This is a genomic window from Streptomyces sp. NPDC001231, assembly GCF_042896885.1.
Classification (GTDB): Bacteria; Actinomycetota; Actinomycetes; order Streptomycetales; family Streptomycetaceae; genus Streptomyces.
Genome location: NZ_JBIAXS010000012.1, coordinates 169,591 through 224,145 on the forward strand (window position 1 = coordinate 169,591; position 54,555 = coordinate 224,145).

At 71.7% G+C, this 54,555-nt stretch carries 43 protein-coding genes, 1 tRNA gene and 1 rRNA gene (1 of these 45 only partly in view); 15 read left to right on the forward strand and 30 right to left on the reverse strand.

Annotated elements, in window-relative coordinates; genetic code table 11:
* From hflX to miaA, 6 genes are all read right to left on the reverse strand, one after another.
* Window positions 1-1,353, reverse strand: the 5' portion of a protein-coding gene (hflX, locus tag ACFY3J_RS17130) for a GTPase HflX (RefSeq protein ID WP_390841130.1). Its footprint begins 159 nt before the window's first position; only the first 1,353 of its 1,512 coding nucleotides appear in the window; it begins with the start codon at window positions 1,351-1,353; its stop codon lies beyond the left edge, outside the window.
* 194 nt (window positions 1,354-1,547) lie between these two features.
* The gene (locus ACFY3J_RS17135; protein WP_390841131.1) at window positions 1,548-3,026 is read right to left on the reverse strand and encodes a M1 family metallopeptidase; all 1,479 of its coding nucleotides are present in this window, start codon (window positions 3,024-3,026) and stop codon (window positions 1,548-1,550) included.
* Window positions 3,027-3,138: 112 nt separating this feature from the next.
* On the reverse strand, window positions 3,139-5,364 hold the full coding sequence (locus ACFY3J_RS17140; protein ID WP_384184364.1) for a RelA/SpoT family protein: 2,226 nt from the start codon (window positions 5,362-5,364) through the stop codon (window positions 3,139-3,141).
* Window positions 5,365-5,662: 298 nt separating this feature from the next.
* On the reverse strand, window positions 5,663-6,532 hold the full coding sequence (gene dapF / locus ACFY3J_RS17145) for a diaminopimelate epimerase (RefSeq protein ID WP_384184367.1): 870 nt from the start codon (window positions 6,530-6,532) through the stop codon (window positions 5,663-5,665).
* Between the two features lie 142 nt (window positions 6,533-6,674).
* The gene (locus ACFY3J_RS17150) at window positions 6,675-7,172 is read right to left on the reverse strand and encodes a hypothetical protein (protein ID WP_384184470.1); all 498 of its coding nucleotides are present in this window, start codon (window positions 7,170-7,172) and stop codon (window positions 6,675-6,677) included.
* 108 nt (window positions 7,173-7,280) lie between these two features.
* The gene (miaA, locus tag ACFY3J_RS17155) at window positions 7,281-8,219 is read right to left on the reverse strand and encodes a tRNA (adenosine(37)-N6)-dimethylallyltransferase MiaA (RefSeq protein WP_384184370.1); all 939 of its coding nucleotides are present in this window, start codon (window positions 8,217-8,219) and stop codon (window positions 7,281-7,283) included.
* Between the two features lie 187 nt (window positions 8,220-8,406).
* On the opposite strand from miaA, the gene ACFY3J_RS17160 reads away from it, so the two are divergent.
* The gene (locus ACFY3J_RS17160; protein ID WP_384184373.1) at window positions 8,407-8,739 is read left to right on the forward strand and encodes an antitoxin; all 333 of its coding nucleotides are present in this window, start codon (window positions 8,407-8,409) and stop codon (window positions 8,737-8,739) included.
* A 67-nt stretch (window positions 8,740-8,806) separates the two neighbouring features.
* On the opposite strand, the gene ACFY3J_RS17165 is transcribed toward ACFY3J_RS17160, so the two are convergent.
* Window positions 8,807-9,520: a class III extradiol dioxygenase subunit B-like domain-containing protein gene (locus ACFY3J_RS17165; RefSeq protein WP_384184376.1), complete on the reverse strand. Its 714-nt coding sequence runs from the start codon at window positions 9,518-9,520 to the stop codon at window positions 8,807-8,809.
* Between the two features lie 58 nt (window positions 9,521-9,578).
* Window positions 9,579-11,108, reverse strand: a complete 1,530-nt coding sequence (miaB, locus tag ACFY3J_RS17170) for a tRNA (N6-isopentenyl adenosine(37)-C2)-methylthiotransferase MiaB (RefSeq protein WP_390841132.1) — start codon at window positions 11,106-11,108, stop codon at window positions 9,579-9,581.
* Window positions 11,109-11,286: 178 nt separating this feature from the next.
* Between miaB and ACFY3J_RS17175 the strand changes: the two genes are divergently transcribed.
* Entirely contained in the window at window positions 11,287-12,561 is a 1,275-nt protein-coding gene (locus tag ACFY3J_RS17175) for a glycosyltransferase 87 family protein (protein WP_390841133.1), read from the forward strand.
* Here the strand turns inward: ACFY3J_RS17175 and ACFY3J_RS17180 are convergent.
* Complete coding sequence (locus tag ACFY3J_RS17180) at window positions 12,498-12,902, reverse strand: MazG nucleotide pyrophosphohydrolase domain-containing protein (protein ID WP_141357687.1); 405 nt, start codon at window positions 12,900-12,902, stop codon at window positions 12,498-12,500. The genes ACFY3J_RS17175 and ACFY3J_RS17180 overlap by 64 nt on opposite strands.
* A gap of 95 nt (window positions 12,903-12,997) precedes the next feature.
* On the opposite strand from ACFY3J_RS17180, the gene ACFY3J_RS17185 reads away from it, so the two are divergent.
* Window positions 12,998-13,996 carry a TAXI family TRAP transporter solute-binding subunit gene (locus tag ACFY3J_RS17185; RefSeq protein ID WP_384184384.1) on the forward strand — a complete coding sequence of 333 codons (999 nt, stop codon included), beginning with the start codon at window positions 12,998-13,000 and terminating at the stop codon, window positions 13,994-13,996.
* On the opposite strand, the gene ACFY3J_RS17190 is transcribed toward ACFY3J_RS17185, so the two are convergent.
* On the reverse strand, window positions 13,986-15,401 hold the full coding sequence (locus ACFY3J_RS17190) for a sensor histidine kinase (protein WP_384184387.1): 1,416 nt from the start codon (window positions 15,399-15,401) through the stop codon (window positions 13,986-13,988). The genes ACFY3J_RS17185 and ACFY3J_RS17190 overlap by 11 nt on opposite strands.
* Window positions 15,402-15,410: 9 nt before the next feature.
* Window positions 15,411-16,097, reverse strand: a complete 687-nt coding sequence (locus ACFY3J_RS17195; RefSeq protein WP_384184473.1) for a response regulator transcription factor — start codon at window positions 16,095-16,097, stop codon at window positions 15,411-15,413.
* Between the two features lie 284 nt (window positions 16,098-16,381).
* Here ACFY3J_RS17195 and ACFY3J_RS17200 point away from each other — a divergent pair, with 284 nt between their 5' ends.
* From ACFY3J_RS17200 to ACFY3J_RS17235, 8 genes are all read left to right on the forward strand, one after another.
* Entirely contained in the window at window positions 16,382-17,158 is a 777-nt protein-coding gene (locus tag ACFY3J_RS17200; protein WP_384184390.1) for an amino acid ABC transporter ATP-binding protein, read from the forward strand.
* A gap of 99 nt (window positions 17,159-17,257) precedes the next feature.
* Window positions 17,258-18,097 (forward strand): glutamate ABC transporter substrate-binding protein, encoded by an 840-nt coding sequence (locus ACFY3J_RS17205; protein ID WP_384184393.1) that lies wholly within the window; start codon window positions 17,258-17,260, stop codon window positions 18,095-18,097.
* A gap of 131 nt (window positions 18,098-18,228) precedes the next feature.
* The gene (locus tag ACFY3J_RS17210; RefSeq protein ID WP_384184395.1) at window positions 18,229-18,894 is read left to right on the forward strand and encodes an amino acid ABC transporter permease; all 666 of its coding nucleotides are present in this window, start codon (window positions 18,229-18,231) and stop codon (window positions 18,892-18,894) included.
* Window positions 18,891-19,796 (forward strand): amino acid ABC transporter permease, encoded by a 906-nt coding sequence (locus tag ACFY3J_RS17215; RefSeq protein ID WP_384184398.1) that lies wholly within the window; start codon window positions 18,891-18,893, stop codon window positions 19,794-19,796. The genes ACFY3J_RS17210 and ACFY3J_RS17215 overlap by 4 nt, the downstream gene beginning before the upstream one ends.
* Window positions 19,797-20,075: 279 nt before the next feature.
* Window positions 20,076-21,677 (forward strand): FAD-dependent monooxygenase, encoded by a 1,602-nt coding sequence (locus ACFY3J_RS17220; RefSeq protein ID WP_390841134.1) that lies wholly within the window; start codon window positions 20,076-20,078, stop codon window positions 21,675-21,677.
* 104 nt (window positions 21,678-21,781) lie between these two features.
* Window positions 21,782-21,853 carry a putative leader peptide gene (locus ACFY3J_RS17225; RefSeq protein ID WP_324838480.1) on the forward strand — a complete coding sequence of 24 codons (72 nt, stop codon included), beginning with the start codon at window positions 21,782-21,784 and terminating at the stop codon, window positions 21,851-21,853.
* A gap of 111 nt (window positions 21,854-21,964) precedes the next feature.
* Window positions 21,965-22,540: a cysteine dioxygenase gene (locus ACFY3J_RS17230; RefSeq protein WP_390841135.1), complete on the forward strand. Its 576-nt coding sequence runs from the start codon at window positions 21,965-21,967 to the stop codon at window positions 22,538-22,540.
* Window positions 22,537-22,959, forward strand: coding sequence for a rhodanese-like domain-containing protein (locus tag ACFY3J_RS17235; protein WP_384184407.1), 423 nt, complete (start codon window positions 22,537-22,539; stop codon window positions 22,957-22,959). Before ACFY3J_RS17230 ends, ACFY3J_RS17235 begins: the two co-directional genes overlap by 4 nt.
* Before the next feature lie 77 nt (window positions 22,960-23,036).
* Here ACFY3J_RS17235 and recX read toward each other — a convergent pair whose 3' ends face one another.
* From recX to ACFY3J_RS17255, 4 genes are all read right to left on the reverse strand, one after another.
* A complete protein-coding gene (recX, locus tag ACFY3J_RS17240) occupies window positions 23,037-23,888 on the reverse strand; it encodes a recombination regulator RecX (protein WP_390841136.1) in 852 nt (283 codons plus the stop codon).
* 3 nt (window positions 23,889-23,891) lie between these two features.
* The gene (recA, locus tag ACFY3J_RS17245) at window positions 23,892-25,007 is read right to left on the reverse strand and encodes a recombinase RecA (RefSeq protein WP_384184412.1); all 1,116 of its coding nucleotides are present in this window, start codon (window positions 25,005-25,007) and stop codon (window positions 23,892-23,894) included.
* Between the two features lie 306 nt (window positions 25,008-25,313).
* On the reverse strand, window positions 25,314-26,540 hold the full coding sequence (locus ACFY3J_RS17250) for an AI-2E family transporter (RefSeq protein ID WP_384184415.1): 1,227 nt from the start codon (window positions 26,538-26,540) through the stop codon (window positions 25,314-25,316).
* A gap of 60 nt (window positions 26,541-26,600) precedes the next feature.
* Entirely contained in the window at window positions 26,601-26,795 is a 195-nt protein-coding gene (locus tag ACFY3J_RS17255; RefSeq protein WP_384184418.1) for a DUF3046 domain-containing protein, read from the reverse strand.
* A gap of 80 nt (window positions 26,796-26,875) precedes the next feature.
* On the opposite strand from ACFY3J_RS17255, the gene ACFY3J_RS17260 reads away from it, so the two are divergent.
* A complete protein-coding gene (locus tag ACFY3J_RS17260; protein WP_384184421.1) occupies window positions 26,876-27,829 on the forward strand; it encodes a hypothetical protein in 954 nt (317 codons plus the stop codon).
* Between the two features lie 24 nt (window positions 27,830-27,853).
* Here ACFY3J_RS17260 and ACFY3J_RS17265 read toward each other — a convergent pair whose 3' ends face one another.
* The 3 genes from ACFY3J_RS17265 to ACFY3J_RS17275 are packed head-to-tail and all read right to left on the reverse strand — an operon-like array spanning window position 27,854 to window position 29,771.
* Window positions 27,854-28,162 (reverse strand): AzlD domain-containing protein, encoded by a 309-nt coding sequence (locus ACFY3J_RS17265; RefSeq protein ID WP_141357715.1) that lies wholly within the window; start codon window positions 28,160-28,162, stop codon window positions 27,854-27,856.
* Complete coding sequence (locus ACFY3J_RS17270) at window positions 28,159-28,905, reverse strand: AzlC family ABC transporter permease (RefSeq protein WP_384184425.1); 747 nt, start codon at window positions 28,903-28,905, stop codon at window positions 28,159-28,161. Before ACFY3J_RS17270 ends, ACFY3J_RS17265 begins: the two co-directional genes overlap by 4 nt.
* Complete coding sequence (locus ACFY3J_RS17275) at window positions 28,806-29,771, reverse strand: AraC family transcriptional regulator (RefSeq protein ID WP_384184428.1); 966 nt, start codon at window positions 29,769-29,771, stop codon at window positions 28,806-28,808. The genes ACFY3J_RS17270 and ACFY3J_RS17275 overlap by 100 nt, the downstream gene beginning before the upstream one ends.
* Before the next feature lie 113 nt (window positions 29,772-29,884).
* Here ACFY3J_RS17275 and ACFY3J_RS17280 point away from each other — a divergent pair, with 113 nt between their 5' ends.
* Together ACFY3J_RS17280 and ACFY3J_RS17285 are read left to right on the forward strand one after the other, a co-directional pair.
* Entirely contained in the window at window positions 29,885-34,825 is a 4,941-nt protein-coding gene (locus tag ACFY3J_RS17280; protein ID WP_390841137.1) for an ATP-dependent helicase, read from the forward strand.
* 71 nt (window positions 34,826-34,896) lie between these two features.
* Window positions 34,897-35,742 carry an Fpg/Nei family DNA glycosylase gene (locus ACFY3J_RS17285; protein ID WP_384184434.1) on the forward strand — a complete coding sequence of 282 codons (846 nt, stop codon included), beginning with the start codon at window positions 34,897-34,899 and terminating at the stop codon, window positions 35,740-35,742.
* Window positions 35,743-35,775: 33 nt separating this feature from the next.
* Here ACFY3J_RS17285 and ACFY3J_RS17290 read toward each other — a convergent pair whose 3' ends face one another.
* From ACFY3J_RS17290 to ACFY3J_RS17330, 9 genes are all read right to left on the reverse strand, one after another.
* Window positions 35,776-36,174, reverse strand: coding sequence for a hypothetical protein (locus tag ACFY3J_RS17290; RefSeq protein WP_390841138.1), 399 nt, complete (start codon window positions 36,172-36,174; stop codon window positions 35,776-35,778).
* Window positions 36,175-36,385: 211 nt separating this feature from the next.
* Window positions 36,386-36,763 (reverse strand): helix-turn-helix domain-containing protein, encoded by a 378-nt coding sequence (locus tag ACFY3J_RS17295; RefSeq protein ID WP_225075959.1) that lies wholly within the window; start codon window positions 36,761-36,763, stop codon window positions 36,386-36,388.
* Window positions 36,764-36,872: 109 nt separating this feature from the next.
* The gene (locus tag ACFY3J_RS17300) at window positions 36,873-37,418 is read right to left on the reverse strand and encodes a CinA family protein (RefSeq protein ID WP_390841139.1); all 546 of its coding nucleotides are present in this window, start codon (window positions 37,416-37,418) and stop codon (window positions 36,873-36,875) included.
* A complete protein-coding gene (gene pgsA, locus ACFY3J_RS17305; protein WP_384184443.1) occupies window positions 37,415-38,254 on the reverse strand; it encodes a CDP-diacylglycerol--glycerol-3-phosphate 3-phosphatidyltransferase in 840 nt (279 codons plus the stop codon). Before pgsA ends, ACFY3J_RS17300 begins: the two co-directional genes overlap by 4 nt.
* Complete coding sequence (rimO, locus tag ACFY3J_RS17310) at window positions 38,251-39,723, reverse strand: 30S ribosomal protein S12 methylthiotransferase RimO (RefSeq protein WP_390841140.1); 1,473 nt, start codon at window positions 39,721-39,723, stop codon at window positions 38,251-38,253. Before rimO ends, pgsA begins: the two co-directional genes overlap by 4 nt.
* A 116-nt stretch (window positions 39,724-39,839) precedes the next feature.
* Window positions 39,840-40,682: a helix-turn-helix domain-containing protein gene (locus ACFY3J_RS17315; RefSeq protein WP_384184449.1), complete on the reverse strand. Its 843-nt coding sequence runs from the start codon at window positions 40,680-40,682 to the stop codon at window positions 39,840-39,842.
* Between the two features lie 278 nt (window positions 40,683-40,960).
* Window positions 40,961-43,714, reverse strand: a complete 2,754-nt coding sequence (locus tag ACFY3J_RS17320; protein ID WP_390841141.1) for a DNA translocase FtsK — start codon at window positions 43,712-43,714, stop codon at window positions 40,961-40,963.
* Between the two features lie 176 nt (window positions 43,715-43,890).
* Window positions 43,891-44,571 carry a two-component system response regulator gene (locus ACFY3J_RS17325; RefSeq protein WP_390841142.1) on the reverse strand — a complete coding sequence of 227 codons (681 nt, stop codon included), beginning with the start codon at window positions 44,569-44,571 and terminating at the stop codon, window positions 43,891-43,893.
* A gap of 291 nt (window positions 44,572-44,862) precedes the next feature.
* Complete coding sequence (locus tag ACFY3J_RS17330) at window positions 44,863-50,370, reverse strand: HAMP domain-containing protein (RefSeq protein ID WP_384184458.1); 5,508 nt, start codon at window positions 50,368-50,370, stop codon at window positions 44,863-44,865.
* A gap of 375 nt (window positions 50,371-50,745) precedes the next feature.
* Here ACFY3J_RS17330 and ACFY3J_RS17335 point away from each other — a divergent pair, with 375 nt between their 5' ends.
* Window positions 50,746-53,499, forward strand: coding sequence for a SpoIIE family protein phosphatase (locus ACFY3J_RS17335; RefSeq protein ID WP_384184461.1), 2,754 nt, complete (start codon window positions 50,746-50,748; stop codon window positions 53,497-53,499).
* Between the two features lie 54 nt (window positions 53,500-53,553).
* On the opposite strand, the gene ACFY3J_RS17340 is transcribed toward ACFY3J_RS17335, so the two are convergent.
* From ACFY3J_RS17340 to rrf, 3 genes are all read right to left on the reverse strand, one after another.
* A tRNA-Thr gene (locus ACFY3J_RS17340) sits at window positions 53,554-53,629 on the reverse strand.
* Window positions 53,630-53,670: 41 nt separating this feature from the next.
* The gene (locus ACFY3J_RS17345) at window positions 53,671-54,351 is read right to left on the reverse strand and encodes a DegT/DnrJ/EryC1/StrS family aminotransferase (RefSeq protein WP_390841144.1); all 681 of its coding nucleotides are present in this window, start codon (window positions 54,349-54,351) and stop codon (window positions 53,671-53,673) included.
* 114 nt (window positions 54,352-54,465) lie between these two features.
* Window positions 54,466-54,555 (reverse strand): 5S ribosomal RNA (gene rrf / locus ACFY3J_RS17350); the annotation flags it as partial.

Consider the following 54,555-nt stretch of genomic DNA (forward strand, 5'->3'; position numbering starts at 1 on the left):
CGCCTCGATCTCGACGGACGGCCGGGGCAGCTCGCTGTCGATCAGCGCGAGCAGCTCGGTGATGCCCTGCCCGGAGCGGGCCGAGACGACGATCGAGCGCTTCTCGATCCGCAGCAGCCGCTGGAGCACCAGCGGGTCCGCCGCGTCCGCCTTGTTGACCACGACGATCTCGGGTACGTCGGTGGCGCCGACGTCCCTGATCACCTCGCGCACCGCGGCCAGCTGCTCCTCCGGGTCGGGATGGGAGCCGTCCACCACGTGCAGGATCAGGTCGGAGTCGCCGACCTCCTCCATGGTGGAGCGGAAGGCCTCGACCAGGTGGTGCGGCAGGTGCCGGACGAAGCCGACGGTGTCCGCCAGCGTGTAGAGCCGCCCGCTCGGGGTCTCGGCCCGGCGCACGGTCGGGTCCAGGGTCGCGAACAGCGCGTTCTCGACCAGGACACCCGCGCCGGTGAGCCGGTTGAGCAGGGAGGACTTGCCGGCGTTGGTGTAGCCGGCGATGGCGACGGAGGGCACCTTGTTGCGGCGCCGCTCCTGGCGCTTGATCTCGCGGCCGGTCTTCATCTCCGCGATCTCCCGGCGCATCTTCGCCATCTTCTCGCGGATCCGCCGACGGTCCGTCTCGATCTTGGTCTCACCGGGTCCGCGCGTGGCGAGGCCGCCGCCGCTGCCGCCGCCCATCTGCCGGGACAGCGACTGACCCCAGCCGCGCAGCCTCGGCAGCATGTACTGCATCTGGGCGAGCGCGACCTGCGCCTTGCCCTCCCGGGACTTGGCGTGCTGGGCGAAGATGTCCAGGATCAGGGCCGTACGGTCGATGACCTTGACCTTGACGACGTCCTCGAGGTGGATCAGCTGGCCCGGGCTGAGCTCACCGTCGCAGATGACGGTGTCCGCGCCGGTCTCCAGGACGATGTCGCGCAGCTCGTTGGCCTTGCCGGAGCCGATGTAGGTGGCCGCGTCGGGCTTGTCACGGCGCTGGATGACGCCGTCGAGCACGACCGCGCCCGCGGTCTCCGCGAGGGCGGCCAGCTCGGCCAGGGAGTTCTCCGCGTCCCGCGCGGTCCCCGAGGTCCATACGCCGACGAGCACGACCCGCTCCAGGCGGAGCTGGCGGTACTCGACCTCGGTGACGTCCTCGAGCTCGGTGGACAGGCCCGCGACACGGCGCAGCGCCGCCCGCTCGGAACGGTCGAACTGATCGCCGTCCCGCTCTCCGTCGAACTCGTGGCTCCAGGTGACGTCCTCTTCCATCAGGGCATCGGCCCGGAGACCTTCGGGGTAGGAGTGCGCGAGGCGCTTGCTGTCCTGGGACGCCTCAAACGACTGGGAAGAGGAAGAAGAGGAGGTCATTTGGTCCTTACGTGGTGGGAGAGTCCGTCACCGGTCACAACGTACGGGCGCCCCGGGAGATTCCCGTGGCCCCGCGCGGCGCCGGTCTGAAGATGGTCGCACGGTACGGCCCGTCTCGTCACTGCGTTATTCCTCCGGGTGCCACCACCGGGTTTTTCCATTCGCGTCCCTCACGTCCGTTCACGTCCACTCACTCACTTTTTCGCCGTCTCCGGCGGCGGGACGGGCTTCCAGTCGGGGTGGCCGGGCATCGGCGGGGTCTTCTCGCCGTACAGCCAGGCCTGGAAGAAGCCGCTCAGGTCACGTCCGGCGATGCCCGAGGCCAGGCGCTCGAAGTCGGCCGTGGTGGCCGTGCCGTCCCGGTGGGCCCGCACCCAGGCGCGCTCCAGGCGCTCGAAGTCCGGCTTGCCGATCTCCTGGCGCAGCGCGTACAGGACGAGCGCGGCGCCGTCGTAGACGTTCGCGCGGAAGACCCCGATCTTCAGGCCGGGCCTCGGCGACTTGGGCAGCGCGGGCGGTCCGCCGGACTCGCGCCAGCGGTCCGAGGCGCCGTAGGCGGCCTTCATACGGGTCTCCAGCGGCTTCTTCGCCTTCTCGTCGGCGTACAGGGCCTCGTACCAGGTGGCGTGGCCCTCGTTGAGCCACACGTCGGACCAGGTGCGAGGGCTGACGCTGTCGCCGAACCACTGGTGGGACAGCTCGTGCACCATGATCGACTCGACGTACCACCGGGGGTAGGCGGGTTCGGTGAACAGCTTCTTCTCGAAGAGGGACAGGGTCTGCGTCTCGAGTTCGAAGCCGGTGGCGGCGGAGGCCATGAGCACGCCGTACGTCTCGAAGGGGTACGTGCCGACCTTGCTCTCCATCCAGGCGATCTGGTCGGGGGTCCTGGCCAGCCACGGTTCGAGCAGCTCGCGGTCCTCGGCGGGGACGACGTCGCGCAGGGGCAGGCCGTGCGGGCCGGTGCGGTGCACCACGGTGGAGCGGCCGATGGACACCTGAGCCAGTTCGGTGGCCATGGGGTGCAGGGTGCGGTACGTCCAGGTCGTCGTCCCGCCGGTCCGGGTGACGCCGGCCGGGAGGCCGTTGGTGACCGCCGTGTACTCGTCGGGCGCGGTGACGTGGAAGGTGAACATCGCCTTGTCGGAGGGGTGGTCGTTGCACGGGAACACCAGATGGGCGGCGTCGGCCTGGTTGGCCATGGCGAGACCGTCCGTGGTGCGGACCCAGCCACCGTCGCGTCCCTTCTCGGACACGGGATCGCTGGTGTGGTGCACGGTGACACGCATCCAACTGCTCTGCGGCAGCGGGAACTTCGGGGTGACCACGAGATCCTCGCCCGCGGTGGTGAACTCGGCCGGCAGTCCGTCGACCTCCACGGCGTCGACCGTGCCGTGCGCGAAGTCGAGGTTCACGCGCTCCAGGTCCTCGGTGGCCCACGCGTCGATCGTGGTGACGGCCTGGAGCGGCTTGCCGTTGTCTCCGGCATAGGTGAACGACAGGTCGTACGACGACACGTCGTACCCGGGGTTGCCCAGGTGAGGGAAGAGCCGGTCACCAACGCCCAGCGGCTCGGCCGGAGCACTCACGGCGACGAGACAGACGGAGACGGCGGACGCGAGGAGGGTCGCCTTCAGGCGACGCGGGACACGTGATCCAAGGCTGAGCGGCATGGACCACCGCTACCAGCGCCCATCCGCCCCACCGCGCCGACGCGCGCCCAACCCACCCGAAAGAGCCCCACGGGAGCACGCCGAGGGCCGCGGAGGCGCGGGGTCCTACCGCTCACACCCCTGGTGGCTGAGGCTGGGTGCGGCTCACGTCGTAGACACCCGGGACGTTGCGCATCGCGCGCATCAGGGCCGGGAGCCCCGCCGCGTCGGGGAGTTGGAGGGTGTACGTGTGGCGGACGCGCTGCTGGGCCGGCGGGGCCACGGTCGCGGAGACGATCTCGACGCCCTCGAGGGCGATGGCCTCGGTGAGGTCGGCCAGCAGGTGGGGGCGGCCGAACGATTCCGCGAGCAGCGTGACTCGGCACGCGGCGGTCTCCCCCCAGCGCACGCCGAATTCCGCGCGCCCCGCGTTCCTCATCCGCGCGACCGCGGCGCATTCCACGCGGTGCACGGTCACCATTCCCCCGCGCACGGCGAAGCCGGTGATCTCGTCGGGCGGCACGGGTGTGCAGCAGCCGGCGAGCCGTGCGGCCGCGTCGGGCCGGCCGACGACCACGACGCTCGCCGTGTCCAACCCGAAGGCGCCCGGCACGTCGAGCCCGGCCGGTGGGACCGCTCCGGCGGGCACCGGAACCGGCGACGGGCCGGGATCCGCGCCGGCCCGCGCAGCCGCGGAGGAGTCGGCGCGCGCGGGACTGCCCGCGGCCGGTGCGGCGTCCCCGCCTGCGTCCTGGGCCAGGTCCGCGGCCGACTGACGGGTGGCCAGGCGGCGTTGGATGGCGATGCGGGCGGCCGGGGTGTGGGCGTGGTCCAGCCATTCCCGGGAAGGCTCGGAGGCCGGGTCCTGGCCCATCAGGAGCTGGACGGAGTCGCCGTCCTTCAGGACGGTGCTCAGCGTCGCCAGGCGGCCGTTGACGCGGGCGCCCATGCACGCGTGCGCGTCCTCGCCGTACTGGGCGTACGCGGCGTCCACGCACGTGGCGCCCTCGGGCAGGCCCAGGGTGCCCCCGTCGGGCCGGAAGACGGTGATCTCGCGGTCCTGGGCGAGGTCGGCGCGCAGGGTGGACCAGAAGGTGTCGGGGTCCGGCGCGGCCCGCTGCCATTCGAGGAGGCGGGAGAGCCAGCCGGGGCGGGTGGGGTCGGCGCGCTCGCCGTCGCTCGCGGAGTGCTCCTCCCCGGGAGGGGCGTAGGGATTGCCGAGTGCGACGACCCCGGCCTCGGCGACCTTGTGCATCTGGTGGGTGCGGATGAGGACTTCGACGACCTGTCCGTCCTCGCGGGCCACGGCGGTGTGCAGCGACTGGTACAGGTTGAACTTGGGTACGGCGATGAAGTCCTTGAACTCCGAGACGACGGGCGTCATGCAGGTGTGCAGCTCGCCGAGGACGGCGTAGCAGTCGGCGTCCTCGTTCACCAGCACGAGCAGCCGTCCGAAGTCACAGCCGCGCAGTCGGCCGCGCTTGCGCGAGACCCGGTGCACGGAGACGAAGTGCCGTGGTCTGAGGAGCACTTCGGCGGGAACGTCCGCCTCGCGCAGCACCCCGCGCACCTGCTCGGCGACCTCGGTGAGCGGGTCGCCCGGGCGGCCCGCGTTCTCCGCGATCAACTCCCGCGTGTGCGCGTACTCCTCGGGGTGCAGGATCGCGAAGACGAGGTCCTCCAGCTCGGTTTTGAGCGCCTGCACGCCGAGCCGTTCGGCGAGCGGGATGAGGACGTCCCGGGTCACTTTCGCGATACGGGCCTGTTTCTCCGGGCGCATCACGCCGAGGGTGCGCATGTTGTGCAGCCGGTCGGCGAGTTTGATCGACATCACGCGGACGTCGTTGCCGGTGGCGACGAGCATCTTGCGGAAGGTCTCGGGCTCGGCGGCCGCGCCGTAGTCGACCTTCTCCAGCTTGGTGACGCCGTCGACGAGGTAGCGGACCTCCTCGCCGAACTGCTCGCGGACCTGGTCCAGCGTCACATCGGTGTCCTCGACGGTGTCGTGCAGAAGAGACGCGGTCAACGTCGTGGTCTCGGCGCCGAGTTCGGCGAGGATGAGGGTCACGGCGAGCGGATGCGTGATGTAGGGCTCGCCGCTCTTGCGCATCTGGCCGCGGTGCGAGGACTCGGCCAGGACGTAGGCGCGGCGCAGCGGCTCGAGGTCCGTTTCCGGGTAGTGCGCGCGATGGGCCTCTGCCACGTGGCCGATGGCGTCCGGCAGCCGGTCGCGGGCGGCCGTCCCGAGCAGTGCGGCACGGCCGAGCCGGCGCAGGTCGATCCGCGGGCGGGCCCTGCGCCGTGGCTCCACGGGAACCACCGGGCCCGGGGCCGCAGGATTCGTGGCATCCGCACTCATGGGCACCTCCGGCTGCGTGGACCGGCGGACGGGGCGCCCCAGGGCGTACTCGGCACAGGGGTTGGCTACGGATCCCCCGTCCGGGCCGGTGATTGATGCTACCGAGCCCAGCACGCCCGACCGGCCGTCTCTCGACGAGCGTGAAACGGATCACCCATTCGAGCGATGGCCAGGAGGTTTATGGTTTCCAGTCACCTGACAGGGGGCCAGCCGTGGATTCGCCGCCCGTTCCCGCCTCCAGGCATACGTATGACCTTCCCATGGGCCGTCAGGGCTGCGATATCCAGCCGCCCGACCGTCAGCCGGCCGCTGATTCAAGCCACTTCGCGTCGATCTCGCCCTCGGCGACGAGCACGGCGGAGCCGGTCATCTCGATCTCGCCGTCCGGCCGCTCGGTGATCACCAGCGTTCCGCCGGGGAGGTCCACCGTGTACGTCACCGGAGTCCCGGTGGCCGTCGGGTCGGCGCCGTCGCGCCGGGCAGCCGCCACGGCGACGGCACACGCGCCCGTGCCGCACGAGCGGGTCTCGCCCGAGCCGCGTTCGTGCACGCGCAGGGCGACGTGGCGGGGACCGCGGTCGACGACGAACTCGACGTTCACGCCGTCCGGGTAGGCGGCGGCCGGGCTGAAGGGCGGCGGGGAGAGCAGATCGCCGGCGTCGGCGAGGTCGTCGACGAAGGCGACCGCGTGCGGGTTGCCCATGTTCACGTTGCGCGCGGGCCAACTGCGGCCGCCGACGCTCACGGTGACGTCCCCTTCGGGAAGCCTCGCCCGGCCCATGCCGACGGTGATGTCACCGTCCTTGGCGATGTGCACCGTCTTCACGCCCCCGCGCGTGGCGATCGCGAGGTCGCCCTCCGTCGTGTGTCCGGCGTGCTGGAGGTAGCGTGCGAACACCCGCACGCCGTTGCCGCACATCTCCGCGACGGAGCCGTCGGCGTTGCGGTAGTCCATGAACCACTCCGCCTCGGCCGCCATGCCGCGGGCCTCGGGGTGCGCGGCGGAGCGCACGACGTGCAGCACCCCGTCCCCGCCGATGCCCGCGCGGCGGTCGCACAGGGCGGCGACGGCCGCCGGGGACAGCTCGACGGCGTTCTCCGGGTCCGGGACGATCACGAAGTCGTTCTCCGTGCCGTGGCCCTTGAGGAAGGGGATGCGCGTGCTCATGGCTCGATCGTACGGGGTCGCTCCGGCAACCCGGTGATCATGTTCAGCGGCCGCGGGGCCGGTCCGCGGCAGGGGCGGTGCCCGGGTACTGGCGGAGCCGGGGTCCGGGCGCGCGGCCGGTGAAGCCGGGGCCCGGTGCGGCCTAGCGGAGCCGGGCGACCCGCCAGACGGCCAGGACCACGACCACGGCGACGACGAGGACGTACGCGCCGATCACCCGCCAGTCCAGGCGCCGCCCGGAACCGCGCGGCGGCAGGCCCGGCCAGGTGTGGCCGACGCGGCGGGCGGCCATCATGCCCCAGCCCGCCGAGCACGAGCAGATCAGCAGTCCCAGCATGGCGATCACGGCGCCGTTGTCGCCGTCGAAGGCCAGCGGGAAGGCGAACATCAGGGAGCCGACGACGGCCAGGCCCACGATCGGGGCCAACTGCCAGATGCGCAGCCGCCGCTGCGGGCGCAGCTCGACCTCCACCTCGGGCCCCGCGAACATCTCCTCGGGCCCGGGGCCGTCCGCGGTCACGCCGCCCTGCGTCTCGTCGGGCCCGTCGGGGCTCAACGAGTCGTCGTCCGGTTCCGCGCCGCCGCGCTCCACGGTGATGCGGTCGGTGTCTTGTGCGGTGTCGCGAGGGCCGGCCTCCATCGCCACGCGCCCTCCCAACTAGGACTTCACTCGGTCGATCCGAGCTTGATGATGGCACGGCGCCGGAGGCCTGGATGACGGCCTGGGCGTCCCGATGCCATGACGTGATCAGGCTGTAACCGGTCGTTCGACCAACGCCAGGGCGAGATGCGGAAGTTCTGTGAGATCCGACGCAGCCCCGCTCAGCCAGTGCACACGGGGGTCCCGCCGGAACCACGAGTCCTGACGCCGCGCGAAGCGTTTCGTGGCGCGTACGGTCTCCGCGCGCGCCTCGTCGAGCGTGCACTCCCCCGCGAGCGCCGCGAGCACCTGCTGGTAGCCGAGCGCACGCGATGCCGTACGCCCCTCGCGCAGGCCCCGCGCCTCCAGCGCGCGCACCTCGTCCACGAGCCCCGCCTCCCACATGCGGTCGACCCGGCGCGCGATGCGTTCGTCGAGTTCGGGGCGGGCGACGTCGACGCCGATCTGGACGGTGTCGTAGACCGAGTCGTGACCCGGGAGGTTCGCGGTGAAGGGGCGGCCGGTGATCTCGATCACCTCGAGGGCCCGGACGATCCGGCGGCCGTTGCTGGGCAGGATCGCCCGCGCGGCCTCGGGGTCGGCGGCGGCGAGGCGGGCGTGCAGAGCGCCGGAGCCGCGCAGCGTGAGCTCGTCCTCCAGCCGGGCGCGCACCTCGGGATCGGTGCCGGGGAACTCCAGGTTGTCCACGGCCCCGCGGACGTACAGGCCGGAGCCGCCGACCAGGACCGGCCAGCGCCCCTCGGCGAGCAGCGCGTCGATCCGCTCCCGGGCGAGCCGCTGGTACTCGGCGACGGACGCCGTGACCGTCACGTCCCAGATGTCGAGCAGGTGGTGCGGCACACCACCGCGCTCCTCGGGCGTCAGCTTCGCGGTGCCGATGTCCATCCCTCGGTAGAGCTGCATGGAGTCGGCGTTGACGACCTCGCCGCCGAGGCGCTGGGCCAGAAAGACGCCCAGATCGGACTTTCCGGCCGCAGTGGGGCCGACGACGGCGATGACGCGGGGGGCGGGGGGTGCGCTGCTCACCGCACCAGTCTCCCAAACGCCGCAGGAGGTGCCTCGCACGAGTCGTGTGACGGCAGGTGACGGGGTAGGACGAGTAGGGTATCGAGTGAGTATGGGCGTTTTTGCGTGACTCCTTCGGTGGTCGAAGGGCCGGAGGGGAACTCGACCGCGGGGGAGAAGGAATCCGCCCCGTCAGGGAAGGTGAACCATGGGTCTGCTGGACAACATGAAGGCCAGGATCGGCCCGGCGAAGGAGAAGGTGTCGGACCTCGCCCAGCGCCACGGGGGCACGATCGGGCACAACCTCGACAAGGCCGCGAAGGTGGTCGACGAGAAGACCAAGGGCAAGTACAGCGACAAGATCCACGCGGGTACGGACAAGGCCAAGGGCGCCATGGACCGGCTCGCCCACAAGGGCGGGACGAGCCCGGAGAGCCGTACGGCCCCGGAGGCGGGCACGAGCCCGGACCAGGGCACCGGCGCGGCGCCGGGCGGCGCTTCCGCTCCCACGCCGCCGGAGGGACCGCCACCCACGTCCTGAGAGGCGTCGACGGACGGCCGGGAGGCGCGACGCATCCCGGCCGTCCGCCGTGTCCGCCGCGTTTCGCTCACGACCAGGCCGCGACCAGGTACCCCACTCCGTACGGCGCGTCGTCGTAGAGCAGCGCGCCGGAGAGACCGGCGCCCTCGGCCGCTCCGGCCAGCACCTGCCAGGGGGCCCGGCCCGACGCCTTCAGTTCGTGCGCCGGCTCCCGGCCGAGCGCCAGGAGAGCCGACGTGTCGGCCTCCCCCAGTGCCCGGGCGATGCCCGCGTCGAAGGGTTCGGCCCGTTCGTCGAGATAGCCCGGCGCCTTGAGCGTGCGCCGCGCGCTGGCGTCGCCCATCACCAGCAGCGCCACGCGGCCGGCCCGCGCGGCGAGGTCCCGGCCGGCCGCCGCACACCGCTCGGGCGCCGGCGACTCCCCCACACCGAGTCCCTCGACCGGGGCGTCGGACCAGCCGGTGCGTTCCAGCAGCCAGGCGGCGACGGCGAGCGAGGGCGGCAGCTCGCCCCCGGCCCCGGCGCCCGTGTCCCGGCCGAGCCGTACCTCCAGGTCCACGCCGAAGCCGTGGAACGAGCCCCGGGTGCCCTCCGGAAAAACGCCGTGCCCGGAGGCCTCCGCGGGTCCGACGACCACCAGCAGGTCGGGCCGGGCGGCGGCGAGCGCGCCCAGCGCGTCCGTGCAGGCGGCCCGGGCGGAGTCCAGCTCGGGTGCGGCTCCCGCGGCCACCTCGGGCACGAGGAGGGGCGGGCAGGGGCAGACAGCGGCGGCGACAAGCATGATCCGCAGGGTAACGCCGTCGGACGGCCGGTCGTCGGGCGGCCGCTCGCCCGACGGGTCAGTCGCAGCCGCAGCCGCTGTTCGCGGCGACCGGCAGCGGCTCGGGCACCCCCACCTTCGGCAGGCCGAGCATGACACCGGCCGGCTGGGCGACCTCGACGGCGTTGCGCTTCTCCCACGCGTCACCCGCGCGCGTGCGGCGCACGTCGAGCACCGGACCCTCGGCGAGGAGGTGGTGCGGGGCGGCGTACGTGATCTCGACGGTGACCACGTCGCCGGGACGCACGTCCTGCTCGGGCTTGGTCAAGTGGACCAGGCGGTTGTCGGGGGCGCGGCCGGAGAGACGGTGGGTGGCGCCGTCCTTGCGGCCCTCGCCCTCGGCGACCATGAGCTCCAGCGTGCGGCCGACCTGCCGCTTGTTCTCCTCCCAGGAGATCTCCTCCTGGAGCGCGACCAGCCGCTCGTAGCGCGCCTGGACGACCTCCTTGGGGATCTGGTCGTCCATCTCGGCGGCCGGGGTGCCGGGACGCTTGGAGTACTGGAAGGTGAACGCCTGCGCGAAGCGCGCCTCGCGCACGACGTGCAGGGTCTGCTCGAAGTCCTCCTCGGTCTCGCCGGGGAAGCCCACGATGATGTCGGTGGTGATCGCGGCGTGCGGGATGGCGGCGCGGACCTTCTCGATGATCCCGAGGTAACGCTCCTGCCGGTAGGAGCGGCGCATCGCCTTCAGCACCGTGTCGGAGCCGGACTGGAGCGGCATGTGCAGCTGCGGCATGACGTTCGGGGTCTCGGCCATCGCGGCGATCACGTCGTCGGTGAAGTCGCGCGGGTGGGGCGAGGTGAAGCGGACCCGCTCCAGGCCGTCGATGTTCCCGCAGGCCCGCAGCAGCTTGCCGAACGCCTCGCGGTCCCCGATGTCGGAGCCGTAGGCGTTGACGTTCTGGCCGAGCAGCGTGATCTCGGAGACGCCCTCGGCGACCAGGGCCTCCACCTCGGCGAGGATGTCGCCGGGGCGGCGGTCCTTCTCCTTGCCGCGCAGCGCGGGGACGATGCAGAAGGTGCACGTGTTGTTGCAGCCGACGGAGATCGAGACCCAGGCCGCGTACGCGCTCTCGCGCCGCGTCGGCAGCGTGGAGGGGAACGCCTCCAGGGACTCGGCGATCTCGACCTGCGCCTCCTGCTGCACGCGGGCGCGCTCCAGCAGGACGGGCAGCTTGCCGATGTTGTGCGTGCCGAAGACGACGTCCACCCAGGGCGCCTTCTTCACGATGGTGTCCCGGTCCTTCTGCGCCAGGCAGCCGCCGACCGCGATCTGCATCCCGGGCCGCTTCGCCTTCTGCGGCGCCAGGCGGCCCAGGTTGCCGTACAGCCGGTTGTCGGCGTTCTCCCGGACGGCGCAGGTATTGAAGACGACGACGTCCGCGTCGCCGTCCGCCCCCTCCGGCGCCCGCACGTAGCCGGCGTCCTCGAGCAGGCCGGCCAGCCGCTCCGAGTCGTGGACGTTCATCTGGCACCCGTAGGTGCGGATCTCGTAGCTCTTGGGTCCTTGAACGTCCACTGCGGGGCTCCGGTCGCTGCTGCTGGTCATGCGTCAAGGGTAGGTGGTTCCCGGACGGCCCCGGGACGGCGGAGCGTCACGCCCTTCCAGGCCGGGCACCGCGCGGATCCACGGGAGCGACGGCCGCGGGGGGCTTTGCACCCTCGTGACAGCGACACGACCGGCCGCTTCCCCCCCGCATGGGGGCAACTGACCCAAAATGACACGGGTGACGGAGCTTCGTGACGCCCCGCGGGCACCCGCGCCGGAAGGGCCCCCGACCGCGGTGCTGCGCGCATGGCTGCTGCGGCCGGCCGGTCCGGTCCCGGTCGCCCTCCTCGCCGTCGTCCTGTTCGCCCGCGCCGCGCGCGTGGCCGTCGTGTTCGCCCGGGGAGGCATGGACAACGCCTTCGTCGTCCATGCCGGGCAGATCTGGCTGGGCGGTGGCGCTCCGTACACCGACCGGCGCTTCCTGTACCTGCCGAGTGCCGTGCTGTTCGCCGCCGGGCAGGCCGCGCTGCCGGCGGCCGTGGTGCGCGTCGCCGCCCCGCTCGTCTGCGTGGCCCTGATCGCGGGCGGCTGGTGGTGTGCGGTGCGCCTGTTCCGGGTGCCGGCGCGCAGCCGGTTCGCGGTGCTGGGGCTGCTGGGGCTGGTGCTGTGCTGGGCGCCGGTCGGCCACCTGGTGAACCTGGGGAACTGGACGGCGGTCAGCGCCCTGGCGTTGCCGCTGGCGCTGCTGCTGGCGGACCGGGGCCGCTGGGACCTGGCCGGGGTGGTCCTGGGCCTCTCGGTGGCGGTGAAGCCGCTGCTGCTGCCCGTGGTCGTCCTGCTGGTGCTGGCCCGGCGGTGGCGGGCGCTGGCCTGGATGGTGGCGGTGCCCCTGGCCCTGTCGTTGGGCGCGGCCCTGATCATGCCGGACCCGGGCGGCTTCTTCACTCGCACGCTGCCCTTCCTGCTCAAGGGCGGGGACGGTCTGATGCGGCCGTTCGACTCCTCCCTGCCGGCGGTGCTGCCGCGGCTGGGGCTGCCGCCCGTCCCGGCCGAGGCGGTGGCCCTGACCGCGGCGGCGGCCGGTGTGCTCTGCGCCGGGCTGCGCTGGCTGCGCGCCGATCCCGGTCCGGCGCGGCTCACGGACACGGCCGCGCTGCTGATGCTGGCCTCCTACCTGGTGTCCCGGCCGTCCTACGACCACTACCTGGTCGTCGTGGTGCCGCTGCTGGTCGCCGGGGCGCTGGAGGCGGACTCGGTGACGCGTTCGCCGTGGTTCTGGGTCGCGCTCGTCCCGCAGGTGCCCCAGTTCACCTTCCCGCAGCTGGACGCCTCGACCCGCAGGGCGTTCAAGGACGCGGCCACGCTGTCCGCGCTCGCACTGGTGCTCGCCGTGCGGTGCGCCCGGTCCTCACCGCGGTGGCCCGCCGGCCCGGACGTACGCAGCCCGCGTCAGGCGCCGTCGGGGACCCAGCCCTGCCGGCGCAGCACGGCCGACACGTCGGGCGCCACGTAGTGCTCTCCCTTGAGCACCTTGCCGTCGGCGCGGCGGGCGACCCGGCCGTCCGGGCCGAGCTTGGTCATGTTGGCGCGGTGGATCTCGGCGATCACCTCGTCGAGATCGATGCCGTGCACCAGGGCGGTGCCGTACGCCACGTACACGACGTCCGCCAGCTCGTGCGCGAGCCGGTCGAGCGGGCCGCCGACCGAGACCTCCGCGACCTCGGCCGCCTCCTCCGCGAGCAGTTCCCCGCGGTGCGCGGCGAGCTCCGGCGGCACCCGGGTGGGCGTGGGGCGGGCGTCGAGCCCGAAGGCACGGTGGAACTCACGGACCAGATCGGCGGGCGAGGAACTCATACCCGCGAGGTTAGCCGCCGGCCCGGACGGCACCGGCCACCCGCCGGGCCGCCCGCCCCTGGTCAGCACGCCGTCCCACTGGCAGGATCGCGCGCATGCCAAAGCCGTTCCCCCGCATCGGACGACGCCGCGGCCTCCAGGGCACGGCCGCCGGGGTCGTGGTCCTCGGGCTGCTGCTGTGGTGGCTGCTGCCCCTGGGCGAAGCCCCGCCGAGCGGGACGATCACCTTCAGCACGGGAACCCTGCGCGGGGTCTACCAGGAGTACGGCGTGCGGCTGCGCACCGCGTTCGCCAAGGACATGCCCGATCTGAAGGTGCGGCTGCTGACCAGCGACGGCTCACAGGAGAACGTCGCGCGGGTGGCGACCGGCCGGGCCGACTTCACCATCGCCGCGGCGGACGCGGTGGAGACGTACGAGGTGAACCACGGCCCGGGTGCCGCGCGGCTGCGCGGTGTGGCCCGCCTCTACGACGACTACGTGCAGCTCGTCGTCCCCAGCGACTCGCACATCCGCTCCGTGTCGGACCTGCGCGGCAAGCGGGTGTCGGTCGGGCCGCCGGAGTCCGGTGTCCGGCTGATCGCCGAGCGGGTGCTCAGGACGGCCGGGATCGACCCGGAGACGGACATCCGCCCGATGGGCGACGGCATCGGCACCGCTCCGGACCGGCTGCGGCGGGGCGAGCTCGACGCGTTCTTCTGGTCGGGCGGGTTGCCGACGGACGGTCTGCGGCGGCTGGCCGAGAAGTTCGCGTTCCGTTTCGTGCCGATCGAGGCCGAGCTGGTGGCCAGGCTGCACGCCGAGGGCGGCGCCACACGCTACTACCGCGCCACCAACATGCCGGAGTCGGCGTACCCGTCGGCCCAGAAGGGCGCGACCGTGCCGACGATCGCCGTGTCCAACGTGCTGATGACGCGCAAGGACATGGACCCGAGGCTGACGGAGTGGGTGACCCGCACCGTCATCAAGAGCCGCGACGGCATCGGCGCCCACGTCCACTCCGCCCAGCTGGTCGACCTGCGCACCGCGATCTACACCGACCCGCTGGCCCTGCACGAGGGCGCGCGGCGCTACTACCGCTCGGTCAAGCCGTAGGCACCGACCTCGGCACGGCCACCGTCACCCGCAGCCCGCGCGGCTCCTCCTCCCGGTGCCGGACGTAGGAGATCGAGCCGCCGCCCGCCGCGAGCAGCGCGCGGGAGATGGACAGGCCGAGGCCGGAGCCGTTGATGTTCTGGTGGCGTCCGCTGCGCCAGAAGCGGTCGCCGACCCGGGCGATCTCCTCGTCGGTGAGGCCGGGACCGTGGTCGGCGACCACGATCGTCGACGTTTCGCGGTTGAAGGAGACCGTCACCTCGACGCTCTCGCCGCCCGGCGTGAACTTCACCGCGTTGTCGATCACCGCGTCCAGCGCGGACGACAGCGCCACGGGGTCGGCCCAGCCCGTGGTGGCCGGGCAGTCGCCGACCAGTCGCACCCCCTTGGCCTCGGCGGCCGGCGCCCAGGCCGCCACCCGCTCGGCGGCCAGCTCCCCGATGTCGATGAGCGTCAGATCCGGTTCCGCGTGCTCGGCGAGCGCCAGGTCGAGCAGGTCGTCCAGGACCTGGGCGAGGCGTTTGCCCTCGGTGCGCACGGAGGCGATCTCCTCGTTGCCCTCGGGCAGTTCGAGCGCGAGCAGCTCGATGCGCAGCAGCAGCGCGGAGAGCGGATTGCGCAACTGGTGCGAGGCGTCGGCGACGAAGGCGCGCTGCTGTTCCAGCACGTCCTCGACATTGTCCGCCATCTCGTTGAACGACCGGGCGAGCCGCCGCAGTTCGGGCGGCCCGCCGGCGGCCGCCACCCGGGACTTCAGCCGCCCGGTGGCGATGTCGTGGGTGGTGGCGTCGAGGATCCGCACGGGTCTGAGCACCCAGCCGGTCAGCCGCAGTGCCGCGCCGACGGCGAGCAGCATCGCGGCGATCTCGCCGGTGCCGATGAGCAGCCACCCGTGCACGGTCCGCGAACGCACCTGCCCGGTCGGCGAGTCGGTGACGACGACCGCGACGACGTCACCGTCCCGGATCACGGGGGAGGCGACGACGAGCCGGTGGCGCTGCCAGGGCCAGACCTGTTCCGGGTCGTGGCTGCGCCGGCTCAGCAGTGCCTCGTCGAAGGCGTCGCGGACCTCGCCGAACGCGGGCAGCGACCAGTCGGCCGGGGCGTTGGCCATCGGGATGCCGGTCCGGTAGAAGACGCCGGCCCGGATGTCGTAGACCCCGTGGTAGCTGCCGAGCTCGCGGCGCAGGGTCTCCAACCGCTCGTCCGGGACCGTGCGTCGGGGACCGCTGGTCCCGTCGGTGACGAACTGGGCCAGGGCGGCGAAACGCGCGGCGTCGTCGATGCGGTCCACGACCGCCTTCTGCTGCTCGGCTCCGGCGACACTGACGGCGAGCGGGACGCCGAGGGCGAGCAGGACGGCCGCCATCAGGACGATGAGCAGCGGCAGCAGACGTGAACTCACCCGTCCCCGCTAGGCGGCCGGGGCGACGAGGCGGTAACCGACGCCGCGTACGGTCTCGATGAGCGCCGGCGTGCGCAGCTTGGAGCGCAAGGAGGCGACGTGCACCTCCAGGGTCCGTCCGGTGCCCTCCCAACTTGTCTGCCAAACCTCGCTGATGATCTGCTCCCGCCGGAAGACCACCCCGGGGCGCTGGGCGAGCAGCGCGAGCAGGTCGAACTCCTTGCGAGTGAGCTGGACGACCGCGCCGTCCACGCTGACCTGCCGGGTGGGCAGTTCGATGTGCACGGCGCCCAGGCGCAGCGTGCTCTCGCCCCCGGCGTTCGCGTCCTCGTGGGCCGTGCGGCGGCTGACGGCGTGGATACGGGCGAGCAGTTCGCCGGTGTCGTAGGGCTTCACCACGTAGTCGTCGGCGCCGAGGTTGAGGCCGTGGATCCGGGAGCGGACGTCGGAGCGGGCGGTGACCATGATCACGGGAATGCTGGTGCGCTTGCGGATCCTGGCGCAGACCTCGTAGCCGTCCTGGTCGGGCAGGCCCAGGTCCAGCAGGACCACGCCGAAGCAGGCGCTCTCGGGGACGAGCGCCTGGAGGGCCTCCTCACCGCTGCGGGCGTGCGTGACGTCGTACCCGTGCCGCGCCAGGACCGCGGACAGGGCGGCGGCGACGTGGTTGTCGTCCTCGACGAGGAGCAGTCGCATTCCGGCCCCCTCCGGTTCATGTGTCATACGGTCACAGCCTGTAAACGTCGTGCACGCGCGCATGCACCATGGCAGTGACGCCGATGGACGAGGACGGCGTCAAGAGGGTTCCGGTTGCGCACCGTGTGTCGTTATCCAGCCGGTACGCACCCCGCCCGGTCACGCTACGACATGTGTACGCCCGCTACCGGATCGTGATGCTCAGATCTCCCTCAGATGTAATGACGCAGGTCGCATCGGTCATTACTGTCCCCCGAAACCGAGGAGGACGGAGCCTGAAAGCGATGACCGAAGTATCGATGGCCAAGGAAGACGTGGCCTCGACCGCCGATCTGGTCGTCCTGAAGAGCGTCAACAAGCACTTCGGCGCGTTGCACGTACTCCAGGACATCGAGTTGACGATCACCCGCGGCGAGGTCGTCGTGGTCATCGGGCCCTCCGGGTCCGGGAAGTCCACCCTGTGCCGCACCATCAACCGCCTGGAGACCATCGATTCGGGCACCATCAATATCGACGGCAAGCCGCTGCCCCAGGAGGGCAAGGAGCTGGCCCGGCTGCGCGCCGACGTCGGCATGGTCTTCCAGTCCTTCAACCTCTTCGCGCACAAGACCGTGCTCGAGAACGTGATGCTCGGCCAGGTCAAGGTCCGCCGCACGGACAGGAAGAAGGCCGAGGAGCGGGCCCGCGAGCTGCTCGACCGGGTCGGAGTGGGCGCGCAGGCCGACAAGTACCCGGCGCAGCTCTCCGGTGGCCAGCAGCAGCGCGTGGCCATCGCACGGGCGCTGGCCATGGACCCGAAGGTCATGCTGTTCGACGAGCCGACCTCCGCGCTCGACCCGGAGATGATCAACGAGGTGCTGGAGGTCATGCAGCAACTCGCCCGGGACGGCATGACGATGGTCGTCGTCACCCACGAGATGGGCTTCGCCCGATCGGCTGCAAACCGGGTGGTCTTCATGGCCGACGGCCGGATCATCGAACAGGCTGCGCCCGACCAGTTCTTCAGCAACCCGCGCAGCGACCGGGCCAGGGACTTCCTTTCGAAGATCCTGCACCACTGACGCGACGGCCCCGCCGGTGACGCCGTGCGCCACCGGCCCCTGATCGTGCCGTCGCCGTCCCGACGGCTCCGCATCTCCTCAACACCGAAGGAAGTTCACATGAAGCTCCGCAAGGTCACCGCCGCCTCGGCCGTCGTCCTCGCCCTCGCCCTCTCTGCGACGGCGTGTGGCTCGAACGACAAGAAGGACGAGGGGTCGTCGGGTGGTGGCGGCAAGATCAAGGTCGGCATCAAGTTCGACCAGCCCGGCCTGGGCCTGAAGCAGCCCGACGGCTCCTACGCCGGTTTCGACGTGGACGTGGCCACCTACGTGGCCAAGGAACTCGGCTACAAGGCCGACCAGATCGAGTGGGTCGAGACCAAGAGCGCCGACCGTGAGAACGCGCTGGCCCGCGGCGACGTGAAGTTCATCGTGGCCACGTACTCGATCAACGACGAGCGCAAGCAGAAGGTCGACTTCGCCGGGCCGTACCTGCTGGCCCACCAGGACCTGCTGGTCAAGGCGGACTCGGACATCTCCAAGGGCACGGACCTCAACGGCAAGAAGCTGTGTTCCGTGACCGGCTCCACCTCGGCGCAGAACGTGCAGAAGTCGATCGCCCCGAAGGCCGACCTGAAGGAGTACGGCGGCTACTCGGAGTGCATCGCCGGCCTGCAGAGCGGTGCCGTCGACGCGCTGACCACCGACGACTCGATCCTCGCGGGCTACGCCTCCCAGGACAAGTACAAGGGCCAGTTCAAGCTCGCCGGGCTCAAGCTGAGCAACGAGAACTACGGCATCGGTGTCAAGAAGGGCGACACCGCGACCGTGGACAAGATCAACTCCGCGCTGGAGAAGATGGTCAGCGACGGTGCGTGGGATGCCGCGATCAAGAAGAACCTCGGCCCGGCGAACTACAAGAACGAGCCCGCGCCGAAGATCGGCAACATCGTCAAGTGACCCGGCTCGTCCGGTAAGCAGGGATCCGCAGGCCTCGCAGGGTTCCATGGGCGCGCCGCCGCCCGCCGCGCTCACGGCGGCGGCGCGCCACGCCCTCCTCGTACGCCACACACCCGGAAGCGCGGGAGATCGTGTTCGACTTTCTTCAAGGTTACGACGTCCTAGGGGCGTTCTGGATGACGGTGAAACTCACCGTCCTCTCCGCCCTGGGCTCGCTGGTCTGGGGCACCATGCTGGCCGCGATGCGGGTCAGCCCGGTTCCGCTGATGCGCGGCTTCGGCACCGCATACGTCAACATCTTCCGGAACATCCCCCTGACGGTGCTCATCGTCTTCACCTCCATCGGCCTCGCCGACACTTTCGGAGTGACGATGGGCGCGTCCGACTTCAAGGTCCAGGGCTTCCGGCTGGCGGTGCTCGGGCTCGTCGCCTACCACGCGGCGTTCGTCTGCGAGGCGCTGCGCTCCGGCATCAACACCGTGCCGGTCGGGCAGGCGGAGGCGGCGCGCGCGATCGGGCTCAACTTCAGCCAGTCCCTGCGGCTCATCGTGCTGCCGCAGGCGTTCCGCGCGGTCATCGGACCGCTGGCCAACGTACTGATCGCACTGACCAAGAACACGACCGTGGCGGCCGCGATCGGTGTGGCCGAGGCCGCCTACCTGATGAAGACGATGATCGAGAACGAGGCCGAGACACTCGCCATCGGCGCCGTCTTCGCCCTCGGGTTCGTGGTTCTGACCCTGCCCGTCGGCCTTTTCCTCGGCTGGCTCGGCAAGCGACTGGCGGTGAAGCGATGAGTTCCGTTCTCTACGACGCCCCCGGCCCCCGGGCCAAGCGGCGCAATGTCGTCCTCTCGGTCGTCTTCGTCGGCCTGCTCGCGCTGCTCGTGTGGTGGGTCTGGTCGACAATGAACGACAAGGGCCAGCTCAAGTGGGACCTGTGGCAGCCCTTCACCACCTCCGCGGCCTGGACGACGTACCTGCTGCCCGGTCTCGGCAACACCCTGAAGGCCGCGGCGCTTGCCATGATCATCGCCCTTCCGCTGGGCGCGGTCTTCGGCATAGCCCGGCTGTCCGACCACCGGTGGATCCGGGTTCCGGCCGGTGTGGTGGTCGAGATCTTCCGGGCGATCCCGGTACTGCTGCTGATGCTGTTCGCCAACGAGTTCTACGTGCGCTCCACGGGCATCGCCAGCGACGAGCGCCCCCTCTACGCAGTCATCACCGGCCTGGTGCTCTACAACGCCTCGGTTCTCGCCGAGGTCGTACGTGCCGGCATCCTGGCCCTCCCCAAGGGGCAGACGGAGGCCGCCTACGCGATCGGTCTGCGCAAGGGCCAGACGATGAGCAGCATCCTGCTCCCGCAGGCGGTCACCGTCATGCTGCCGGCCATCGTCAGCCAGTTGGTCGTCATCGTGAAGGACACCGCGCTGGGCGGGGTGATGCTCGGCTTCACCGAGCTGCTGAACAACCGCAACACGCTCGCGGCCAACTACGCCAACGTCATCGCCAGCTTCATCGTGGTGGCCGTCATCTTCATCCTGCTCAACTTCGCCCTCACCAGCTTCGCGAGCTGGCTCGAGCGCAGGCTGCGTCGCAGCAAGAGGAGCACCGGCGTCGTCCTCGCCGCGGACGACGAGGAGGTCAACCCCGCCCAGGTCGGCGGCACCTACGGAACGGGTACGGGCGGCACGATCTGACGGGCCGTAAGGCCTTTTGGGGGCACCCGGCGGGGGTGCGGTGGCTGGTGCCGCCGCACCCCCGCCGGCGTTCGGCGCCGAGCAAGGAGCACGGCGGTCGGCCGCGCTCACGAGCCGCCGCACGGCGCACGCCACCGCGCACCTGGAGCACCGGCGTGCGTCCCGCTTGACCGGCTGGCGCCCAGTCTGTTGCATACGTTCTGTGATCGTGCACCGTGCTCCGGCTTCCTGTTCACCTGTGACCCCCTGGACACCACTGCTGGCAGGGGGCGCCGCGCCGTGGACCCGGTGATCGTTGTCGGAGCGGGGCCCGTCGGGCTCACGCTCGCCCTGGCGCTGGCGCGTCAGGAGGTGCCGTCCGTCGTACTCGACGAGGGACCCGGCGCGGACGCGCCGCGCGCCGCGCGCACGGTCGTCCTGCGCGAGGACACCACCGCGCTCGTGGAGCGTCTGGCCGGTGCGCCGCTCGGCGGGGCCGGGCTCCGTTGGGCCGGATGGCGGTCGTTGCGGCGCAAACAGGTGATGTGCGAGATCGCCTTCGACGACGCCGAACCCGCACCGCTGCACATCGCCCAGCACGTGCTGACCGGCGCCCTGCGCGCGGCCGTCTCCCGCGAACCGCTGATCGAACTCGCCGTGGACAGCCGCCTCGACAGCATGGAGCAGGAGTCCACGGGGGTCACCGTCCACACCCGCGGCCCGGGCGGCACGTGGTGGCGCGGCAGTTACCTGGTCGGCTGCGACGGCCCGCGTTCGACCGTGCGCAAGCTCCAGGACATCCGCTTCCCCGGCCGTACGGCCGTCGAGCGGCACGCCGTCGCCGCGGTGCGCACCGAACTGCCCCCGCCCGGCGAAGCGTTCCTCCACCGGCTGCCGCCGTGGCGGACGACGGGCCCCTTCGCCGGGGAGATCGCCGCCCGTCCGCTCCCGGACGACGTATGGCGGCTGGACTGGCTGCTGCCGCCCGGCAAGGACCTGGTCACACCCGAACTGCTGCTCGCCCGCATCCGGGAGACCCTCACCGGCTGGACCGGCGAAACCTCGCCGTCGTACGAACTCCTGGACACCGGAGTCCACACGGTCCACCACCGGGTGGCCCGCCGCTGGCGCGCCGGGCGGGTCTTCCTCGCCGGGGACGCGGCCCACCTGCTGGGCGCGCTCGGCACCCAGGGTCTCGACGAGGGCCTGCGGGACGCCGACAACCTCGCCTGGAAGCTGGCGCCGGCCTGGCACCACGGGCCGCACGAGGGGCTGCTGGACAGCTACCAGACCGAACGGCGCGCGATCGTCGCCGCCCGGCTGCGCGCCGCCGACCAGCTGCTGCCGGTGCTGCGCGGGGGCGGCGGACTGCGGTCCCTCGTGCCCGGGTCCGGCCGTGGACACGACGCCCTGCTGATGGACGGACATCTGGGGCGCGGACCGCTGGGCGCGCCGGGGGCGTACGTCGGCTCACCGCTCACACCCTCGCCCCTCGACGGAGAGGTGCTGGTGGACACGCCGGCCGGCGCTCCGGTCGCCGACGTGGTGGTCACCGCGGAGGACGGTTCCTTCGTGCCGCTGAGGGACCGGCTGGGCCACGGCGCGCTGCTCGTGGTGCTGATCGCGCCGGGCACGGGTGTGTGGGAGCGCCGGCACTGGGTGAGCGCCGGCCTCATGCCCCGGCTGGCCGCCGCGGTGACCGCGCTGCCGCACCCCGCCGAACTGCTGGTCGCCGAGAGCTACCCGGGCGCCGCTCCCCACACCGTCCTCCTGGTACGACCCGACGGGCACCTGGTCACCGCGCTGAGCGGGGTGCGCCCGGCCGACCTGTACACCGCGGCGGAGACGGCGCTGGGCGGCGCCGGACATGCCGAGGACCGTGCCGAGGCGGGCGCGCGCTGACCGCGGAGCCCTGTGGACCGTACGCGCCGTGCGGTCCACAGGGTGGCGGCGAGTTGACCGGTCGGTACCGCCGTGGTCTACTCCGGAACGTGACCGACACCGATGTGCGCCTGTGGCGGAGGGTCCACATGGACCTCGTCCGCTATGCGGGCTGCGTGTGTCGTCCGGCCTGTTGAACTCGCTTTCCCTCCCCCGGCGCGCCGCCTCATTCGCACACTCCCGTACGTCCTTCGTCCGTGCCCTGTGCCGCCGCGCGCCTTTCGCGAACGCTCTTCAGGACGGTGCACGTGTCTGTCTCGCCCCTCGGCCCCTCGGCTCCCGATCTCTCCCCTGACGCTTCCCCACCCGCCGTGTCCGCGCCCTCCGTACGGGCGCCGACGCAGGCGGAACTCCTCGACTTCGTGCGGCGCACCGCCGCCGACACCGGGCTGATCGCCTCGCTTCCGCTCGACCCGGAGGGCCGCACCTGGGTGCGCCTGGAGGGGCCCGGCGGCAGTGAGGCCTGGCTGATCGGCTGGCCGCCCGGCACCGGCACGGGCTGGCACGACCACGCCGACTCGGCGGGCGCCTTCGTCACCGCGGCGGGCGAGCTGAAGGAGAACTCGCTCGCGGCCCGGCTGCCCACCGACGGCTGGAAGACCCTCGAACTGACCGAGGGGGTGGACCGCGAACGGCGGCTCCCGGCGGGGCGGGGCCGCTCCTTCGGCCGCCACCACGTGCACGAGGTGCTCAACGAGTCCACCGACCGGCACGCCGTCTCCGTGCACGCCTACCATCCGCCGCTGCCCCGCATCCGCCGCTACAGCCGCACCGGGCAGACACTGCGCCTGGAACAGGTCGAGCGCCCGGAGGACTGGCAGTGAGCACACCCCAACCACCCGTCGGAATCGATGAGTTGCTGGAGCGGATCCGCCGGGGTTACGAGCGCGTCGAGGCGCGCGACGCGTACGCGGCCGCCCGCGCCGGCGACGCGCTCCTGGTGGACATCCGCTACGCCGCGCTGCGTTCGCGGGACGGCCTGATACCGGGCGCCCTCGTCGTGGAGCGCAACGAACTGGAGTGGCGGCTGGACCCGCTGGGCAGCCACCGTGTCCCCGAGGCCACCGGCCACGATCTGCGCGTGGTCGTCGTCTGCAACGAGGGCTACGCGTCGAGTCTCGCGGCCGCTTCCCTGCACCAGTTGGGGCTGCTCCGGGCGACCGACCTGGTGGGCGGCTTCCAGGCATGGCGCTCGGCCGGGCTGCCGGTGACGCCGTGGGACGGCCGCGTTCAGTCGTCGTAGAGGGAGTCGCACGCCAGGCCCGCGCGCTCCCCGTGGTGTCAGTGTCTCCCGGCGCAGGCCGCCCGGCGGGCGCCGGCTCAGTACCCCTCGTCGGCCAGGAAGTCCGTGTCCTCGCCCTCCTCCTCCAGCGCCTGCCGGACCACGCGCAGGGCCAGGCCCTCGGAGTAGCCCTTGCGGGCGAGCATCCCGGCGAGGCGGCGCAGTCGTTTGTCGCGGTCGAGGCCGCGGGTGGAGCGCAGTTTGCGGGCGACGAGTTCGCGCGCGGTGGCCTCCTCCTGATCGGCGTCGAGCCGGCCGACCGCCTCGTCGATCAGCGCCGCGTCGACGCCCTTGGTCCGCAGCTCCCGGGCGAGCGCGCGCCGGGCCAGTCCGCGCCCGTGGTGCCGGGACTCCACCCAGGCGTCCGCGAACGCGCTGTCGTCGATCAACCCGACCTCCTCGAACCTGGACAGGACCTCGTCCGCCGCCTCGTCCGGGATCTCCCGCTTGCGCAGGGCGTCCGCGAGCTGCTTGCGGGTGCGCGGGGTCCCGGTGAGCAGGCGCAGGCAGATGGCGCGCGCCCGCTCCACCGGGTCCCCCGGAGGCTCCCCCTGCTCAGCCCTCGGCAGGGAGAAGGTGCCCCCGTCATCGCCCCCGTCCTCGGCGGACGCCTCGCCGAAGCCGCGCCGACGGCGTCCGCGTCCACCGTGCGACCCGCCGTCACGCGAGCCGCCCCGGCGCGCACCACTCACGGGTGGGCCACCAGCGCGCCGCTGTCCGCCGTCGCCCCAAGGCACACCAGCGTCCGGCTCGGCATCCCCGTGCACGCCGTCTCCGTCCGTGCCCGAGCCGAGCGCGTCCCCGGTGCCCCTCCCCCGTGGGGCACCGAAGGCGGCGTGCTCGTACGCCTGCTCGTGCTCGTACTCGGCCCAGTCGGTTCGCCGTGTCACGGGTCAGCTCTTGGCCGAGGAGGCCTTGGGCTTGGTGGCCTTGGCGGGCGCCGTCTTGGCCGCGTCGTCCGCGGCGGTGGTGACCGCGGCGTCCGCGCCCGGCTCCGCGGCCGGCTCCTGCGGCCGTACGCCGACGCCCAACTTCTCCTTGATCTTCTTCTCGATCTCGTTGGCCAGGTCGGGGTTGTCCTTGAGGAAGTTGCGCGCGTTCTCCTTGCCCTGGCCGAGCTGGTCGCCCTCGTACGTGTACCAGGCGCCGGCCTTGCGGACGAAGCCGTGCTCCACGCCCATGTCGATCAGACCGCCCTCGCGGCTGATGCCCTGGCCGTAGAGGATGTCGAACTCGGCCTGCTTGAAGGGCGGCGCGACCTTGTTCTTGACGACCTTGCAGCGGGTCCGGTTGCCGACCGCCTCCGTGCCGTCCTTCAGGGTCTCGATACGGCGGATGTCGATGCGCACCGAGGCGTAGAACTTCAGGGCCCGGCCACCGGTCGTGGTCTCCGGGGAGCCGAACATCACGCCGATCTTCTCGCGGAGCTGGTTGATGAAGATCGCGGTGGTCTTGGACTGGTTGAGCGCGCTGGTGATCTTGCGCAGGGCCTGGCTCATCAGCCGGGCCTGGAGACCCACGTGGCTGTCGCCCATCTCGCCCTCGATCTCCGCGCGCGGGACGAGCGCGGCGACGGAGTCGATGACGATGAGGTCGAGGGCGCCGGAGCGGACCAGCATGTCCACGATCTCCAGGGCCTGCTCGCCGTTGTCCGGCTGGGAGAGGATGAGGTTGTCGATGTCGACGCCGAGCTTCTTCGCGTACTCGGGGTCGAGGGCGTGCTCCGCGTCCACGAACGCGACCTGGCCGCCCGCCTTCTGCGCGTTCGCCACCGCGTGCAGGGTCAGGGTCGTCTTGCCGGAGGACTCCGGTCCGTAGATCTCCACGACTCGGCCGCGCGGCAGGCCACCGACGCCGAGGGCCACGTCGAGCGCGGTCGACCCGGTCGGGATGACCTCGATCGGCTCCTTCGACCGCTCGCCCATGCGCATGACCGCGCCCTTGCCGAATTGTCGTTCAATCTGTGCGAGCGCGGCGTCGAGCGCCTTCTCGCGGTCGGTTCCTGCCATGGGTTCCACCCGGTTTGCTTGAGTCGATCGCTTCACGTCAAAGACGCTAACGCCTGCCACTGACAATGCGCCCCGACGCACGTCCGGCCTGTGGATAACTCAGGCACTTCTCCCCCCGAACCGGGGCGAAATCCCTTCCGTTGAGCCTCGCCGGAGCTTCCATGAGAATGGATGTTCGATTTTCGTGTCAAGCGCACCCGGCGGCGCCCTGCCGAGCACGTCCTGCCGAGCACGTCCTGCCGAGTACGCCCTGCCGAGCACGCCCTGCCGAGCACGCCCTACCGAGCACGCCCTACCGAGCACGCCCTACCGGGCGCGCCACAGCCGGCGCGCGCGGGCGAGCAGGCCCGGCACCGGGCCGCGTCCGCGGTGGCCGTGTACGCGGGGGTCGTCCGTGACGGCGTACCTCGTCACATAGGCGCCCAGGAAGGCCTGGAGGGTGGCGACCGCGGGAATGGCGATCAGCGCGCCCACGGCGCCGAGCAGGGCGGTGCCCGCGATGACCGAGCCGAAGGCGACCGCGGGGTGGATGTCCACGGTCCTCGCGGTCAGCTTGGGTTGCAGCATGTAGTTCTCGAACTGCTGGTAGACCACCACGAAGACCAGCACCCACAGCGCGTACCAGGGGTCGACCGTGAAGGCGATCAGCATCGGCAGGGCGCCCGCGAGATAGGTCCCTATGGTCGGGATGAACTGCGAGACCAGACCCACCCAGACACCGAGCACGAGCGCGTACGGCACTCCCAGGGCCTGGAGCAGGACGTAGTGGGCGATCCCCGAGACGAGTGCCATCAGGCCGCGCGAGTACAGATAGCCGCCGGTCTTGTCGACCGCTATCTCCCACGCGCGCAGCACCTCCGCCTGGCGGGCGGGCGGCAGCAGGGAGCAGATGGTGCGGCGCAGCCGCGGACCGTCGGCGGCGAAGTAGAACGAGAACAGCGCGATCGTCAGCAGCCGGAACAGGCCTCCGAGCACCTGGGCGGACACGTCGAGCACGCCCGCGGCGCTGTTCTGCGCGTACTTGCGCAACCAGTCGGAGTGGAGCAGTCCCTCCTGCACGTCCACCCGTCTGAGCTCGGTGTGGAACGTGGTGTTGACCCAGTTGATGACGGAGTCGAGGTACTCCGGGAAGCCCTCGACCATCTTGATGATCTGCCCGGCGAGCATCGAGCCGAGCAGCGTCACGAAGCCCGCCGACGCGATCGTCAGACCGAGGAAGACCAGGAAGGTCGCGAGCCCCCGCCGCATCCCGCGGGAGGCCATGCGGCTGACCGCGGGCTCGATGGCGAGGGCCAGGAAGAACGCGATGAGGACGTTGAGGAGCAGGCCGGTCAGCTGGTGGAAGGCCCAGCTGCCGAGCTGGAAGGCGGCGACGAGGCCGATCGCGAGCACCATGGCCCGCGGCAGCCAGCGGGGCATGCGGGCGCCCGGCCCGGCTGCGCCCTCGGCCGGTACCGGAGACCGGGGAGGCGGCGTCGTAGCGAACGGGGATGCGTGCGGGGTCGTCTGCCCGGTCTCGTCAGTGGGTGCCACGGTGCAAGTCTCGCCGACGCCGCCGGCGGCCCGGCACCGGCCCGTGATCCTCGGGTCCGGTCAGTGCCTCTCCCGCGGGACGTTCATGACCTGGCACACCACGCGCCACACGTCCTTCGCGTTCCAGCCGGCCGCCAGCGCCTCGTGCACCGTGCGCCCGCCGAGCTCCGACATCACGTGGTCGCGCGCGAAGGTGTCGGCGTACCCCGTGCCGAAGTGCTCCGCCATCCGCTCCCAGAAGACCGTCAACCGCATGATCCCAGTATCCCGCCCCTGCGGGTGACCTCGTTCCGGGGCCACCTGGGGAGACCGCTTTCCGCCCTACGGTCTGACGCATGGCCGAGACCGGAGCTCCCCCTTCTCCCCCTTCTCCTCCGCCGCCCCCGGCGTCCTCCCCGCTGTTCCGCGCCGAGCACTTCGTGTGGCTCACCGCGCGCGTGCTGGAGCAGCGGCTTTTCGCGTACCACTTCCTGAACGGCGGCGCGGATCCGGTGGAGACCGCGCTGGACGCCTACCGCAACGAGGACGGCGGGTACGGTCACGCGCTGGAGCCCGATCTGCGCGGCCCCGTCAGCCAGCCGCTGCACACCGCGCACGCGCTGCGTGTGCTGGACACCCTCGGCCGCTGCGGCGGACAGCGGGTGGAGCGCGTGTGCCGCTATCTGACCTCCGTCTCCACCTCCGACGGCGCGCTGCCCGCGGTCCATCCCGGTCAGCGCGGCTATCCGGCGGCCCCCTTCGTGCCGATCGTGGACGACCCGCCGAGCGACCTCCTGGCCACCGGACCGGTGGTGGGCCTGCTGCACCACAACGAGGTGTGGCACGCCTGGCTGTTCCGGGCCACCGACTTCTGCTGGCAGCGGGTCGAGTCCCTGGCGACCTCCCATCCGTACGAGATCGAGGCGGCCGTCACCTTCCTGGACTCGGCACCCGACCGCACACGCGCGCGTGCGGCCGCCGACCGGCTCGGCCGTCTGGTGCGCGACCGGCGCCTGGCCCTACTGGACCCGGAGCGGCCGGAGGCCTACCCGGTCGCACCGGGCTACGCCCCCGGGGAGCACCACTTCCCACACGACTACGCGCGGACACCCGGCTCCCTCGCGCGCGCGTGGTTCACGGACGAGGAGATGAAGCGCTCCCTGGACCACCTGGCCGACCGTCAGGAGGAGGACGGCGGCTGGCCGGTCACGTGGCACCAGTGGGCTCCGGGCACCGCGCTGGAGGCACGCCCCATGGTCACGATCGAGGCGCTGCGCACCCTCAGGGCCTACGGCCGGCCCATCGGCTGAACCGCCGCCGGTACGCGCCCCGGCTCACCCCGTCAGGGCCCGCACCCCGGCCGTCACCACCACGGCCGCCCCGACCACCACCAGGAACGGCGCCCGCAGCAGCAGCGCCACGGCGGCGGCCGCGAGCCCGGCCGCCCGCGCGTCCAGCACGAGCGTGTGCCCGTCGGCGAACGTCTGCTGGGCGGTGAGCGCGGCCAGCAGGGCGACGGGCAGCAGCGCGGCGAGCCGCTTCACCAGCGGCCGTTCCAGGGCACCCGCGGGGACGAGCAGCCCGGCCAGCTTGACGGCATAGCAGCCGACAGCGGTCACTGCCACCGCGATCCAGATGTTCAACGATCTCCCTCTCGTACGTCGTCACGGGCACGGCTGCCGCGACGGCCCCGCAGGTACAGCACGGCCGGCGCGGCGAACGCGGCCGCCAGGACCGGCACCCCGGCCGGCAGCACGGGCAGCAGACCGAGCCCGAGCAGTACGGCCAGAGCGGCGACGGCCCGCTCGGTGGCGGTCTTCAGCATCGGCGCCAGCAGCGCCAGGAACACGGCCGGCCCGGCCGCGTCCAGACCCCAGGCGTCGGTGTCGCCGAGGGCCTCGGCGCCCAGCGCGCCCAGCAGCGTGGTGAGGTTCCACAGGACGTAGAGGGTGACCCCGGTGACGGTGAAGCCGATCCGCGCGCTGCGCCGCGTGGGCTGGGCGAGCGTCACCGCCGTGGTCTCGTCGATGACCCATTGGGCCGCGAACGGCCGCACCGCGCGCGGGAGGGCCAGCAGCTGCGACAGGCGCAGCCCGTAGAAGGCGTTGCGCACGCCCAGGAAGAAGGCGCCCGCGGCCGCCGTGAACGGGTTGCCTCCGGCAGCCAGCGCCCCCACCAGCGCGAACTGGGAGGCCCCGGTGAACACCAGCAGGCTGAGCGCGCACGTCTGCCAGAGCGTGAGCCCGCTGCCCGCCGAGGTCACCCCGAAGGCGAACCCGGACAGTCCTACGGCGACCCCGACCCCCAGGGCGTCCCGTACGACGGCGGCGTCGGGCTTTCCTCCGTCGTCGGCGCGTATGTCTGCGAGAGCTGTCTGTTCTGCCACGGCGTCGAGGGTAGGAAGAGCCGGGACCTGGCGTCTTGTACGTTCTTGCGCTCGCGCTGGTAGGCCCCCGGGGGCACGCCCACGATCCGGGAGAAGTGCCGGCTCAGATGCGACTGGTCGGTGAAGCCGACGACGACGGCGGCCTGGGAGGGCGCGGTGCCCGCGTCCAGCAACCGCCTGGCCCGGCGCACCCGGGCGTCGGTCAGCCAGGTGTGCGGCGGCATTCCGTAGGCGTTGCGGAAGGCCCGCAACAGCGCGAACGGGCTGCTGCCCAGGTCGGCCGCCAGTCTCTCCAGGCTCGGCGGCTCGGCCATCCGCTCCTCCAGGACGGCACGCGCGCGTGCCGCGGTCCGCGCCCCCGCCGTCCGTATCTCCCGCTGCGGCAGCGCCCCTCCGTTGAGCCGCAGCAACCGCGTCACGGCGACCCGCAGCAGGGTGTCGGCGGCCAGCGCGTTCCCCTCGTCCGCTGCCCGCAGCACCTGGTGCACCAGCCCGACGGCGTACGGATCGTCGAGCACGGGACGGACGAAGCCCGGCGTCCCGCGAATGCCCGTCGTCTCCCCGGCGATCTCGGCGACCAGCTCCGGCGACGGATACACCGCGCCGTACCGCCACCCCTCGGGCACCGCCGCACGCCCGGTGTGCGGTGTGTCGGGATTGACCAGCGCCAGCGTCCCCGGGCCCGCGTACTGGTCGGACCCCCCGTGGTGGAACACCTCCACGCCCTCGACGATGGCGGCGATCACGAAGTGCTCGTGGGTGTGCCGCACGAACTCCTTGCGGACGTAGCGGGCCCGCAGCAGATCGACACCGGGCAGTTCCTCGTACTGCCAGTGCCGCGCCCGCTCCTCACCCGCTGCCGCCATACCCCCGATTCTCCGTCGTCGGCGCGGCTCCACCGGCGTGGGGGCCGCCCAGGGCGGCCCCGGGCACGCCCAGGTCGGGGGGCGTTGTCAGTGGCCGGGTGCACGATGGACACATGGTCAGCGACGCACACCGGGCCCTCGACGGCTTCTCCCCCGCGACCCGCGGCTGGTTCACGGGGGCGTTCTCCGCGCCCACCGCCGCCCAGGCGGGGGCGTGGCAGGCCATCGGCGAGGGCTCGGACGTGCTGGTGGTCGCCCCGACCGGCTCCGGCAAGACTCTCGCCGCCTTCCTCGCCGCGCTCGACCAGCTCGCCTCCACCCCGCCCCCGGCCGATCCGAAGAAGCGCTGCCGGGTGCTGTACGTCTCCCCGCTCAAGGCCCTCGCCGTGGACGTGGAGCGCAACCTGCGCAGCCCGCTGACCGGTATCCGCCAGGAGTCCGTCCGCCGCGGTCTGCCCGAGCCGGAGGTGAAGGTCGGCATCCGCTCCGGCGACACCCCGGCGGCCGAGCGCCGCGCCCTGTCCACCCGGCCGCCGGACATCCTGATCACCACGCCCGAGTCGCTGTTCCTGATGCTGACCTCGGCCACGCGGGACGCTCTGACCGGCGTGGAGACGGTGATCCTGGACGAGGTGCACGCGGTGGCCGGCACCAAGCGCGGCGCGCACCTCGCGCTGTCCCTGGAGCGCCTGGACGAGCTGCTGCCGAAGCCCGCCCGCCGCATCGGCCTGTCCGCGACGGTCCGCCCGGTCGACGAGATCGCCCGCTATCTGTCGCCCCGCCGGAAGGTGGAGATCGTCCAGCCGGAGTCCGGCAAGGAGTTCGACCTGTCGGTGGTCGTCCCCGTCGAGGACCTGGGCGAGCTGGGCGGTTCCCCGGTCGCCGACGGTGGCGACGGGGCGGAGCGGCCCTCGATCTGGCCGCATGTCGAGGAGCGGATCACCGACCTGGTTCAGGCACACCGCTCGACGATCGTGTTCGCCAACTCCCGCCGGCTCGCCGAGCGCCTGTGCAACCGGCTCAACGAGATCGCCTACGAGCGGGCGACGGGCGAGTCCCTGGACGAACACCACTCCCCCGCCGAGCTGATGGGCGGCTCCGGCGCGGCGCACGGCGCGCCGCCGGTCATCGCCCGCGCGCACCACGGCTCGGTCTCCAAGGAGCAGCGCGCCCTGGTCGAGGAGGACCTCAAGGCGGGCCGGCTCCCCGCGGTGGTCGCCACCTCCAGCCTGGAGCTGGGCATCGACATGGGCGCCGTCGACCTCGTCGTCCAGGTCGAGTCCCCGCCGTCCGTGGCCTCCGGACTGCAACGGGTCGGCCGCGCGGGACACCAGGTCGGCGCGGTCTCCACCGGCGTGGTCTTCCCGAAGTACCGCGGCGACCTGGTCCAGGCCGCGGTGGTCACCGAGCGGATGCGCTCAGGCGCCATCGAGTCTCTCAAGGTGCCCGCCAACCCACTGGACGTCCTCGCCCAGCAGCTGGTGGCGATGACGGCGATGGACACCTGGCAGCTGGACGACCTGCTCGCCCTGGTCCGCCGGGCGGCGCCGTTCGCCTCACTGCCGGAGTCGGCGTTCACCGCCGTCCTGGACATGCTCGCCGGCCGCTACCCGTCCGACGCGTTCGCGGAGCTGCGCCCGCGCGTGGTGTGGGACCGCGTCGCGGGCACGATCACCGGCCGCCCCGGCGCGCAGCGCCTCGCCGTCACCTCCGGGGGCACGATCCCCGACCGCGGCCTGTTCGGGGTGTTCCTCGCCGGCTCGGACCCCAAGAAGGGCGGCGGCCGGGTCGGCGAGCTGGACGAGGAGATGGTCTACGAGTCCCGGGTCGGCGACGTCTTCACGCTCGGCACGAGCTCCTGGCGCATCGAGGACATCACGCGCGACCGGGTCCTGGTCTCGCCCGCGCCGGGCGTGCCGGGCCGGCTGCCGTTCTGGAAGGGCGACCAGCTGGGCCGCCCGCTGGAACTGGGCCGCGCGGTGGGCGCCTTCCTGCGCGAGGTCGGCTCCCTGCCGGAGGAGGACGCGCGGCTGCGACTGCTGGCCGCCGGCCTCGACGCGTGGGCCGCGGACAACGTCCTGTCGTACCTGGAGGAGCAGCGCGCCGCCTGCGGACACGTCCCTGACGACCGGACGATCGTCGTGGAGCGCTTCCGTGACGAACTGGGCGACTGGCGGGTCGTGGTGCACTCCCCCTTCGGCGCCCAGGTGCACGCCCCCTGGGCGCTGGCGCTCGGCGCCCGTCTGTCCGAGCGGTACGGCATGGACGCGCAGGTCATGCACGCCGACGACGGCATCGTGCTGCGCCTGCCCGACGCCGATCTGATGGGCCTGGACCTGCTCGACCAGGAGCCGGTGAAGGCCGGCCTGGAGTACGACGCGGAGCAGGCGCCCGTCGGGGCCGCGGACGTCACCTTCGACAAGGGCGAGGTCGACCAGACCGTCACCGACCAGGTCGGCGGCTCGGCCCTGTTCGCCTCCCGCTTCCGCGAGTGCGCCGCCCGCGCGCTGCTGCTGCCGCGCCGCAACCCGGGCAGGCGCACCCCGTTGTGGCAGCAGCGCCAGCGCGCCGCCCAACTGCTCCAGGTGGCGAGCGAGTTCGGCTCGTTCCCGATCGTGCTGGAGGCGGTCCGCGAATGCCTCCAGGACGTCTTCGACGTCCCGGGACTGGTCGAGCTGATGGGCGACGTCGAGTCCCGCAAGGTGCGCCTGGTCGAGGTCACCACCCCGGAGCCGTCCCCGTTCGCGCGTTCGCTGCTGTTCGGGTACGTCGCCCAGTTCCTTTACGAGGGGGACTCGCCGCTCGCCGAGCGCCGCGCCGCCGCGTTGTCGCTGGACTCGCGGCTGCTGTCCGAGCTGCTGGGCCAGGCGGAGCTGCGCGAACTGCTCGACGCCGAGGTGCTGGTGGAGCTGGAGCGCGAGCTTCAATGGCTGACCGAGGACCGCCGTGTCAAGGACGTCGAAGGCGTCGCCGACGTACTGCGGCTGCTCGGTCCGCTCTCGGAGGCCGAGCTGGCCGAGCGGGGCGCCGAGCCCGGCTGGGCGCGGGAGCTGGCCGGGGCGCGCCGGGCCAGCCGGGTCCGGATCGCCGGAGCCGACCACTGGGCCGCGATCGAGGACGCGGGACGGCTGCGCGACGCGCTCGGCACCGCGCTGCCGGTGGGCGTCCCGGAGGCGTTCACCGAGCCGGTGAAGGACCCGTTGGGCGACCTCCTGGCGCGCTACGCCCGCACCCACGGCCCGTTCACGTCGGCGGCGGCCGCGGCCCGCTTCGGACTGGGCGTCGCGGTCACCGAGGGCGCGCTCCAGCGGCTCGCCGCGGGCGGCCGTGTCGTACAGGGTGAGTTCCATCCTGCGGGCATCGGCCAGGAATGGTGCGACGCGACCGTGCTGCGTCGGCTGCGCCGGCGTTCGCTGGCCGCGCTGCGGCACGAGCTGGAGCCGGTGCCGCCGGCCGCGCTCGCGCAGTTCCTGCCCCAGTGGCAGCACATCGGCAAGGGGCACGGACTGCGCGGCATCGACGGACTGGTGCGCGCGGTCGAGCAGTTGCAGGGCGCGTCCGTGCCCGCCTCCGCGCTGGAGAAGCTGGTCCTGCCGTCCCGCGTGGCGAACTACACCCCGTCGATGCTGGACGAACTCACCGCGGCCGGCGAGGTGGTGTGGGCGGGCGCGGGCGCGCTGCCCGGAAAGGACGGCTGGGTCTCCCTGTACCTGGCGGACACGGCCCCGCTGCTCCTGCCGCCCCCGCACCCACTGGAGCCGACCGCGCTCCACCAGTCGGTCCTGGACGCCCTCTCCGGCGGATACGGCCTGTTCTTCCGTCAGATCGCCGACCAGGTCCGCGCGACCACCCACCCCGAGGCCACGGATCCCCAACTGGCCGACGCGCTGTGGGACCTGGCGTGGTCCGGACGGCTCACCAACGACACGCTCGCCCCGATGCGCTCCCTGCTGGGCTCGGGCCGCACCGCGGGTTCCACCGCGCACCGGGCCAAGCGCGCGGTTCCGCGCGGGCGTTACGGATCTCTGACGGCCGCCGCCCGCACCGCGTCCCGCAGCGGCCCGCCGACCGTCGCCGGCCGCTGGTCGCTGCTGCCGGTTCACGACCCCGACCCCACCGTGCGTGCCCACGCCCTGGCCCGTACGCTCCTCGACCGGCACGGCGTGGTCACGCGGGGCGCGGTGGGGGCGGAGGGTGTCGAGGGCGGCTTCTCGGCGGTGTACCGGGTCCTGTCCGCCTTCGAGGACAACGGCCAGGCCCGGCGGGGCTATGTGGTGGAGGGCCTGGGTGCCGCGCAGTTCGCGATGGACGGCGCGGTGGACCGGCTGCGCGCTGTGGCGAACGCCCGTGAGCGGGGCGAGGGCCTGCCCGGCGCGGTCTCCGGGAACGGTGGTCCCGACGGCTCCCGGGCCCCCGGTGGCTTCGACAGTGGTATCGACTCCGGCTTCCCCGCCGCCGAACTCAGCCCTGACTTCGACGGTGACCTCGGCGGCGACTTCGGCGGCGACGTCGACTGGCTGGACTCCGGCCGCCCGGCCCCCGGTGACTACGTCTCGCCAAGGGACCTCGCCTCACCGGCTCACGGAGGCCCGAGGGGCGGCGGGCAGGCCTTCCCGTACGGCAACGGCTTCGGCGACCGCCGTGCCCGTACCGCCGACACCGGACCCCGAGGGGTCGTCCTCGCCGCCGCCGACCCCGCGAACGCCTACGGCGCCGCCCTCTCCTGGCCCGAGCCGCCGACCGGTGCGGGACACAAGCCGGGCCGCAAGGCCGGCTCCCTGGTGGTGCTCGTCGACGGCGAACTGGCGCTGTACATGGAGCGCGGCGGCAAGACGCTGCTGGCCTGGCCGGCCGACCCTGACGGCGCGGCCGGTGACGACCCGCGCCTGCGTGCGGCCGCCGAGGCGCTCGCCGCGGCCGCCCGCGCGGGCTCGCTGGGCACGGTGACGGTGGAGCGGGTCAACGGCGCCTCGGCCCTGACCTCCCCCCTCGGCGCCCTCCTGGAGGGAGCGGGGTTCATAGCGAACCCGCGCGGACTGCGCCTGCGCGCCTGATCCAGGACAGCGGGAACCACCCACACGCGCACCCGCACGTGTCGCCCACCCGCACGTGTCACCCTTGACCCATGCCCGAAGGCGACACGGTCTGGCAGACCGCGAGGCGGTTGCGCGAGGCCCTCGCGGGCAAGGTGCTGACCCGCAGCGACTTCCGGGTGCCGAAGTACGCCACGGTCGACCTCACCGGCCGGACCGTCCTGGACACCGTCTCCCGCGGCAAGCACCTGCTCACCCGTTTCGAGGGCGGCCTCACGCTGCACTCGCACCTGCTGATGGAGGGCGCCTGGAAGGTGTACGGCACCGGCGAGCGCTGGAAGGGCGGACCCGGCCACCAGATCCGCGCCGTCCTCGGCACCGCCGACCGCGCGGCCGTCGGCTACCGCCTCCAGGTCCTGGAGCTGCTGCGCACCTCGGAGGAGGACCGCACCGTCGCCCACCTCGGCCCGGACCTCCTCGGCCCCGGCTGGAACCCCGACCTGGCCCTGGCCAACCTCCTGGCCGACCCGGGCCGCCCGCTCGGCGAGGCCCTGCTCGACCAGCGCAATCTCGCCGGCATCGGCAACGTCTACAAGAGCGAGCTGTGCTTCCTGCTCGGCGTGACCCCGTGGCTGCCGGTCGGCGCCCTGCCCGCCGACCGCGCCGCGCAGCTGCCCGCCCTGGCCAAGAAGCTCCTGGAGGCCAACCGCGACCGCGTCGTCCGCCGGACCACCGGCCTGCGGGGCCAGGACCTGTTCGTGTACGGCCGGGCACCCCGCCCCTGTCTGCGCTGCGGCACCTCCGTCCGGGTGGCCGATCAGGGCGACGGCTCCCAGGAGCGGCCCACGTACTGGTGTCCGAGCTGCCAGGCAGGCCCCGCACCACCTCCGGGCACCGCGCAGAAGTGGCGGGACCGCTATCCCCGCACCACCGGCTGACATCACCGCACCGCCGCTTGACCGTCCCGTCCTTCACGACGTCCCGGATTCCTCGTCCGAACGGTGAGGCGGCGATGCCGTAGCGGTGCCGAACGGCCATCCCCCGTCGGCGGACTGCGGCCCACCGAAGACGCCGTACGGCCACCCGCCGGAGGCGGGATACGGCGCCCCACCGCCGTCCGCGAGCGCCGGCGTCTCAAGCCCCTTGTCCCCCTTCATCTCCGGCCCCACGTCCGGTTCTTGCGTCGGCCCCTCCTTGCGGGCCTCCTTGGGCACGCAGTGCACGGGCAGCAGGCTCAGACCCCATCCCCCGGCCGCGACGGCCCCCTCCAGCACCCCCGCCTCGCCCGACAGCAGCAGCCGCAGCACCGCCCACCACCACACCGCGCCGAGCCCCAGAGCGGCCCCCCAGCGCACTATCGGCCCCGCCATCGCACCCACCACACCTCCAGCCGACGCCGGACCGCCGCACTGGCCTCCACGATGGCGGCACCGCCCGGCACCGGCAAACGGGCGCGGCGAAACCCGCCGTAAACCCCCGGACAAGGTGAAGGCCCCGGCCGCACCCCTCCAGGTCTCCCCGGAGAAGCCCCGGCCGGGGCCTCACTCACGTGTGCGTGGGTTCACGCGCGCGTGCGACAGGTCACGCGGCGACCACGTCCACCGCCTCGGCGGCAGGCGCCTTGATGGTCACCCGTTCCGGTGGCACACCGGTCACCGACACGGAACCCAGCATCGGGCGAACCGGCGTGGGCACGGGCTCGGTGGCCGCAGCAGACCGGGCCAGCTCGGCGAGGGCGAGCTCGTCGCTCACTTCCCGCATGAGCTCGGACATCCGTACGTCCAGCGCGTCGCAGATGGCGGCGAGCAGCTCGGAGGAAGCCTCCTTCTGCCCCCGCTCCACCTCGGATAGATAGCCGAGCGAGACTCGGGCGGACGAGGAGACTTCGCGCAGAGTACGGCCCTGGCGCTGGCGCTGCCGACGCAGCACGTCACCCAGCAGGCGACGGAGCAGAATCATCGGTGGCTCCCTCCTCGGACCGCGTAGCCGCATCCTTCACGCCCCACCGTACCGCCTTGCGCCGCGGCCGTGCGGGGAGCGATGTCGTGTTCACTCAGGGCTGCAAACATCAAAACCCCCCGTTCCGTTCCGTATCCTGTGCCCGCTCATTTCCGGTCTGTTCGCCCGCGATCTGCTCCAAAAGCAGTGCGAGCACGCTCCGTACGCTCTCCATACGAATTTCCGCCCGGTCGCCGTTCAACCGCAGCGCGGCCGTTTTCCCGCCACGTTCGGCGCCGGTTTCCGTCCCGCGCGGCCCGGCCACGGCCACGAAGACCGTCCCGACCGGCTGCCCGTCCTGGGGGTCGGGGCCGGCGACTCCGGTGGTCGCGATGCCCCAGTCGGCTTCCAGGGCTTTCCGCACCCCGGCCGCCATCTGGGCCGCGACCTGCGGATCCACCGCTCCCCGCTCGGCCAGCAGGGTGGCGTCGACGCCGAGGAGCCGGTGCTTGAGGTCGGTGGCGTAGGCGGTGACCGAGCCCCGGAACACCTTTGACGCCCCCGGCACCGCGGTGATCTCCGCCGCGACCAGGCCACCGGTCAGCGACTCGGCCACGGCGACCGTCTCGCCCCTCACCGTGAGTAGTGTCACTACGTCGACGGCCGGCGAACTCACGCTTGCGACTCCTCCAACGCGGCACGCTGCTCGGCGATTCCCCGCCTGCGCAGCACGATGGCCTGTCTCACATAGTCGAGGCCCGTGACCACGGTCAGCACGACCGCCGCGGCCATCACCCAGAACCTCAACGTGGCCAGCCAGCCCGTCAGCGCCAGTACGTACATTCCGACGGCCACGCCCTGCGTGAGCGTCTTCAGCTTGCCGCCGCGGCTCGCGGGGATGACGCCGTACCGGATGACCAGGAAGCGCAGGAGCGTGATCCCCAGTTCCCGGCCGAGGATCACCCCGGTCACCCACCAGGGCAGATCGCCGAGCCCCGAGAGGCAGATCAGCGCCGCCCCCATGATCGCCTTGTCGGCTATGGGATCGGCGATCTTCCCGAAGTCGGTGACGAGGTTGTACGTCCGCGCCAGATGGCCGTCGAACAGGTCGGTGATCATGGCGATGGCGAAGGCCGCCCAGGCCAGCGACCGCCACGCCGGGTCGTACCCGCCCTCGGCCAGCATCAGGGCCACGAAGCAGGGCACGAGCAGCAGCCGGAGCATGGTCAGCAGATTGGCGACGTTCCACACACTCGCCTGGTTCACGGCGGCTGCCGCGATCTTCCCGCCCCGCGGTGCCTTGCCGGCACCCTGCGTGGTCTCACCGGCCGCACTCGCCGCACCCGTCGCACCGGAACCGGCCGGAGTGGCGGAAGCGGCAGGGCGGGAAACCTGGGAGGCGCGCGAAGCGCCCGAAGCCCCGTCGGCACCGGCGCGACGCGAGGCCGCCCCCGCGGCCCTTCCCTGCGCGCCCGAGGAGCCGCCCGCGGCGGATGCCGGGACTCCCGTCATCTGCCCGCCTCCTCGCTCCACGCGAACGCGCCCGCCAGCGGCTCGGCCACCAGGTCGACACCTTCCGTGCCGACCACCTTCGCCTCGACCATACGACCGACGTCCAGGCCCTCGCCGCCGACGAGCAGCACCTGGCCGTCCGTCTCCGGTGCCTGGTGCGCCGCCCGGCCGCGGACCCCTTCCTCGACGTCCACGGACTCGACCAGCACGCGCACCGTCTGACCGACGCGCTCCTCGGCCCGCTGGGAGACGAGTTCCTCGGCCAGCCGGGAGACACGCGCCAGCCGATCGGCGACGACGTCCTCGTCGAGCTTGCCGTCGTACGTCGCCGCCTCCGTGCCCTCCTCGTCGGAGTAGCCGAAGACGCCGATGGCGTCCAGCCGCGCACCGTTCAGGAACCGCTCGAGCTCGGCCAGGTCGGCTTCGCTCTCGCCGGGGAAGCCGACGATGAAGTTGGACCGCACGCCGGCCTCGGGGGCCTTGGAGCGGATGGTGTCGAGCAGTTCCAGGAAGCGGTCGGTGTCGCCGAAGCGGCGCATGGCGCGCAGCACGCCGGGCGCGGAGTGCTGGAACGACAGGTCGAAGTAGGGGACGACCTTCGGGGTGGAGGTCAGGACGTCGATCAGCCCGGGACGCATCTCGGCCGGCTGGAGGTAGCTCACCCGCACCCGCTCGACGCCCTCGACCTCGGCGAGCTCGGGCAGCAGGGACTCCAGGAGGCGGATGTCGCCGAGGTCCTTGCCGTAGGAGGTGTTGTTCTCGGAGACCAGCATGATCTCCTTGACGCCCTGCTCGGCCAGCCACCGCGTCTCGTTCAGCACATCGCTCGGGCGGCGGGAGATGAACGAGCCGCGGAAGGACGGAATGGCGCAGAAGGAGCAGCGCCGGTCGCAGCCGGAGGCGAGCTTGACCGAGGCGACCGGGGCGCCGTCCAGGCGGCGGCGCAGCGGGGCGCGCGGGCCGGAGGCCGGGGCGACACCCTCCGGGAGGTCCGCGGGGCCGTGCCCCGGAATGGCCACCTCCGTGCCGGCGTCCTGCCGCTCGGCCGGGCTGATCGGCAGGAGCTTGCGGCGGTCGCGCGGAGTGTGCGCGGCGTGGATGCCGCCGCTCAGGATCGTCTGGAGGCGGTCGGAGATGTCCGCGTAGTCGTCGAAGCCGAGCACACCGTCGGCCTCCGGGAGGGCCTCGGCGAGTTCCTTGCCGTACCGCTCGGCCATGCAGCCGACCGCAACCACCGCCTGCGTTCTACCGTGGTCCTTGAGGTCGTTGGCCTCGAGGAGGGCGTCGACGGAGTCCTTCTTGGCGGCCTCCACGAAGCCACAGGTGTTGACCACGGCGACGTCCGCTTCCGCGGCGTCCTCCACGAGCTGCCAGCCGTCCGCCTCCAAACGGCCTGCGAGCTCCTCCGAGTCCACCTCGTTACGGGCGCAGCCGAGAGTGACGAGTGCGACGGTACGGCGTTCAGGCATGGGCTCAAGACTACTTTGTCTCTCTGACCGCCCAAGTCGACGGGGTTGGCCGATCTTGGCCAACCCCGTACTCGCCTGTCTGATCGGCCCTTTGTGTACGGGCCGCCCGTCCGCCGCTACCCGACCTGCGGGTCGCCCTTGGTGTACGTGAGGCGTTCCACGGCGCCCGGCTGGAACTGGTCCTCGATCTTCTTGCCGTTGACGTACAGCTGGATCGCGCCGGCGTCGCCGAGGATCAGGTTGATCTTGGAGCTGTCCTGGAAGGTCTTGGACTCGCCCTTCTGCAGGAGCCCGTCGAAGAGCATCCGGCCGTTGTGGTCCTTGGCCGAGATCCAACTGCGCCCGTTGTCGGCGCTGACCTGCACGGTCACCTTGTCCTGCGGCGCGGCCGCGATGGCGCTGTCGGACGGCGCCGGTGCCGGGTCGGCGGGCTTGCTGCTCTTCGGCGTGGGCGAGTCCGAGGTGCCGGCCGTGGGCGTGGCGCCCTCGCCGATCTGCCCCTTGGCGCCGGTGTCGTCGCCGCCGCCCTTGACGGCCGTGAAGCCGACGAAGCCGATCACGACGACGATCGCCGCGACCATGGCCGCGGTCCAGTTGGGCCCGCGCCGTTCCGGGCGGATGCGTTCCGCCTCGAACAGGGGGGCGGCCGGGGTCGGGGCGGGGCGGCCGCCGTGCTCGGCGTCGAAGCGCGCGATCAGCGGGGCCGGGTCGAGGCGCACGGCCTTCGCCAGGTTCCGGATGTGGCCGCGGGCGTAGACGTCGCCGCCGCAGGGCGCGAAGTCGTCGGCCTCGATGGCGTGCACGATGGCGACGCGGACCCGGGTGGCGCTGCTGACGTCGTCGACGGTCAGCCCGGCGGCCATCCGCGCCTGCTTCAGGGCACGGCCGACGGAGGGGCGGGCTTCCTCGGAAACGTCTTCGAAGGGACGCTCGTCTTCAGGGGAGTTGCCGATGGACACGGGGGCGCCTTTCGAGCGTGTAGCCGCCTGTGCTGGAGGTTCAGTCTAGAGATGTGCCAAAGGGTGAAGCGACCCGGCGGTGGACTTTGTACGCCATCGGAATGGCCGGACAATCCGATGGTGGGACAGATGTGGCGCCCAGGGCGGGACCCGCACCGGTCCTCTCGCTCAACTTGACGTACGCCCAGGCGAAACGGTTGCCCGTCGCTCGCTAACGGGTGGATCACGGTCCACGCGTCCACCCGCGGCGAGCACATCCGCCGGACGGCGTTTTCCTGCTACCCCTCAGACTCCCCACGAATCACGGCCAGCACGCCGTCCAGGTCGTCGGGCTTCACAAGAACGTCACGCGCCTTGGATCCCTCGCTGGGTCCGACGACGCCGCGGGACTCCATGAGATCCATGAGCCGCCCCGCCTTGGCGAAGCCGACGCGCAGCTTGCGCTGGAGCATGGACGTCGAGCCGAACTGCGTGGAGACGACCAGCTCGGCCGCCTGGCACAGCAGGTCGAGGTCGTCGCCGATGTCCTCGTCGATCTCCTTCTTCTGCTTGGTGCCGACGACGACGTCGTCCCGGAAGACCGGCGCCATCTGGTCCTTGCAGTGCTGGACGACCTCCTGGACCTCCGCCTCGGTCACGAACGCGCCCTGAAGTCGGGTCGGCTTGCTCGCGCCCATCGGCAGGAACAGCCCGTCGCCCTTGCCGATCAGCTTCTCCGCACCCGGCTGGTCGAGGATGACGCGCGAGTCGGCCAGCGAGGAGGTGGCGAACGCGAGCCGCGAGGGCACGTTCGCCTTGATCAGACCGGTGACCACGTCGACCGAGGGGCGCTGGGTGGCGAGCACCAGATGGATGCCGGCGGCGCGCGCGAGCTGGGTGATGCGGACGATCGCGTCCTCCACGTCGCGCGGCGCGACCATCATCAGGTCGGCGAGCTCGTCCACGATCACCAGCAGGTACGGGTACGGCCTCAGCTCCCGTTCGCTGCCCTCCGGCGCCTTGACCTTGCCGTTGCGCACGGCCTCGTTGAAGTCGTCGATGTGCCGGAACCCGTACGCCGCCAGGTCGTCGTAGCGCAGATCCATCTCGCGCACGACCCACTGCAGGGCCTCGGCGGCCCGCTTGGGGTTGGTGATGATCGGCGTGATCAGGTGCGGAATGCCCTCGTACGCGGTCAGTTCGACGCGCTTGGGGTCGACGAGGACCATGCGCACGTCCTCCGGGGTCGCGCGCATCATGATCGACGTGATCAGGCAGTTGATGCAGGAGGACTTGCCGGAGCCGGTGGCGCCGGCGACGAGGATGTGCGGCATCTTCGCGATGTTGGCCATCACGTAGCCGCCCTCGACGTCCTTGCCGAGCGCGACGAGCATCGGGTGGTCGTCCTCGGCGGCGGCCGCGAGGCGCAGCACGTCCCCGAGGTTCACCATCTCCCGGTCGGTGTTGGGGATCTCGATGCCGACCGCGGACTTGCCGGGGATCGGGCTGATGATCCGCACGTCCGGGCTGGCGACGGCGTACGCGATGTTCTTGGTCAGCGCGGTGATCCGCTCGACCTTCACGGCGGGCCCGAGTTCGACCTCGTAGCGCGTGACCGTCGGGCCGCGGGTGAACCCGGTGACCCGGGCGTCGACCTTGAACTCGGTGAAGACGTTGGTGAGCGAGTCGACGATGGCGTCGTTGGCCGCGCTGCGCGCCTTGCCCGGACCGCCCCGCTCGAGCAGGTCGAGGGAGGGCAGGGAGTAGGTGATGTCGCCGGAGAGCTGGAGCTGCTCGGCGCGCGCCGGCAGGTCGCGGGGCTGAGGCGGCGGGGTCTTCGTGAGGTCGGGGACCCCGGACTGCTTCTGGTCGGCGGGACGCGGGGCGGGCGGGTCCTGTTCGGACCGCCCGGTCCGGCCGTCCTGGCCGGGGCGTGCGGCGGGCACGGGCGTCGGGGTGGTGCTCTCCCCGCGGTCGCCCACGCCGACGCCCTGGGTGAGGTCCGCGACGATCGGCGAGGGCGGCATGCCGTGCAGCACCGCGCCGTCGAGCGCGGCGGCGGCAGCGGCGGCGACGTCCACGGCGTCCATCCGCCGTTCCATGTCCGGCTGCGGCACCGCCGAGCGACGGGGACGGGAGCGCCGCTTGGAAAGGGCCTCCTGCTCCTCGGTGTCGGGATCGTAGTCCTGGGGGGCGCTCGACCGCTTGCGGGAGCGCGCGGGCAGCGCCTCGCGCCACTGCTCCTCGTAGCGCGCGTCGTCGTCGCCGTACTCGTCGGACTCCGGGTCGTGCACGATGCCGAGCCGCACCCCGAGCAGCCGCAGCCGCTGCGGGATCGCGTTGACCGGGGTCGCGGTGACGACCAGCAGGCCGAACACCGTGAGCAGCACGAGCAGCGGTACGGCGAGGACCACGCCCACGGCAAAGGTCAGCGGGGTCGCCGCGCCCCAGCCGATGAGCCCGCCGGCGTCCCTTATCGCCTGCATGCCGTCGCTGCGGGCGGGCGAGCCGCAGGCGAGGTGGACCTGCCCCAGCACGCCGATCACCAGGGCGGACAGCCCGATGACGATCCGGCCGTTGGCCTCGGGCTTCTCGGGATGCCGGATGAGGCGGACGGCGATGACCGCGATCAGGATCGGCACCAGCAGGTCCAACCGGCCGAAGGCACCGGTCACCAGGATCTCGACCAGGTCGCCGACGGGCCCCCGCAGATCGGCCCAGGTGCCGGCGGCGACGATCAGGGTGACGGCGAGCAGCAGCAGGGCGATGCCGTCCTTGCGGTGCGCGGGGTGGAGGTTCTTGGCGCCCTGCCCCACTCCGCGGAAGACGGCGCCGACGGCGTGCGCGAGTCCGAGCCAGAGGGCGCGCACGACCCGGTACACGCCCCCCGTCGGACTGGGCGCCGGCCGGGCCGCGGGTTTGCCCGCGGCCTTTTTGGCGGGCGCCTTCCTGGCGGGGGACTTCTTCGCGGCGGCCTTCTTCGCCGGAGCCGCCCCGGAAGCGGCGGCCTTCTTCGCGGGCTGCTTCTTGGCTGCGGAGGGACGTGAGGCCATGGGTGTGAGGTTACCGGTGGAGACGACAGTGGACACGTGCGCCCGTTGCTTCACCCGTTCGTGTCGGGTCCGGAGAGGAGCCGGGCTGACACGCCCTCAAGAGCTCTACATCACGGGGAGCATGGCCCGATCCCGCCGCTCGCCGAGTGGGCCGGGCCCGCGCCCCGGATTCGGACTCAGCCCTGCGAAGGCACCGAGGATGCACTCCCCGTGCCCGGCTCCAGCGCGTCCAGGGCGCGCCGCAGACCCGTCAGCTTGCGCTCCAGATGGGCCGCCGTGGCCACCGCCGCCGCGTCGGCGGACTCGTCGTCCAACTGCTTGGACAGGGCCTCCGCCTGCTCCTCGACGGCCGCGAGGCGGGCGGAGAGTTCGGCGAGCAGACCGACCGACTCCTTGCCGTCGCCCATCGCGCCTTTGCCGCCGCCCTCCAACTGCAGCCGCAGCAGGGCCGCCTGCTCCTTCAGCTGGCAGTTCTTCATGTACAGGTCCACGAAGACCGAGACCTTCGCGCGCAGCACCCACGGGTCGAACGGCTTGGAGATGTAGTCCACCGCGCCCGCCGCGTAGCCGCGGAAGGTGTGGTGGGGGCCGTGGTTGATCGCGGTGAGGAAGATGATCGGGATGTCCCGGGTCCTCTCCCGCCGCTTGATGTGCGCGGCCGTCTCGAAGCCGTCCATGCCCGGCATCTGGACGTCCAGCAGAATGACCGCGAAGTCGTCCGTGAGCAGCGCTTTGAGCGCTTCCTCCCCGGACGATGCCCGCACCAGCGTCTGATCGAGCGCAGAGAGGATGGCCTCCAGCGCCAGCAGATTCTCCGGCCGGTCATCGACCAGGAGGATCTTGGCCTTCTGCACCATGGCCCGCCCTCCTCGCCCCGGCTTGGGGCCGCCCCTGTCCGCAGGAACCGGGGAGGCACCGGCGGGTGCCGCCCCAGGGGACGGCTCCCTTGCGCCGCCCGTCCTTGTGCCGGTCATCGTAGCCGCACCCCGCCCGTCGCCACACCCTGTCACCGTGATGTCACTGCGCACCTGGCAGAAACGCCGCGGGAGACCAGAAGGTTCCCCGGATTCCGCACTTCTACTCGGCTTCCGAGCCTCCGAGCCGACAACGTCCCACGCCCTCCGAACGTTCCGGTCACCGGTCCGTCGTCACTCCCCGCTCATCCACTGCGCCATCACACTCAGCAGATGATCGGGGTCCACCGGCTTGGTCACGTAGTCGGAGGCGCCCGACTCGATCGCCTTCTCCCGGTCGCCCTTCATCGCCTTCGCGGTCAGCGCGATGATCGGCAGCCCGGCGAACTGCGGCATCCGCCGGATCGCCGTGGTCGTCGCGTAACCGTCCATCTCGGGCATCATGATGTCCATCAGGACGACCGCCACGTCGTCGTGCTGCTCCAGCACCTCGATGCCCTCGCGCCCGTTCTCGGCGTACAGCACGGACAGGCCGTGCTGCTCCAGGACACTGGTCAGGGCGAAGACGTTGCGGATGTCGTCGTCGACGATGAGCACCTTCTCGCCGCCGAACCGGATGTCGCGGTGCCCCTGCGGGACGGTCTCCGGCTCCGCCGGGCCCGCCGACGCCACCACCCACTGCTCCTGGAACGGCTGCCCGTGCCGCGCCGGCCTGTGGTCGGCGGCGGGCAGGACCTTGCGGCGGCGCCGGAAGAGCGCGGCGGGACCGTGCTGCGTCTCCCGGTACGACTTCACCTCCGCCGGCGTCTCGGCCTGCGCGGCGGCCTGCCCGGACGGGTCCGGCCCGGGGGCGGCGACCATTTCGCCGGCGTCCAGCACGGAGCCGGGCTGCTGGTAACCCTGCGGCGGCAGCTCCCCCGGGTGCAGCGGCAGATACAGGGTGAACGTCGAGCCGCGGCCCGGCTCGCTCTGGGCGTGGATCTCACCGCCGAGCAGTTGCGCGATCTCCCGCGAGATGGACAGCCCGAGTCCGGTACCGCCGTACTTGCGGCTGGTGGTGCCGTCGGCCTGCTTGAACGCCTCGAAGATCACCCGCATCTTGCTGGCCGCGATGCCGATTCCGGTGTCGGTGACGGAGAAGGCGATCATGCCCGCGTCCGGGTCGGTCAGCGAGCCGGCCTCCAGCAACTGCTCGCGGATCGGCTGCGGAACGTCGTCCCGGGCGGGACGGATGACCAGCTCCACCGACCCGGAGTCGGTGAACTTCACCGCGTTGGACAGCAGGTTGCGCAGTACCTGGAGCAGCCGCTGCTCATCGGTGTGCAGGGTCGCGGGCAGTTCCGGCGACACCCGTACGGACAGGTCGAGGCCCTTCTCCGCGGTCAGCGGGCGGAAGGTGGCCTCCACGTAGTCGATGAGCTGGACGAGCGCGATGCGCGTCGGGGAGACGTCCATCTTGCCCGCCTCGACCTTCGACAGGTCCAGGATGTCGTTGATCAGCTGGAGCAGGTCGGAGCCCGCGCCGTGGATCGTCTCGGCGAACTCGACCTGCTTCGGGGAGAGGTTGCCCTCGGCGTTGTCGGCGAGCAGTTTGGCCAGAATCAGCAGGGAGTTGAGCGGCGTACGCAGCTCGTGCGACATGTTGGCCAGGAACTCGCTGCGGTAGCGCATGGAGACGGCGAGCTGTTCGGCGCGCTCCTCCAGCACCTGCCGGGCCTCCTCGATCTCGGAGTTCTTCGCCTCGATGTCGCGGTTCTGCTGGGCCAGCAGCTCGGCCTTCTCCTCCAGTTCGGCGTTGGACGCCTGGAGCGCCTTCTGCCGCTGCTCCAGCTCCTCCGACCTCAGCCGCAGTTGCTCGGTCAGCTCCTGGGACTGCTTCAGCAGCTGCTCGGTCTTGGTGTTGACGGAGATGGTGTTGACGCTGGTGGCGATCATCTCCGCGATCTGGTTCAGGAAGTCCTTCTGGATGTGGGTGAACGGCGTGAACGAGGCCAGCTCGATGACGCCGAGCACCGTCCCCTCGAACAGCACCGGCAGCACGATCACCTGCGCGGGCGGCGCCTCGCCGAGCCCGGAGGAGATCTTCAGATAGCCGCTGGGCGCGTTGTCGACGAGGATGGTCCGCCTCTCCTCCGCGGCGGTCCCGATCAGCGCCTCGCCCGGCCGGAACGACGTCGGCATCGAGCCCAGCGAGTAGCCGTAGGAACCCAGCATCCGCAGCTCGTAGGAGTCCTCGCCCTCGCCCCCGAGGTCCGTGTCGTCGGCGAGCGGCATGGCGACGAAGAAGGCACCGTGCTGTGCCGAGACCACCGGCGTCAGCTCGCTCATGATCAGCGAGGCCACGTCCTGGAGGTCGCGGCGGCCCTGCATCAGCGCCGAGATCCGGGCGAGGTTGCCCTTGAGCCAGTCCTGCTCCTTGTTGGCGATCGTGGTGTCGCGCAGGTTGGCGATCATCTTGTTGATGTAGTCCTGGAGCTCCTGGATCTCGCCGGAGGCGTCCACGTCGATCTTCAGGTTCAGGTCGCCGCGGGTGACCGCGGTGGCCACGCGCGCGATGGCGCGCACCTGCCGGGTGAGGTTCCCGGCCATCTCGTTCACGGACTCGGTCAGGTCCCGCCAGGTGCCGTCGACGTCACGCACGCGTGCCTGGCCGCCGAGCTGGCCCTCGGTGCCCACCTCCCGGGCGACCCTGGTGACCTCCTCGGCGAAGCTGGACAGCTGGTCGACCATCGTGTTGATGGTCGTCTTCAGCTCCAGGATCTCCCCGCGCGCGTCGATGTCGATCTTCTTGGTCAGATCGCCCTTGGCGATGGCGGTGGTGACCATGGCGATGTTGCGCACCTGACCGGTCAGGTTGGACGCCATCTGGTTCACGGACTCGGTGAGGTCCTTCCAGGTGCCGGCCACCCCCGGGACGTACGCCTGGCCGCCGAGGATGCCGTCCGTGCCCACCTCGCGGGCCACCTTGGTGACCTGGTCGGCGAACGAACTCAGCGTCTTCACCATGGTGTTGAACGTGTCCGCGAGCTGCGCGACCTCACCGCGCGCCTCGATGGTCACCGTCCGCGTCAGATCGCCGTTGGCGACCGCGGCCGCGACCTGGGAGATGTTGCGCACCTGCATGGTCAGGTTGTTGGCCATCAGGTTGACGTTGTCGCTGAGGTCCTTCCAGATGCCCACGGCACCGGCCACGTGCGCCTGGCCGCCGAGGATGCCCTCCGTGCCCACCTCGCGCGCCACCCGCGTGACCTGCTCGGCGAAGGACGACAGCTGGTCGACCATCGTGTTGACGGTGGTGACGAGCTCGAGGATCTCGCCCTTGGCGTCGACGGTGATCTTCTTCGACAGGTCGCCCTTGGCGACCGCGGTCGTGACCTCGGCGATGTTGCGTACCTGGCTGGTCAGGTTGTTCGCCATGAAGTTCACGGACTGGGTGAGGTCCTTCCAGGTGCCGGAGACGCCCTGGACCTCGGCCTGACCGCCGAGGATGCCCTCCGTGCCCACCTCACGGGCCACCCGCGTGACCTCCTGGGCGAACGAGGAGAGCTGGTCCACCATCGTGTTCAGGGTGTTCTTCAGCTCCAGGATCTCCCCGCGCGCGTCCACGGTGATCTTCTGCGACAGGTCACCGCGGGCCACGGCGGTGGCGACCTGGGCGATGTTGCGCACCTGCGCGGTGAGGTTGCCGGCCATGCCGTTCACGGAGTCCGTGAGGTCCCGCCACACACCGGCGACGCCGGGCACCTGCGCCTGACCGCCCAGACGCCCCTCCGTGCCCACCTCGCGGGCGACCCGGGTGACCTGGTCGGCGAAGGCGGAGAGCTGGTCGACCATCGTGTTGATGGTGTTCTTCAGCTCCAGGATCTCCCCGCGCGCGTCGACGTCGATCTTCTGCGACAGGTCGCCACGGGCCACGGCCGTCGTCACCTGGGCGATCTGCCGCACCTGGGAGGTGAGATTGCCGGCCATGAAGTTGACGGAGTCGGTGAGCTCCTTCCAGGTGCCGGACACACCGTCCACGCGGGCCTGACCGCCCAGGCGGCCCTCCGTGCCCACGTCCCGGGCCATCCGGGTCACCTGGTCGGCGAACGACGACAGCTGGTCCACCATCCTGTTCACGGTGTTCTTCAGCTGGAGCATCTCGCCGGAGACGTCCACGGTGACCTTCTGCGACAGATCCCCGTTGGCCACGGCCGTGGTCACCTGGGCGATGTTCCTCACCTGCCCGGTGAGGTTGCGGAACGCGGTGTTGACGGAGTCGGTGAGGTCCTTCCAGGTCCCCGCCGCGCCCGCCACCTGCGCCTGGCCGCCCAGCTCGCCCTCGACCCCGATCTCCCGTGCCACCCGCGTGACCTCGGCACCGAACGACGACAGCTGGTCGACCATGCCGTTGACGGTGTTCTTCAGCTCCAGCATCTCGCCGGCCACGTCGACGGTGACCTTCTGCGACAGGTCGCCGCTGGCCACGGCCGTCGTCACGGTGGCGATGTCCCTCACCTGTGTGGTGAGGTTCCGGAACACCGTGTTGACGGAGTCCGTCAGGTCCTTCCAGGTGCCGGCCACCCCCGGCACGTTCGCCTGCCCGCCCAGGCGGCCCTCGGCGCCGACCTCGTTGGCCACCCGTGTGACCTCGTCCGCGAAGATGCGCAGCGTCTCGGTCATCTGGTTGATCGTGTCGGCGAGCTGCGCGACCTCGCCACGCGCCGGAACGGTCACCTTCTGCGACAGGTCGCCGTTCGCCACAGCGGTGGTGACCTGGGCGATCCCGCGCACCTGCGCCGTCAGATTGCCGGCCATCAGGTTCACCGAGTCGGTGAGTTCCTTCCAGGTGCCGTCGACCCCGGGCACATGCGCCTGACCACCGAGGATGCCGTCCGTGCCCACCTCACGGGCGACCCGCGTCACCTCGGAGGAGAACGCGGAGAGCTGGTCCACCATCGTGTTGACGGTGTTCTTCAGCTCCAGCATCTCGCCGGCGACGTGGACGGTCACCTTCCGTGACAGATCGCCCTTGGCCACCGCCGTGGTGACCAGCGCGATGTCCCGCACCTGCGCCGTCAGCCGGGACGCCATGGTGTTGACGGAGTCCGTGAGGTCCTTCCACGATCCGGACAGACCGCGCACCCGCGCCTGCCCGCCCAGCTTGCCCTCCGTACCCACCTCGCTGGCCACACGCGTGACCTCGTCGGTGAACGTCGACAACTGGTCGACGAGGTTGTTGACGGTCCGTCCGACCTTCAGGAACTCGCCGCGCAGCGGATGCCCGGCCCCCTCCGGCACCTGCGTGCGCAGCTCCATGCGCGGCGACAGATCGCCCTCGGCGACCGCGGTGAGGACCCGGCCGACCTCGGAGACCGGTCGTACGAGATCGTCGACCAGCGCGTTGGAATGGTCGATCGCGGTCGCCCAGGAGCCCTCGCAGGCGCCCGTCTCCAGTCGCTCGGTGAGTTTTCCCTCACGTCCCACCATGCGCCGCACCCGCGACAACTCGCCCGTCAGATGCAGATTGCGGTCGGCCACCTCGTTGAAGACGGCCGCGATCTCCGACATCACGCCGTCCCCGGACACCGTGAGCCGCCTGCGGAAATTGCCGTCGCGCATCGACACCAGAGCGGCCAGCAGTCGGTTCAGGGAAGCCGTGTCCACCTCGGTGGTCCCGTTGCGCGTCGTGCGCCGGTTCTTCGGGGACTGTCCGCCTTTCGCGCGCGTCTTCGTGCTCCGCGTCGCTGCGCCAGACTCCACTGTGTCCCTCCCGCAGGGGTCGACCGTTACCGCCGTGCTGCGGTACGCCTGCTCGCGTACCGGTTACTGCTGCGCATTTCTGTCCGATGTAATCAGCCCACAGGAAGAGCTGCTGCCCTGGGTGCAGAGAACACACTCAGCCTGCCCGGACCTTCACCAGAAGCCTGCCCAGTGTTTCACCCCGGCCGAACCAGGCCATAACAGTTCGGCAGCTTCGCACACCCTCCGCACACCCTCGGGGCGGAAACACTGGCGACCGGCATCCGCGTGGACGGCGAAGGTAAGTAACCTTGCACGGGGCTGTCCAGCCGCACCGGTCCGTCCGGCCTGGGCGGTGGCACGGGAACGAGCGGGCATCGGAGGGCGGCCGCAGACATGACCACCGGAGTGATCCCCGGGGGACAGCCCCCGGAGCCACAGCCGAACGGCCCGCAGCTGCCGGAGCAGCGGCGCGAGCCCATCGGCCACCAGGGTCTGCACGTCGACAACCGGACAAGGAGTTCTGTGATCACCGCGCGCGCGGCCGCCAGTTTCGATCCCCTGGGGCGATCGGTCGCGACCGCCCGGTCCTTCGTCCGCGACACCCTCCAGGGGTGGGGCTTCGGCGACATCGTCGACGACGCGGTGGTCCTCACCAGCGAACTGGTCACCAACGCCGTCGTCCACGCCGGAACCGCCGCCGACGTGCTGTGCCTGCGCAGCGACGACGGAGTGCGCATCGAGGTGTCCGACCGCTACCCCGAGCGCGAGCTCCCGGTGCAGAGCTCGGCGATCAACATGGGCAGCCCCGACCGCGAGGGCGGCCGCGGCCTGCAACTGTGCGCGGCCCTGGCCGGCCGCTGGGGCGTGGAGTACACGCCGACGCACAAGAAGGTCTGGTTCCAACTGGACCTGCCCGAGCGTCCGGTCGGCACCCGCGCCGCCGGCCCCTGCCTGCCCGCAGACCTTCTCCCGCTCGCCGACGGCCGGGTCCGCGTGGCCGTCGTCCAGATCGAACGCGGCGGCTCCATCAGCGCCTGGAACGAGGACGCCGAGGAGCTGTTCGGCTACGCCTCCAAGCAGGTCACCGGCAGACCGCTCACCGACCTCGCCGCCTGGCCGCACACGCCCGGCACCAGCACCGGCATCGCCGAGGCGCTCCAACTCTCCCGCTGGGAAGGCAGCTACGGCATCCGCGGCGCCCACGGCCGCGTCATCCCCGTCTACGCCTCCCACCTCCGCGTCCGCGACACCGACGGCGAACCCTCCACGGTCTGCCTGCTCGTACGGGACCACGAACGGGCCGTGCTCCAGACACCATTGCGCCTCCCGGCGTCCGCCGACGCGGGCAGCGCCACCGAGGGCTCCAGCACCGACCCCTTCGAGGTCTTCATCGGCTCTCCCGCCCCCGACGACCTCGACGGCCTGCTGCAACGCACGGTGGAACGCGCCCGCGACATGCTCGACGGCGACGCCGCCTTCCTCCTGCTGGCCACCGACGACGAAACGGAGTTGGAGGTCCGCGCCTCCACCGGCCTGCCCTCCGCGCGCCAGCGTTTCGCCCGCGTTCCCGTCGAGGCGGGCCCCGGCCGCTACGGCTCCGCCCGGATGCCGGCCGTCCACGAGGACCTCACCGCCGTCCCGGGCGCCGTCCCCCTCCTCAACAGCACGGGCATGCGCTCGGTCGTCACGGTCCCGCTGAAGGTCGAGGGCCGCCTCACCGGCTCCCTCGGCGTCGCCGCGGAGGCACCCGGCCGGTACTCCAACGAGGAGGCACTGCGTCTCCAGTTCGCCGCCGACCGCATCGCCCTGGCCGTCGAGTCGGCCCGCCTGGGCGAACTGGAGCGGCTGCGCCGCGGCTCCCTCAGCTTCCTCGTCGAGGCCTCCGACCTGCTGGCCGGCACCCTGGACCGCGATCAGACCCTCGCCCTGATGGCCCAGATGACGGTCCCGACCCTGGCCACCTGGTGCGCCGTCTACACGATCGCGGACCAGGCCTCCGACCCCTACCTGTCCTACGTCCTGCACGAGGACGAGGAACTGATCGACGGCATCAAGTCCCTGCTGTCCAAGATCGCCCCGCCGGACCCGGTTCCCACGCCGGGAGCACGCGTGTGGACCGCTCCCGGCGAGGCCGCCCACCAGGCGGCCCTGCGCAGTTCCATGCGCAGCCTCAGCCTGGGCGACTCGCACCACCACATCGGAACGACCATCGGACCGACCCTCGCCACGGCCTCCGCGGTCGGCGGCGAGACGGTCGTCCTGCCGCTGGTCGCCCGCAACCGCGTCATCGGCATGCTCACCCTCGGCAAGCCCACCGACGAGCACTTCCGCCAGGAGATCCTGGAACTGGCCGAGGACCTGAGCCGCCGCGCCGCCCTCGCCCTGGACAACGCCCGCCTGTACTCGGAGCGCACGGCCATCAGCCAGTCGCTTCAGCGCAGCCTCCTGCCGCCGGGACTCCCCGACGTCGAGGGCGTGGAGGTCGAGGTCATCTACCGCGCGGCCGGCGAGGGCAACGAGGTCGGCGGTGACTTCTACGACCTCTTCCCCATCCGTGACGGTGCCTACGGCTTCGCCATCGGCGACGTCTGCGGTACGGGCCCGGAGGCGGCCGCGGTGACCGGCCTGGCCCGGCACGCGCTCAGGCTGCTGGCCCGCGAGGGCTTCGGCGGCCCGGCGGTGCTGGAGCGCCTGAACTCCGCGATCCTCGACGAGGGCGCCCGCAGCCGCTTCCTCACGCTCCTGTACGGCGAGTTGTGGCCGCAGGAGGACGGCAGCGCCCGGCTGAAGGTGGTCTGTGCCGGCCATCCGCTGCCGCTGCGCCTGCGTCAGGACGGCACGGTGGAGCCGGCCGCCGACCCCCAGCCGCTGCTCGGCGTCATGGAGGACCTGGAGCTGTACGAGCAGACGATCACCCTGGACCCGGGCGACGTGCTGCTGTGCGTCACGGACGGCGTCACCGAGCGCCGTGAGGGCACCCGGATGCTGGGCGACGACGGTCTCGCCGACGTGCTCACCACCTGTACGGGGCTGACGGCCGGTGCGGTGGCGGCCCGCATCATGCGCGCGGTGGAGCGCTTCGCCTCGGACGCCCCGTCCGACGACATGGCGATCCTCGCGATGCGGGTGCCGGGCCTCCAGCAGTAGGGCGCCTCAGGGCATGCAAAAGGCCCTCACCCGATGGGTGAGGGCCTTTTCCGTTGGAGCCCCCAAACGGAATCGAACCGTTGACCTTCTCCTTACCATGGAGACGCTCTGCCGACTGAGCTATAGGGGCCTGTCACCTTTTCGGGGTTTCCCCCGCGGCAACGGAATAGATCATACCCCGAACAGGACCGTGCTCCCAACCACGATCGGTCCGCCGAGCGCGTTGCACACCGAGACGATCCGCTGCATCTCCCGACGCGTCAACGAGGCGTCCACGGGCAGCGCGAGCGTCTCCTCGGCGGCCCGCTCGGTCTCCGGCAGGGACACGCACCGACGGAACTCCGGCAGCCGGTGCACGGGGGTCTTCACGGGCACCCGGCAGTCAACTCCCCTGGCCCGTATGGCGCGTGCGTAGGCGTCCCGGTCCGGCCGGCCGTTCCCGGGCACCCGCACCACGTACTGCTGATAGGTGTGCCCGTCACCACCGTCGGGGGTCCGCACGCCCCGCAGCTTGGTGTCCAGATAGGCGGCACGCTCCCTGCGCCGCGCCATCTCGTCGTACGGCGCCTCGGACTCGCCCTGCTCCAGCACGAGCAGCCCGCGCCGTCGGCCCATCTCGTGCAGCCGCCCCATGTCGGCGGACCGGCCGAAGCGGTGTACGACGACCACGGCCACCGTGCGCGAGGTCAGAGCCTGTTCGACGGTGGAGGCGTCGAGGCAGTACGTCATCGGGTCTATGTCGGCGAACACCGGCAGCGCGCCCACCTGTGTCACGGCCTCGGCGACCTCCACGTTGCCGAACGCCGGCACGACGACCTCGTCACCGACTCCGACGCCGGCGGCCCTGAGCAGAGCAGCAATACCCATGATGCGGATGCTGGTTGCGCAACATGAACTTCAAGTAACGGCAAACAAAAAAGGGTTGGACCCGGAACCGAAGTTCGGGGTCCAACCCTTTCACAATTTGTTCGGCGGCGTCCTACTCTCCCACAGGGTCCCCCCTGCAGTACCATCGGCGCTGTAAGGCTTAGCTTCCGGGTTCGGAATGTAACCGGG

Coding starts and splice junctions, on each gene's coding strand:
- ACFY3J_RS17135 (WP_390841131.1), bottom strand. CDS start 3,026: ATGCCGCTCAGCCTTGGATCACGTGTCCCGCGTCGCCTGAAGGCGACC.
- ACFY3J_RS17140 (WP_384184364.1), bottom strand. CDS start 5,364: ATGAGTGCGGATGCCACGAATCCTGCGGCCCCGGGCCCGGTGGTTCCC.
- dapF (WP_384184367.1), bottom strand. CDS start 6,532: ATGAGCACGCGCATCCCCTTCCTCAAGGGCCACGGCACGGAGAACGAC.
- ACFY3J_RS17150 (WP_384184470.1), bottom strand. CDS start 7,172: ATGGAGGCCGGCCCTCGCGACACCGCACAAGACACCGACCGCATCACC.
- ACFY3J_RS17160 (WP_384184373.1), top strand. CDS start 8,407: ATGGGTCTGCTGGACAACATGAAGGCCAGGATCGGCCCGGCGAAGGAG.
- ACFY3J_RS17165 (WP_384184376.1), bottom strand. CDS start 9,520: ATGCTTGTCGCCGCCGCTGTCTGCCCCTGCCCGCCCCTCCTCGTGCCC.
- miaB (WP_390841132.1), bottom strand. CDS start 11,108: ATGACCAGCAGCAGCGACCGGAGCCCCGCAGTGGACGTTCAAGGACCC.
- ACFY3J_RS17180 (WP_141357687.1), bottom strand. CDS start 12,902: ATGAGTTCCTCGCCCGCCGATCTGGTCCGTGAGTTCCACCGTGCCTTC.
- ACFY3J_RS17185 (WP_384184384.1), top strand. CDS start 12,998: ATGCCAAAGCCGTTCCCCCGCATCGGACGACGCCGCGGCCTCCAGGGC.
- ACFY3J_RS17195 (WP_384184473.1), bottom strand. CDS start 16,097: ATGCGACTGCTCCTCGTCGAGGACGACAACCACGTCGCCGCCGCCCTG.
- ACFY3J_RS17200 (WP_384184390.1), top strand. CDS start 16,382: ATGACCGAAGTATCGATGGCCAAGGAAGACGTGGCCTCGACCGCCGAT.
- ACFY3J_RS17205 (WP_384184393.1), top strand. CDS start 17,258: ATGAAGCTCCGCAAGGTCACCGCCGCCTCGGCCGTCGTCCTCGCCCTC.
- ACFY3J_RS17215 (WP_384184398.1), top strand. CDS start 18,891: ATGAGTTCCGTTCTCTACGACGCCCCCGGCCCCCGGGCCAAGCGGCGC.
- recA (WP_384184412.1), bottom strand. CDS start 25,007: ATGGCAGGAACCGACCGCGAGAAGGCGCTCGACGCCGCGCTCGCACAG.
- ACFY3J_RS17255 (WP_384184418.1), bottom strand. CDS start 26,795: ATGCGGTTGACGGTCTTCTGGGAGCGGATGGCGGAGCACTTCGGCACG.
- ACFY3J_RS17260 (WP_384184421.1), top strand. CDS start 26,876: ATGGCCGAGACCGGAGCTCCCCCTTCTCCCCCTTCTCCTCCGCCGCCC.
- ACFY3J_RS17275 (WP_384184428.1), bottom strand. CDS start 29,771: ATGGCGGCAGCGGGTGAGGAGCGGGCGCGGCACTGGCAGTACGAGGAA.
- ACFY3J_RS17280 (WP_390841137.1), top strand. CDS start 29,885: ATGGTCAGCGACGCACACCGGGCCCTCGACGGCTTCTCCCCCGCGACC.
- ACFY3J_RS17285 (WP_384184434.1), top strand. CDS start 34,897: ATGCCCGAAGGCGACACGGTCTGGCAGACCGCGAGGCGGTTGCGCGAG.
- ACFY3J_RS17290 (WP_390841138.1), bottom strand. CDS start 36,174: ATGGCGGGGCCGATAGTGCGCTGGGGGGCCGCTCTGGGGCTCGGCGCG.
- ACFY3J_RS17295 (WP_225075959.1), bottom strand. CDS start 36,763: ATGATTCTGCTCCGTCGCCTGCTGGGTGACGTGCTGCGTCGGCAGCGC.
- pgsA (WP_384184443.1), bottom strand. CDS start 38,254: ATGACGGGAGTCCCGGCATCCGCCGCGGGCGGCTCCTCGGGCGCGCAG.
- rimO (WP_390841140.1), bottom strand. CDS start 39,723: ATGCCTGAACGCCGTACCGTCGCACTCGTCACTCTCGGCTGCGCCCGT.
- ACFY3J_RS17320 (WP_390841141.1), bottom strand. CDS start 43,714: ATGGCCTCACGTCCCTCCGCAGCCAAGAAGCAGCCCGCGAAGAAGGCC.
- ACFY3J_RS17325 (WP_390841142.1), bottom strand. CDS start 44,571: ATGGTGCAGAAGGCCAAGATCCTCCTGGTCGATGACCGGCCGGAGAAT.
- ACFY3J_RS17335 (WP_384184461.1), top strand. CDS start 50,746: ATGACCACCGGAGTGATCCCCGGGGGACAGCCCCCGGAGCCACAGCCG.